This window comes from Kitasatospora sp. NPDC090091 (assembly GCF_044747365.1).
Lineage (GTDB): Bacteria > Actinomycetota > Actinomycetes > Streptomycetales > Streptomycetaceae > Kitasatospora.
Genome location: NZ_JBIVDY010000037.1, coordinates 1 through 57318 on the forward strand (window position 1 = coordinate 1; position 57318 = coordinate 57318).

At 73.3% G+C, this 57318-nt stretch carries 48 protein-coding genes and 3 pseudogenes (1 of these 51 only partly in view); 25 read left to right on the forward strand and 26 right to left on the reverse strand.

Annotated features, from left to right (window positions below):
• Nucleotides 1–169 precede the first annotated feature (169 nt).
• A complete protein-coding gene (locus tag ACIPSC_RS37385) occupies nt 170–883 on the forward strand; it encodes a class I SAM-dependent methyltransferase (RefSeq protein WP_400834293.1) in 714 nt (237 codons plus the stop codon).
• Here the strand turns inward: ACIPSC_RS37385 and ACIPSC_RS37390 are convergent.
• Nucleotides 833–1585 (reverse strand): helix-turn-helix domain-containing protein, encoded by a 753-nt coding sequence (locus ACIPSC_RS37390; RefSeq protein ID WP_400834296.1) that lies wholly within the window; start codon nt 1583–1585, stop codon nt 833–835. The genes ACIPSC_RS37385 and ACIPSC_RS37390 overlap by 51 nt on opposite strands.
• Before the next feature lie 270 nt (nt 1586–1855).
• Between ACIPSC_RS37390 and ACIPSC_RS37395 the strand changes: the two genes are divergently transcribed.
• On the forward strand, nt 1856–3010 hold the full coding sequence (locus tag ACIPSC_RS37395) for a permease (protein ID WP_400834299.1): 1155 nt from the start codon (nt 1856–1858) through the stop codon (nt 3008–3010).
• A 28-nt stretch (nt 3011–3038) separates the two neighbouring features.
• On the opposite strand, the gene ACIPSC_RS37400 is transcribed toward ACIPSC_RS37395, so the two are convergent.
• The 9 genes from ACIPSC_RS37400 to ACIPSC_RS37440 all read right to left on the reverse strand — a co-directional run bounded on the left by ACIPSC_RS37400 (nt 3039) and on the right by ACIPSC_RS37440 (nt 14005).
• On the reverse strand, nt 3039–3623 hold the full coding sequence (locus ACIPSC_RS37400) for a hypothetical protein (RefSeq protein ID WP_400834302.1): 585 nt from the start codon (nt 3621–3623) through the stop codon (nt 3039–3041).
• 61 nt (nt 3624–3684) lie between these two features.
• Nucleotides 3685–3945, reverse strand: coding sequence for a hypothetical protein (locus ACIPSC_RS37405; RefSeq protein ID WP_400834305.1), 261 nt, complete (start codon nt 3943–3945; stop codon nt 3685–3687).
• Between the two features lie 99 nt (nt 3946–4044).
• A complete protein-coding gene (locus tag ACIPSC_RS37410) occupies nt 4045–4890 on the reverse strand; it encodes a helix-turn-helix domain-containing protein (protein WP_400834308.1) in 846 nt (281 codons plus the stop codon).
• Between the two features lie 294 nt (nt 4891–5184).
• On the reverse strand, nt 5185–6495 hold the full coding sequence (locus tag ACIPSC_RS37415; RefSeq protein WP_400834311.1) for an MFS transporter: 1311 nt from the start codon (nt 6493–6495) through the stop codon (nt 5185–5187).
• Nucleotides 6492–7739, reverse strand: a complete 1248-nt coding sequence (locus tag ACIPSC_RS37420) for an ATP-grasp domain-containing protein (RefSeq protein WP_400834314.1) — start codon at nt 7737–7739, stop codon at nt 6492–6494. Before ACIPSC_RS37420 ends, ACIPSC_RS37415 begins: the two co-directional genes overlap by 4 nt.
• A gap of 217 nt (nt 7740–7956) precedes the next feature.
• Nucleotides 7957–10143 carry a biotin carboxylase N-terminal domain-containing protein gene (locus ACIPSC_RS37425; protein WP_400834317.1) on the reverse strand — a complete coding sequence of 729 codons (2187 nt, stop codon included), beginning with the start codon at nt 10141–10143 and terminating at the stop codon, nt 7957–7959.
• An 8-nt stretch (nt 10144–10151) separates the two neighbouring features.
• A complete protein-coding gene (locus tag ACIPSC_RS37430; protein ID WP_400834319.1) occupies nt 10152–11756 on the reverse strand; it encodes a carboxyl transferase domain-containing protein in 1605 nt (534 codons plus the stop codon).
• The gene (locus ACIPSC_RS37435; RefSeq protein ID WP_400834322.1) at nt 11753–13093 is read right to left on the reverse strand and encodes an aminotransferase class I/II-fold pyridoxal phosphate-dependent enzyme; all 1341 of its coding nucleotides are present in this window, start codon (nt 13091–13093) and stop codon (nt 11753–11755) included. Before ACIPSC_RS37435 ends, ACIPSC_RS37430 begins: the two co-directional genes overlap by 4 nt.
• A 618-nt stretch (nt 13094–13711) precedes the next feature.
• Nucleotides 13712–14005: a DUF1330 domain-containing protein gene (locus ACIPSC_RS37440; RefSeq protein ID WP_400834325.1), complete on the reverse strand. Its 294-nt coding sequence runs from the start codon at nt 14003–14005 to the stop codon at nt 13712–13714.
• Between the two features lie 185 nt (nt 14006–14190).
• On the opposite strand from ACIPSC_RS37440, the gene ACIPSC_RS37445 reads away from it, so the two are divergent.
• The 4 genes from ACIPSC_RS37445 to ACIPSC_RS37460 all read left to right on the forward strand — a co-directional run bounded on the left by ACIPSC_RS37445 (nt 14191) and on the right by ACIPSC_RS37460 (nt 17861).
• On the forward strand, nt 14191–14928 hold the full coding sequence (locus ACIPSC_RS37445) for a hypothetical protein (RefSeq protein ID WP_400834327.1): 738 nt from the start codon (nt 14191–14193) through the stop codon (nt 14926–14928).
• Between the two features lie 175 nt (nt 14929–15103).
• Nucleotides 15104–16516, forward strand: a complete 1413-nt coding sequence (locus ACIPSC_RS37450; protein WP_400834433.1) for a phytoene desaturase family protein — start codon at nt 15104–15106, stop codon at nt 16514–16516.
• Nucleotides 16517–16674: 158 nt separating this feature from the next.
• Nucleotides 16675–17079: a hypothetical protein gene (locus ACIPSC_RS37455; RefSeq protein ID WP_400834330.1), complete on the forward strand. Its 405-nt coding sequence runs from the start codon at nt 16675–16677 to the stop codon at nt 17077–17079.
• A gap of 107 nt (nt 17080–17186) precedes the next feature.
• Complete coding sequence (locus tag ACIPSC_RS37460) at nt 17187–17861, forward strand: hypothetical protein (RefSeq protein WP_400834332.1); 675 nt, start codon at nt 17187–17189, stop codon at nt 17859–17861.
• A gap of 152 nt (nt 17862–18013) precedes the next feature.
• On the opposite strand, the gene ACIPSC_RS37465 is transcribed toward ACIPSC_RS37460, so the two are convergent.
• A complete protein-coding gene (locus ACIPSC_RS37465) occupies nt 18014–18184 on the reverse strand; it encodes a hypothetical protein (RefSeq protein WP_400834335.1) in 171 nt (56 codons plus the stop codon).
• A gap of 936 nt (nt 18185–19120) precedes the next feature.
• Here ACIPSC_RS37465 and lanM point away from each other — a divergent pair.
• The 4 genes from lanM (at nt 19121) to ACIPSC_RS37485 (ending at nt 26429) form a co-directional block, all read left to right on the forward strand.
• Complete coding sequence (lanM, locus tag ACIPSC_RS37470; RefSeq protein ID WP_400834337.1) at nt 19121–22384, forward strand: type 2 lanthipeptide synthetase LanM; 3264 nt, start codon at nt 19121–19123, stop codon at nt 22382–22384.
• Nucleotides 22385–22467: 83 nt separating this feature from the next.
• Nucleotides 22468–22683 (forward strand): hypothetical protein, encoded by a 216-nt coding sequence (locus ACIPSC_RS37475; protein ID WP_400834340.1) that lies wholly within the window; start codon nt 22468–22470, stop codon nt 22681–22683.
• A 135-nt stretch (nt 22684–22818) separates the two neighbouring features.
• On the forward strand, nt 22819–25743 hold the full coding sequence (locus ACIPSC_RS37480; protein WP_400834343.1) for a helix-turn-helix transcriptional regulator: 2925 nt from the start codon (nt 22819–22821) through the stop codon (nt 25741–25743).
• A gap of 158 nt (nt 25744–25901) precedes the next feature.
• Nucleotides 25902–26429, forward strand: a complete 528-nt coding sequence (locus ACIPSC_RS37485; RefSeq protein ID WP_400834345.1) for a nitroreductase/quinone reductase family protein — start codon at nt 25902–25904, stop codon at nt 26427–26429.
• Between the two features lie 153 nt (nt 26430–26582).
• On the opposite strand, the gene ACIPSC_RS37490 is transcribed toward ACIPSC_RS37485, so the two are convergent.
• Together ACIPSC_RS37490 and ACIPSC_RS37495 are read right to left on the reverse strand one after the other, a co-directional pair.
• Entirely contained in the window at nt 26583–26954 is a 372-nt protein-coding gene (locus tag ACIPSC_RS37490; RefSeq protein ID WP_400834348.1) for a hypothetical protein, read from the reverse strand.
• A 58-nt stretch (nt 26955–27012) separates the two neighbouring features.
• Complete coding sequence (locus ACIPSC_RS37495; protein ID WP_400834351.1) at nt 27013–27354, reverse strand: ASCH domain-containing protein; 342 nt, start codon at nt 27352–27354, stop codon at nt 27013–27015.
• A 244-nt stretch (nt 27355–27598) separates the two neighbouring features.
• Between ACIPSC_RS37495 and ACIPSC_RS37500 the strand changes: the two genes are divergently transcribed.
• Together ACIPSC_RS37500 and ACIPSC_RS37505 are read left to right on the forward strand one after the other, a co-directional pair.
• Complete coding sequence (locus ACIPSC_RS37500; protein WP_400834354.1) at nt 27599–28855, forward strand: M64 family metallopeptidase; 1257 nt, start codon at nt 27599–27601, stop codon at nt 28853–28855.
• A gap of 285 nt (nt 28856–29140) precedes the next feature.
• Complete coding sequence (locus tag ACIPSC_RS37505; RefSeq protein ID WP_400834357.1) at nt 29141–30310, forward strand: low temperature requirement protein A; 1170 nt, start codon at nt 29141–29143, stop codon at nt 30308–30310.
• Between the two features lie 40 nt (nt 30311–30350).
• On the opposite strand, the gene ACIPSC_RS37510 is transcribed toward ACIPSC_RS37505, so the two are convergent.
• Complete coding sequence (locus ACIPSC_RS37510; protein WP_400834360.1) at nt 30351–30980, reverse strand: LysE family translocator; 630 nt, start codon at nt 30978–30980, stop codon at nt 30351–30353.
• On the reverse strand, nt 30977–32515 hold the full coding sequence (locus ACIPSC_RS37515) for a DUF885 family protein (protein WP_400834363.1): 1539 nt from the start codon (nt 32513–32515) through the stop codon (nt 30977–30979). Before ACIPSC_RS37515 ends, ACIPSC_RS37510 begins: the two co-directional genes overlap by 4 nt.
• A gap of 53 nt (nt 32516–32568) precedes the next feature.
• Here ACIPSC_RS37515 and ACIPSC_RS37520 point away from each other — a divergent pair, with 53 nt between their 5' ends.
• Complete coding sequence (locus tag ACIPSC_RS37520) at nt 32569–34017, forward strand: PLP-dependent aminotransferase family protein (RefSeq protein ID WP_400834366.1); 1449 nt, start codon at nt 32569–32571, stop codon at nt 34015–34017.
• Nucleotides 34018–34051: 34 nt separating this feature from the next.
• Here ACIPSC_RS37520 and lysA read toward each other — a convergent pair whose 3' ends face one another.
• The gene (lysA, locus tag ACIPSC_RS37525; RefSeq protein ID WP_400834369.1) at nt 34052–35503 is read right to left on the reverse strand and encodes a diaminopimelate decarboxylase; all 1452 of its coding nucleotides are present in this window, start codon (nt 35501–35503) and stop codon (nt 34052–34054) included.
• A gap of 309 nt (nt 35504–35812) precedes the next feature.
• On the reverse strand, nt 35813–36517 hold the full coding sequence (locus ACIPSC_RS37530; protein ID WP_400834372.1) for a DUF5995 family protein: 705 nt from the start codon (nt 36515–36517) through the stop codon (nt 35813–35815).
• A 332-nt stretch (nt 36518–36849) separates the two neighbouring features.
• Here ACIPSC_RS37530 and ACIPSC_RS37535 point away from each other — a divergent pair, with 332 nt between their 5' ends.
• From ACIPSC_RS37535 to ACIPSC_RS37565, 7 genes are all read left to right on the forward strand, one after another.
• Nucleotides 36850–38220 carry a histidine-type phosphatase gene (locus tag ACIPSC_RS37535; protein ID WP_400834375.1) on the forward strand — a complete coding sequence of 457 codons (1371 nt, stop codon included), beginning with the start codon at nt 36850–36852 and terminating at the stop codon, nt 38218–38220.
• Between the two features lie 170 nt (nt 38221–38390).
• Nucleotides 38391–39179: a class I SAM-dependent methyltransferase gene (locus ACIPSC_RS37540; RefSeq protein WP_400834378.1), complete on the forward strand. Its 789-nt coding sequence runs from the start codon at nt 38391–38393 to the stop codon at nt 39177–39179.
• Between the two features lie 102 nt (nt 39180–39281).
• Complete coding sequence (locus ACIPSC_RS37545; protein ID WP_400834380.1) at nt 39282–40166, forward strand: DMT family transporter; 885 nt, start codon at nt 39282–39284, stop codon at nt 40164–40166.
• A 245-nt stretch (nt 40167–40411) separates the two neighbouring features.
• Complete coding sequence (locus ACIPSC_RS37550) at nt 40412–41902, forward strand: Dyp-type peroxidase (protein WP_400834383.1); 1491 nt, start codon at nt 40412–40414, stop codon at nt 41900–41902.
• Nucleotides 41903–41929: 27 nt separating this feature from the next.
• Nucleotides 41930–44038, forward strand: a complete 2109-nt coding sequence (locus tag ACIPSC_RS37555) for a flavin monoamine oxidase family protein (RefSeq protein ID WP_400834386.1) — start codon at nt 41930–41932, stop codon at nt 44036–44038.
• The gene (locus tag ACIPSC_RS37560) at nt 44035–45867 is read left to right on the forward strand and encodes an alpha-keto acid decarboxylase family protein (RefSeq protein ID WP_400834388.1); all 1833 of its coding nucleotides are present in this window, start codon (nt 44035–44037) and stop codon (nt 45865–45867) included. The genes ACIPSC_RS37555 and ACIPSC_RS37560 overlap by 4 nt, the downstream gene beginning before the upstream one ends.
• Before the next feature lie 158 nt (nt 45868–46025).
• Entirely contained in the window at nt 46026–46478 is a 453-nt protein-coding gene (locus tag ACIPSC_RS37565) for a DUF5959 family protein (protein ID WP_400834391.1), read from the forward strand.
• Between the two features lie 8 nt (nt 46479–46486).
• Here the strand turns inward: ACIPSC_RS37565 and ACIPSC_RS37570 are convergent.
• Nucleotides 46487–46804: pseudogene (locus tag ACIPSC_RS37570) on the reverse strand (transposase); the annotation flags it as partial.
• On the opposite strand from ACIPSC_RS37570, the gene ACIPSC_RS37575 reads away from it, so the two are divergent.
• Nucleotides 46709–47602, forward strand: coding sequence for an IS5 family transposase (locus tag ACIPSC_RS37575; RefSeq protein ID WP_400834436.1), 894 nt, complete (start codon nt 46709–46711; stop codon nt 47600–47602). The pseudogene ACIPSC_RS37570 and the gene ACIPSC_RS37575 overlap by 96 nt on opposite strands.
• Nucleotides 47603–47609: 7 nt before the next feature.
• On the opposite strand, the gene ACIPSC_RS37580 is transcribed toward ACIPSC_RS37575, so the two are convergent.
• Nucleotides 47610–48509 carry an aminoglycoside phosphotransferase family protein gene (locus tag ACIPSC_RS37580; RefSeq protein WP_400834394.1) on the reverse strand — a complete coding sequence of 300 codons (900 nt, stop codon included), beginning with the start codon at nt 48507–48509 and terminating at the stop codon, nt 47610–47612.
• A gap of 480 nt (nt 48510–48989) precedes the next feature.
• Here ACIPSC_RS37580 and ACIPSC_RS37585 point away from each other — a divergent pair, with 480 nt between their 5' ends.
• Nucleotides 48990–49727: a Mu transposase domain-containing protein gene (locus ACIPSC_RS37585; protein WP_400834397.1), complete on the forward strand. Its 738-nt coding sequence runs from the start codon at nt 48990–48992 to the stop codon at nt 49725–49727.
• 26 nt (nt 49728–49753) lie between these two features.
• Here ACIPSC_RS37585 and ACIPSC_RS37590 read toward each other — a convergent pair whose 3' ends face one another.
• The gene (locus ACIPSC_RS37590) at nt 49754–50299 is read right to left on the reverse strand and encodes a TetR/AcrR family transcriptional regulator (protein ID WP_400834400.1); all 546 of its coding nucleotides are present in this window, start codon (nt 50297–50299) and stop codon (nt 49754–49756) included.
• Nucleotides 50300–50472: 173 nt separating this feature from the next.
• Between ACIPSC_RS37590 and ACIPSC_RS37595 the strand changes: the two genes are divergently transcribed.
• Together ACIPSC_RS37595 and ACIPSC_RS37600 are read left to right on the forward strand one after the other, a co-directional pair.
• Nucleotides 50473–50859, forward strand: coding sequence for an ester cyclase (locus tag ACIPSC_RS37595; protein WP_400834403.1), 387 nt, complete (start codon nt 50473–50475; stop codon nt 50857–50859).
• A gap of 232 nt (nt 50860–51091) precedes the next feature.
• Entirely contained in the window at nt 51092–51883 is a 792-nt protein-coding gene (locus ACIPSC_RS37600) for an IS5 family transposase (protein ID WP_400834406.1), read from the forward strand.
• On the opposite strand, the gene ACIPSC_RS37605 is transcribed toward ACIPSC_RS37600, so the two are convergent.
• The 3 genes from ACIPSC_RS37605 to ACIPSC_RS37615 form a co-directional block, all read right to left on the reverse strand.
• Nucleotides 51840–52373 (reverse strand): hypothetical protein, encoded by a 534-nt coding sequence (locus ACIPSC_RS37605; protein ID WP_400834409.1) that lies wholly within the window; start codon nt 52371–52373, stop codon nt 51840–51842. The genes ACIPSC_RS37600 and ACIPSC_RS37605 overlap by 44 nt on opposite strands.
• A 390-nt stretch (nt 52374–52763) precedes the next feature.
• Entirely contained in the window at nt 52764–53465 is a 702-nt protein-coding gene (locus ACIPSC_RS37610) for a hypothetical protein (protein WP_400834412.1), read from the reverse strand.
• Nucleotides 53465–54109 carry a SigE family RNA polymerase sigma factor gene (locus tag ACIPSC_RS37615; protein WP_400834415.1) on the reverse strand — a complete coding sequence of 215 codons (645 nt, stop codon included), beginning with the start codon at nt 54107–54109 and terminating at the stop codon, nt 53465–53467. Before ACIPSC_RS37615 ends, ACIPSC_RS37610 begins: the two co-directional genes overlap by 1 nt.
• Before the next feature lie 88 nt (nt 54110–54197).
• Between ACIPSC_RS37615 and ACIPSC_RS37620 the strand changes: the two are divergent.
• Nucleotides 54198–54528, forward strand: a pseudogene (locus ACIPSC_RS37620) (tetratricopeptide repeat protein); the annotation flags it as partial.
• A gap of 432 nt (nt 54529–54960) precedes the next feature.
• On the opposite strand, the gene ACIPSC_RS37625 reads toward ACIPSC_RS37620, so the two are convergent.
• The 3 genes and pseudogenes from ACIPSC_RS37625 to ACIPSC_RS37635 form a co-directional block, all read right to left on the reverse strand.
• Entirely contained in the window at nt 54961–55695 is a 735-nt protein-coding gene (locus ACIPSC_RS37625) for a transposase (protein ID WP_400834418.1), read from the reverse strand.
• Between the two features lie 715 nt (nt 55696–56410).
• Nucleotides 56411–56650 (reverse strand): transposase, encoded by a 240-nt coding sequence (locus ACIPSC_RS37630; RefSeq protein ID WP_400834439.1) that lies wholly within the window; start codon nt 56648–56650, stop codon nt 56411–56413.
• Between the two features lie 212 nt (nt 56651–56862).
• Nucleotides 56863–57318: pseudogene (locus ACIPSC_RS37635) on the reverse strand (IS701 family transposase) (its annotated part continues 450 nt past the right edge of the window); the annotation flags it as partial.

The following is a 57318-nucleotide window of genomic DNA, read 5'->3' on the forward strand; positions in this document are numbered from 1 at the left end:
GACAACGCCGCTGCACCCCACCCGACCACCACACCGGGCCCGGGAGCAGCGGCGTCGCGGCATTCACAGCCGGAATGCGGACACCGCGAGACCGGGCGCCGGCGTCCTGTGCGCGGTCGCGAGCGCTTTGTTCAAGACCCGCTGCCGCCCGGCAGCCGAGACTGCCCGCATGACCGAAACAGTCACGCCCGAAGCAGCCTTCACCCCAGCGCTGGGCCGCCTGGCCCCCACGCGCTTCTACGACCCCGTGATCGCCCTGACCCGGGAGCGCCTGTGGCGCGCCCTGGCCGCGATGCACGTCGCGCCCCGCCCCGAGGACGTCCTCGTCGACGTCGGCTGCGGCACCGGTTCGCTCGCGCTGCTCCTGCACCGGATCGAGCCCCGGGCGCGGATCATCGGGGTCGACCCCGACCCCGCGATGCTGGACCGGGCCCGGCGCAAGGCCGCCACCGACAGCACCGCATCGTCCTCGCAGACCTCGGCCCGATCGCCGGAGTGGCTCGTCGGCATGGGCGACGCGCTGCCGGAGCTTCTGGGGACCGGCATCGCCGACACGGTCGTCTCCAGTCTCGTGCTCCACCAGTGCCCGCTCGCGGTGAAGCGGGCGATCCTCGGCGCGATGGCCGCGGTGCTGCGCCCGGGAGGACGGCTGGTCATCGCCGACTACGGGCTGCAGCGGACGGCGCTGATGCGGCTGGCGTTCCGCGGCGTGCAGTTCGCGGACGGCCGCGAGGACACCCAGCCCCAGGCCGACGGCGTGCTCCCCCGGCTCATGCACGAGGCCGGCTTCCACAAGGTGCGCGAGGCCGAGGTCGTCCCGACCGTCACGGGGTCAATCTCCGTCTACGTCGCCACCCGCGACCGGGTCGGGGACGGGGTCTGAGGCCGGGGCCGGCGACGAGGCGCGGAGCAGGGGCAGCACGGCCGACGGCGTCAGCCCCGTCATCTCCCGCAGCTGCCGGGTGAAGTGGGCCTGATCGGCGAAGCCGGCCGTGGCCGCCGCCTCGGCGAGCGACCCGCCCCCACGCAGGGCCTCGGCCGCGCCGGTCAGGCGCCGCCAGATCCGCCACCGCGCGAGCGGCATGCCCAACTGCCGCTGCGCGAGGGCGCGGAGCCGCTGCGGCGAGAGTCCGACGCCGGCGGCGAGGGCGGGCATCGGGACGGCGCCGGCGGCCAGCGCGCCCATCGCCGCCAGCAGGCGGGCGTCCAACCGGGCGGACGGGCGGGCGACGGTGCGGCGCAGCTCGTCCTCGCCGAGGCCGCGCAGCTCGCCGGCCGCGGTGATGCCGCGGCCGGCGCAGCGTTCGCGCAGCCGGTCGGCGAACGCGCAGTGCGGCTCGATGAAGACGGTGACCACGTCCGCCGCCGTCGCCTGCATCCGGTGCCGCACCATCGGCGCCACCAGCAGGGCCGCCGCGCTGTGGCGGGTCCCGGCGGCATCGAGGACGACCACCTCGCCGTGCGGCGCCCGGGCGAGCTGGAACGCGGCGTGCGCGTGCAGGCTCCCGTCCACCGACGGGCCCCGGTAGATCACATATCCCGTCCCGATGTCGCAGTACGCCGCCGCTCGCTCCCCGTCCCCCATGCCCGCGATCATGCCAGAGGGCCGGTCCGACGGAGCCACGGCGGCGGGCCGTCGTCCGGCTTCCGCCGACGGCCGAGTGGTGTGTCGGCGGTAGGCCGGACGGGGTGACGGCGGCGGGGCTCACAGCGGTGGTGTCGGCCCGGTGCCGCGGGATTCGGGCCGGGGCGGCATAGCTTGTCCGGGAGGACCGTGCGGGCGGGGTGGGGCTGCGCGCGGATGCGGTGAGCGGGCCGGATCGGGTCCGGAGTCGAGTGGAAGGCGTGGGAGCCCGTGGATGCCCTCCTGCACGCGCTGTCGATCACGGGGTCCATGACCTGGGAGATCACCTGGGCGCTGATCCTCGGCTTCGCGCTGTCCGCCGTCGTCCAGGCGGTCGTGCACAAGGCCACCGTCGCCGGTCTGCTGGGGGACGACCGGCCCCGCACGCTCGTGGTCGCGGCCGGCCTGGGCGCGGCCTCCTCGTCGTGCTCCTACGCCGCGGTGGCGCTGGCCCGCTCGCTGTTCCGCAAGGGGGCCGACTTCACGGCGGCGATGGCCTTCGAGATCGCCTCCACCAACCTGGTCGTCGAACTCGGCGTGATCCTGGCGCTGCTGATGGGCTGGCAGTTCACCGCGGCCGAGTTCGTCGGAGGGCCGATCATGATCGCGCTGCTGGCGGTCTTCTTCCGGCTGTTCCTGCACGACCGGCTGCTGCGCGAGGCCCGCACTCAGGCCGAGCGCGGCCTGTCCGGCTCGATGGAGGGCCACGCGGCGATGGACATGTCCGTGCAGCGCGAGGGCTCCTTCGCGCAGCGGCTGTTCTCCGGGGAGGGCTTCACCGCCACCTCGTACGTGTTCGTCATGGAGTGGGCCGCGATCCTGCGCGACCTGGTGCTGGGCCTGCTCATCGCCGGCGCGATCGCCGCCTGGGTGCCCGACAGCTTCTGGCAGGCCTTCTTCTTCGAGGGCCACCCCGTGGCGTCAAAGATCTGGGGCCCGCTGATCGGGCCGCTGGTGGCGATCGCCTCGTTCGTCTGCTCGATCGGCAACGTGCCGCTGGCCGTCGTCCTGTGGAAGGGCGGCATCAGCTTCGGCGGTGTCATCTCCTTCATCTTCGCCGATCTGCTGATCCTGCCCATCCTCAACATCTACCGGAAGTACTACGGCAGGAGGATGGCCCTGTTCCTGCTCGCGACCTTCTACCCGGCCATGGTCATCGCCGGGTACGCCATCGAGCTCGGCTTCGGCGCGCTCGGGCTGATCCCGGACCGGGAGGACGCGACCATTCCCATGGAGGGCGTCTCGTGGAACTACACGACCTTCCTCAACATCGCCTTCCTGCTGCTGGCCGCCGTCCTGCTGGTGCGCTTCGTCCGGACCGGTGGTCTCCCCATGCTCCGCATGATGAGCGGCCCGCCGGAGGCCGGCCACGACCACGCGGCCTGAGGCCCGTCGGCCTCAGGCCGCGGCAGCGTCAGCGGAGCCCGAAGTGCTCCACGGCGCGCCGGGCGACCTCGTCCGGTTCGAGGTGGGTGTTGTCGATCAGCAGGTGCGCCTCGGGGGCGTGGGCGAAGTCGTCGACCGAGTTCAGCCGCATCGTCCCGTCCATGCCGACCAGGTTGGCGTTGGACCACTCCAGGTCGCGCTTGGAGGCCTTCTCCGCCAGCCGGGACTCGCCGGCGTTGCGCTCCAGCCGGACGCTCTGGTCCGCGGACAGCTCCAGGAACAGCACCCGGGCGCCCCGCGCGCGGAACGGGGCCGCGTAGCGCTCGACGAGAGCGGCGTCGGCCGGGTCGTCGAAGTCCCAGACGAGGGTGAACACCAGGCCGGGCAGGTCGCTCGCGGCGGCCTCGGCGAGGATCTGCTCGCGGAAGTCGTGGTTGAGGCGCTGGAACTGCGGCGACTCGTACGGGAACAGCCTCAGCAGCGGCTCGATGGTGAGGTGGTTGTGGAAGAGCTTGAAGCCGGTGCGCTCGGCGACGGCGCCGCCCACGGTCATCTTCCCGACCGCGGCCGGGCCGATGACGAAGAGCAGGGTCGGGGGTGTGATGTCGGACATCGCGCCAGCATAGGGGCGCGGTGTGATCTTGGTCGACCCCGTTTCCCGGCCGTCGCGCCGGTCAGCCGAGCCAGACGATGTCGATGACGTGCAGCCGCCCGGCGAGGCGGTTGACCAGGTAGACCACGGTGAGCGCGCCGATGGCGGCGGTGCGGAGGTCCTCGCCCTCGGGGTCGGTGGTGTCCCACGCCGGCCACCCCCACGGGGTGCGGGAGGCGATGTCGAGGACGTCGCGAACCGTCTCCCGGGCGTGCGGGGGCAGCGCGGCGAGGACCTTCGCGGCCTGCGGGGAGAGGCGGGCGGGCCAGGGCCGGTCGGTCACTTGCGGTTCCACCACCCCTTCGGCCCACGTCGCGGACACCCATTCTTCCCCAGCGGAGACACCCGGGGCGGGGAAACGGTCAACCGCTCGCCGGTGCGGCTACCAGCGGCTGTCCGGGCGGGCCAGGACGACGAAGTGGAGGTCGGGGCGGCCGCCGGGGCTGAGGACCTGGGCGATCGCCTCCACGGGTTCGGCCGAGACGTGCGGCAGGCGCAGCCGGAAGCGGCCGCCGTCGCGGTTGGCGACCACGCAGGCGCGTCCCGCCCAGAGGCGCCGGCAGGCCGGGTCGCGCAGGACGTCGGTCAGCAGGGTGACCAGCGCCTCGTCGCCGGGGTAGCGGGCGAGGGCGAAACGGATCATCGCCAGGGTCATCCGCGCTTCCCAGTCCCAGTCGTGAACCTGTTCGCGGGCCTCCGGATCGGTGAGCGCCCAGCGGACGAAGTTGGCGCCGGGGCGGCTCATCCAGGGGAACCACTCGGCCGCGGCCGCGTTGTGGCCGACGATGTTCCAGGCGCGGTCGGAGAGGTAGGCCGGCCGGGGCATCTGGCGGTCGACCAGCTCCTGGAGTGCGCGCAGGTCCTCCGGCCGTTCCGGGCCGGCGGACGGGGTGCCGCCCATCGCGTAGAGGTAGAGGGTCGCGCGCTCGTCGGCGTCGAGCAGCAGCACGTCGGCGAGCAGGGCGAGTACGCGGGGGTCAAAGCGGGCCGTACCGCCGCGTTCCAGGTCGCGGTACCAGCGTTCGCTCATGCCGAGTCTGGTGGCGACGGTCATCTGCGGGAGCGGCTTGCCCAGACCGAGTCTCTGCCCGGCGCGGTTGCGCCAGTCGCGCAACAGGCTTGCGAGCCCAGGGAGTTCGGCGGTGGCCGGCTCCTCGTGGTCGAGGGGGATGGGGACGTGCAGTGCCTCGCGCAGCACCATGCTCTTCTCCGGGTCCGTGTCCTGCATTCGACGGTGGGGTCCCGAGGGACGTGTCGAATCCCGGGCAGCCCGGAAGGCCGGAACACCGGAGGCGCCGAACGGGCGGACCGCTGAGCGGCCGACCCCGGCCGGCGATGACAAGTCCCTCTTCTGAACGGGTGGTTCAGCGGGACGACCGACATCGGAAAGGCAGGCCGGGGGTGGCCGTTGCGAAGTGCTGCCGCATGTCTCCCACCCCCGAGTGTGCCTGCGTGCTCACCGGCACGCTCGGGGGCGACTCTACCTGTCTGGTTGTACGCAATCAACCAACGGAGAGTGACATCAGCCGGTCAGCGCCTCCGTGGGGGTGTCCGCGGGCTCCGCGGGGGTGCGCGCCGCTAGTACGGTGACGGCGGTGGCGCCCGCGAACAGCGCGGCGAGCAGAACCCAGCCGCCGGCCCCGGCCGGCAGCAGCACGCCGGTCGCCAGGAACGGCCCGACGATCAGCTGCGCGCTCATGCCCGTGCTGAAGAGGGAGAGGTAGCGGGACCGGCCCGCCGGGGGCGACAGCTCGTAGGAGATCTCCCAGCGCGAGATCGCGTGCAGGTTCTCCCCGACGGTGAGCAGGACGACGGCCACCACCGCGGCAGCCAGCGCCGGCCCCCTCCCCCGGCCGTCGGCGAAGGCGAAGAACGCACAGGCCAGGACGAGGAAGAGGCAGGCGGTCCGGAGCATCCGCAGCGCCTTGGCGAGACCCTGGGCCAGCCGCGCCACCGACAGTTGGAGCACCACGGTCAGCACGGTGTTGACCGCCAGAAGGCCCGAGCTGGCGCTGGCCGGCAGCCCGGCGCGTTCCACCACCCAGAGCGGCAGCAGGATGAAGAGCACACAGTCGTGCAGCATCAGAACCGCATTGGCCGCGGTGACCAGCAGGAACCGCCGGTCGCGGTAGGGCGACCCGTCCCGGCCGCCGCTGCCCGCGTTCGCCGCCGCAGCCGCGGTGTCCTCGCCGGGTGCCGCCGCACCGCCCGCAACCCGCCCGGCCCGCACCACGGCGAGGGCCACAGCGGCGAACGCCGCCGCGTTGAAGAGGAAGAGCGCGACGAACGCGGCCCGGGAGTGCGCGGCCTGCACCAGCGCGGCAAGCAGGAAGCCGGCGGTGAGGCCGATGTTGGTGATGGCCCGCAGCGAGGCCATCGTCCTCGTCCGCTCGGCCGCCCCCTCGAACTCGCCGACGATCACCTGGAGCAGCGGTGAGCAGGCCCGGGCTGCGGCGATGATCAGGCAGGTGACGGCCAGGTAGCCGGCGTAGCTGCCGACCAGCGCGTATCCGATGAAGCCGGCGCCCCGGACCAGCGTCAGCGCCACGTAGACCGGCCGGGCGCCGAGCCGGTCCGCGAGCGGGCCGAAGACCAGCGGGCTGAGCAGGCCGACGATGTTGGCGGCGGCGATCGCGGTGCCGACGGCGACCGCGGTGATGTCCAGGTAGCGGACGAAGTAGAGCGTCGCGGTGGCCAGGTAGAGGCCGTTGGCGACCGCGTCGACGGTGGTGCCCGCGGCCATGATCCGGCCCTGCCGGGAGGCGGGCAGCAGGGTGGCGGTCACGCGGGCCAGCAGGCCGGCGGCCCGGGGCGGGGTGGCGGTGGTGGTCACTCCGGCTCCACGGTGAAGCGGACCGAGTCGGCCAGTTCGCGGGCGAGCTTGCGGGCCTGGTCGGGGGTGTCGGCACCGACGACGAGCGCGCCGACCCGGTTCCCGGAGGTGCGCAGCGGCCGGACGGTGTCGCCGGGCGCGACGGCGAGGTCGGCGAGGAGCACGTCGGGGTGGCCGGCGGCCTCGGCCCAGCCGTCGATCGCGACGACCCGGCCGGGCGGCGGGGTGAGGAAGCGGACCGCGGCGGCCCGGACCGGCCGCAGGGCGGCCCGGTCCGGCAGGGGCCGGCCGAGCAGGTCGTCGTAGATGAGGCCGTACAGCTCCAGGCCGGGGACGGCGTGGGCGAGCATCCGGTGGATCCAGTCGCCGCCGAACCGCCCGTGCACCTCGCCCAGTACGACGCCGTCCGGGCTCAGCCAGAGCTCGACGTGGAAGCCGCCGGAACGCAGGCCCAGGACGGTGAGCGCCTGCGCGACCTGCTGCTCGATCTCCTGCCGTGTCGCCTCGGGGAGTTCGGCGGGCAGGATGTGGCCGATCTCGACGAAGAACGGCGGCTCCACCTTCTCCTTCTCGGTCACCGCGAGGACCACCGGCGCGCCGTCGAGGAACAGGCCCTCCACGCTGTACTCCGCGCCCTGGACGAACTCCTCGACGAGGAAGGGGCCTTCGCCGGGCAGCAGGGCGACGGCGGCCGGCAGGTCGGCCGGGCCGGTGACCCGGCTGACGCCGGTGCTGCCCATCGCGTCGCGGGGCTTGACGATCCAGGGGCCGGTGGAGGCGCGGAGGAAGTCCTCGGCCTCGGGACGGTCGGCGCAGAGCCGGACCGCGGGCTGGCGGAACCCGGCGGCGGCGAGCGCCTCCCGGCAGGCGTCCTTGGTCCGCACCCGGCGGACGGCCTCGGGCGGGTTGCCCGGCAGTCCGAGGGCCTCGGCGGTCTCGGCGGCGGCGACCTGGGCCATCTCCTGGAGGGCGAGGACGGCGTCGAAGCGCTCGCCGGCCCCGGCCCGGGTGCGGGCCCAGGCGGCGCTCTCGCCGGGGAGGGCGAAGTCCACCGCGGAGACGGCGCCGGCGCGCCGGGTGACGTCCGGGGTGGCGGCCAGGACGGCCTCCTGGTTGGTCAGGTGGGTCCGGAGCCCCCGGGTGTGGGCCTGGTCCAGGGCGAGCTCCGCCATGTCGAGGCCGAGCGGGACCGCCCGGACCCCGCCGACCAGTAGCAGCTGCGCGGGGGTGGGATCTGCGGGCATTCGAGGGCTCCTTGCATCAGGGGGTGGGAGGGGGTGGGGGCTTGAACAGCGGCTTTGACCAACGGGTTCGAACAGCTGGTTCGGACAGGCGGACGGGGGTCGGGGTGAACGAGGGGTCGGACGGGAGGTGGGGCGTCGCACCGGGGCCGGCACGACGCCGGGCCGCATAGGCACCCGCCGGGGGGCGGCCCGGCGGAGCGCACCCCGCGGCGGTGCGTCAGGCGGCCCGGCTCTCCACCGCGACGTCCTCCGCCGCACCGTCGAGCTCGACGAGGACCTGCTCGGCCGCCACGAGGTCGCGCACCGCGCAGCGGATCCCCGTCACGACGCCGGAGAAGGGGGCGAGGATGCGGTTCTCCATCTTCATCGCCTCGACGATGACGAGGGCGTCCCCCTCCTCGACCCGGTCGCCGACCTCGCAGAGCAGCCCGACGACCGTACCCGGCATCTGCGAGGTCACCGTGGTGTCGGCGGCCCCGGTGGCACCGGCGGCGAAGCTCTGCCCGGCCAGTGCCACCCGGTGCCCGTCGACGGCGATCTCCCAGCCGGTGGCGCTGCGCAGGCCGGTCCAGTGGGCGTCGCCGACGGCGCCCTGGACGAGGCCGGGGTGGCCGGGTACGGCCGCGGAGGTGACGGTGAACCGGTTGCCCTCCACCTGGACGTCGACGGTGCCGCCGCGGCGGGCGAGCAGGCCGGCGTCGAGCGTCCGGCTGCCGTGGCGGAGCACGATCCGCCCGAGCGGGGCGAGCGGGTCCAGCCGGAGCCGGTCGAACGGGCCGACGGCGCCGTGCCACGGTGAGGCCGGGGCCTCCCCGAGGGGCGGCAGCTGCATGGCCGCCGCGCAGGCGGCCGCGGCCAGGGTGCGGTCCCCGCGGCGCGCGGGTGCGGACGGCTTGCCCTCCCCCAGGTCGGCAGGGGCCGTCTCGGCGGCGGTGAGGGCGTCGACCAGGTGGGTGTCCATCCGCCCCGCCACCACGTCCGGCGCCTGGAGCAGCTCGGCGAGGAATCCGAGGTTGGTGGTCAGCCCGGGCAGCGCCGTACCGCGGACGGCGGTGAGCAGCCGGCGCAGCGCGGCCGGGCGGTCCGGGCCGTGGGCGACCAGCTTGGCGAACATCGGGTCGTAGAAGGCCGGGACGTCGGCGCCGCCACCGAAGGCCGGCGCCGCCCCGCCGTGGAACGCGGTCGGCGTTCCGGCCACGGGCTCGGCCCCGCCGGACGAGGGACCGCCGGACGAGGGACCGCCGGAGGAGGGGCCGTCGGCAGGCAGGCCGCCGTACCCCGCCGAGGTGTCGTCGAACGCCGCCTCCACCCGGACCGCGGCCGGCCAGCGGACGGCGGACGCCCGGCCGGGTGCGGGCCGGAAGCCCTGCGCCGGGTCCTCGGCGTAGACGCGGACCTCGACGGCGTGCCCGGTGGCGGTGATCTCGTCCTGGGCGAGCGGGAGCCGCTGCCCGTCGGCGACCAGGAGCTGCCACTCGACGAGGTCGAGCCCGGTGATCTCCTCGGTGACCGGGTGCTCCACCTGGAGCCGGGTGTTGACCTCCAGGAAGTAGAACCGCTCCTCCGCGTCGAGGATGAACTCGAAGGTGCCGGCGTTGACGTAGCCCAGCGAGCGGGCGCCGCGGACGGCGGCCGCCAGCAGCTCCTCCCGGACGGCGCCGGAGAGGTTGGCGGCCGGGGCCTCCTCGACGATCTTCTGGTGGCGCCGCTGCAGCGAGCACTCGCGCTCGAAGAGGTGCACCACGTCGCCGTGCCGGTCGCCGAAGACCTGTACCTCCAGGTGGCGCGGGTGCTCCACGTACCGCTCGACCAGGAGCCGTCCGTCGCCGAAGCTGCTGCGGCCCAGGCGGACGGCCTCGGCCACCGCATCGGGCAGGCCGGCGGCGGCGCGGACGACGCGCATGCCCTTGCCGCCGCCGCCCGCGACGGGCTTGAGCATCACCGGGTAGCCGATCCGCTCGGCGTCGGCGAGGATCTCCTCGGCCGACTCGGTGGCGGTCTCGGAGCCGGGGAGCACGGGGACGCCGGCGACGGCCATCAGTGCCCGGGCGGTCGCCTTGTCGCCCATCGCGGTGATCATCGCGGCGTCCGGCCCGACCCAGACCAGGCCGGCCTCGGCGACCGCGCCGGCGAAGCCGGGGTGCTCGGAGAGGAACCCGTAGCCGGGGTGGACGGCGTCGCAGCCGGTCCGCACGGCGGCGTCGACCAGCGCGCCGACGTGCAGGTAGCTGTCGGCGGCCGCCGCGGGGCCGATCCGCACCTGCTCGACGGCGCCGGCCAGGTGGGCGGAGTGGCGGTCGGCGTCGGAGTACACGGCGACGTACTCGATGCCGAGCCGGCGGCAGGTGCGGGCGATCCGCCGGGCGATCTCGCCGCGGTTGGCGATCAGGACACGTTTGATCATTTCCGTCATCACATCCTGAACACGCCGAAGCGTGTCTCCTGCTTGGGGGCGTCGGCGGACATGGCCAGGCAGAGCGCCAGCCATTCGCGGGTCTCGGTCGGGTCCACCACGGCGTCCACCCACATCCGAGCGGCGTAGTAGAGCGGGTGGGACTGGCGCTCGTAGGTCTCGATGATCGGGCGCTTGATCGACTCCTCCTCCTCGGCGGAGAGGACCTTGCCCTCCTTGGCGAGCTGGTCGCCACGGATCAGCGCCATCACCGTCGCGGTCTGCTCGGCGCCGACCACGGTGGACTTGGCGCTCGGCCACATCGCCATCAGCCGCGGGCCCATCGAGCGCCCGCACATGGCGAGGTTGCCCGCGCCGTAGCTGCCGCCGATCACCAGGCTGAACTTGGGGACCTTCGCGGTGGAGACCGCGTTGACCAGCTTGGCGCCGTGCTTGGCGATGCCGTCGGCCTCGTACTCGGCGCCGACCATGAAGCCGTTGATGTTGTGCAGGAACAGCAGCGGGATGTCGCGCTGGGTGCAGAGCTCGATGAAGTTGGCGGCCTTCTGGGCACTCTCCGGGAAGAGCACCCCGTCGTTGATCAGCACACCGACCGGGTAGCCGCCGATGTGGCCGGTGCCGCAGACAATGGTCGGGCCGTACCGCGCCCGGTACTCGGTGAACTCGCTGCCGTCCAGCAGTCGGGCCAGGATGTCCCGGGCCGGGATGTGCTCGCGCAGGCTGGCGCTGACGATGCCGGGCAGCTCGGCCGGGTCGTACAGCGGCGGCCGCGGGGTCTGCGGCGGCGGGGCCGGCACCGGGCGGGCGTCGCGCGCCATGATCTCCCGGACGATCGCCAGCGCATGCTCGTCGTTCTCCGCAAGGTGGTCGGCCACCCCGCTGACCCGGGTGTGCAGATCGGCGCCGCCCAGCGTCTCGGCGTCCACCATCTCGCCGGTGGCCGCCCGCACCAGCTGCGGGCCGCCGAGGAAGACCGTGCCGGTACCGCGCACGATCACCGTCTCGTCGCACATCGACGGGATGTACGCGCCGCCGGCCGTGCAACTGCCCATGACCGCGGCGATCTGCGGCAGGCCGAGCGCGGAGAGCTCGGCGATGTTCCGGAACATCCGGCCGAGGTGGTACTCGCCGGGGAACAGCTGCTCCTGCAGCGGCAGGTAGACCCCGCCGGAGTCCACCAGGTAGATGCACGGGAGGCCGTTCTCCCGGGCCACCAGCTGGGCGCGCAGCTGCTTCTCCACGGTCAGCGGGAAGTAGCTGCCGCCCTTGACGGTGGCGTCGTTGGCGAACACCACCGCGGGGCGGCCGCTGACCACGCCGATGCCGGTGACCAGGCCCGCCGAGGGCACGTGCTCGTCGTAGACGTCGTGCCCGGCGAGCTGGCCCAGCTCCATGAACGGCGTGCCCGGGTCGAGCAGCTGGTAGACGCGCTGGCGGGCCGTCAGCTTGCCGCGCTCGGTGTGGCGGCGGCGCGAGCGCTCGTCGCCGCCGGCGACGGCGGCGGCCCGGGCCCGGGCGATGGTCTCCCGCTTCTCGTCGAAGGCCTCGGTGTTGCGGCGGAAGGCCTCGGAGGAGGTGTCGACGTGAGAGCGCAGGGCCGTCATCGTGCCTGTCCCTGGGCCGGGCCGGCCAGGACCGGCTCGCTCGGGCGGCCGGCGCTCGGGCCGTCGGTGCTCGGGCCGTCGGTGCTCGGACGGCCGGTGCTCGGGCTGTTGGTGCTCAGGCCCTCCGCTCGCAAGCCCTCGTTGAGCGCCCCGCAGAAGTCGCGAATCTCGGCCTCGGCCATGTTGGCGCGAAGCATCAGCCGCAGGCCGGCCTTGCCGCGGCCGATCACCGGGAAGAAGATCGGCGAGGTGTAGTAGCCGCGCTGCAGCAGCTCGCCGGCGAGCCGGATGGTCGCCTCCTCCGAGCCGATGTCGACGAAGCGGATCGGCAGGCCGTCCCCGCTGAACGCGGTCTCCACCAGGGAGTCGAAGAGCGTGATGTTGTCCTGCAGCCGCAGCTGCAGCTCCTTCAGCTCCGCGGTGCGGTGCAGCTCGGCGGAGGCCAGGATCGCGCCGAGCCCGGCGGTGTTGATGCGCTGCGACCACATCAGCGGGCCGCCGTTGCGCAGCGCGGTGTCGCGGCGCCGCTGGGAGCCGTTGGGTCCGAGGAAGATCGCCCCGCCCGAGGCGCCGAAGCCCTTGTTGAGCGAGGTGATGATCAGCGTGCGGTCGTTCATCCCACCGTGCGCCGCCATCGCCTCCAGCACCGCGCCGCGGCCGCGCTCGCCGACCGTGGAGACGCCGTGCGCCTCGTCGAAGAAGAGGAAGAGCCCGTACTTCTCCTGGAGGCGCAGCAGTTCGGGGATGGGCGCGGCCCCACCGGTGCTGTAGACGCCGTCGGCGACGTAGGCGACCTGCGGGTGCTTGCGGCAGAGGTCCTCCAGGGCGTCCACGTCGTTGTGCGCGATGGTGACGATCTCGGCCTCGTCGGCCACGGCGGGCTTCAGCGCGTTCAGGCAGAAGTGCGCGTTCTTGTCGAACACCATGAGCGGCGGGGTGTCGCCGGTCAGCAGGCCGGAGGCGAGCAGCGGCAGGCTCGCCCAGGCGGCGGCCGCGCAGGAGGCCACGGTCAGCGCCTCGACGTCGAAGAGCTCGGAGAGCGCGGTCTCCGCCTCGCGCAGCGAGCCGAACCGGATCCGCATCCGGGAGGTCGAGCTGTTGAGCGCCCCCTCGGCGAGCACCGCGTCGGCGGCCGCCTGCACGATCCGCGGGTGGGTGTCCAGGCCGAGGTAGGAGTACGAGGACATGTTCACGAACTCGTGGCCGTCCGCCAGCGCCCGGTGCCGGCCGTCACCGAGGCCGGACACCACGATGTCGAACATCCCGGCCCCGGCGGTCACCTCCCAGAAGTCGTGGCTGATCCGCGCGGACTTCTTGATGTTCATGTATGAGTGCACGCCACGTTCCTTGTTGAATTTCGGCACGGAAATACCGGGCTCGATAGCCGGCCCGATCGGAATTCTTGAATTCCGGCGGCCGGCGGGCGCCCTGCAGAACCGTCCGGAGTACGTACGGAAACCACGACCGGGCCGATGCCCGAGCAGGCCGAGCCGGCCGGGCAGGCCGACGTCGACCGAGCGGGAGGAAATCGGCGGCGGCGCACAGAACGGTACCGGACTCGACCCGGTGAATTCCTGAACCGTCGGCGGCACCGACCCCCGGAGCCCCTCCCGACAATCCGGGGAGCTGCTCGCCCCGGCGATTGAAAGAATTCAATACACCGGGGCGACTGTCAACCGGAAACTATTTGCCGCTTCGCAAAACCGGACAGACCGTCATGCGCCGGTCGCACCGGAACTAATTTGCCGGTCGGCAGGCATTGACGTCCGGCGGCCCGGGCGGTTATTCGGGCGACGGGTCGGGGGCGGGGCCGGAGCTGTCATGCCGGTCGACGGCCGGCTCACCGAGCAGGAGGCGAGAAGGGCCCCCGACCGGCGCTCAGCCTGATCGGGGGCCCTTCTCGCGCGTGGCCCCGACGGGGCACATGGCAGGTGGATGCAGGAGCGGCCCGCCGCTCAGTCGATGCCTTCGATGATGCGGAAGTCGCGCTCGTAGCCGTCGGGGAGGGCGACCATCGCCTTCTGGTACGCCTCGCTCTCGTATGCCGCGACCGCCTGTTCAAGGCTGTCGAACTCGATCAGAACGGCGCGTTGCGTGATTCCGGCCTCGTGGGCGACGACTCGGGCGCCACGGGACAGGACGCGCCCGCCCGCAGCCCGGACGGCCGGACCGGCCAGCTCGTCGTAGGCAGTCAGCCCCTCAGGGTCGGAAATGGCGGGGTAGACACTGACCCAGTAGCCCTTGGCCATGGAAAGCCTCCTCTGTTCGGCCGGACACGTCCGACGTCGAATTGACGCTCAGTCTGCTCGACCCCGGCGACGGATCACCAGGCGTTTGCGAGGAGTGCTGATCCGGCTCGGGCGCACCTGGGCGGCACCGTCCACGGGCGAGTCGCTGGCAGGGCCCTTCCGGCGGCAGGTCTACGCTCTGCAGGGTGGGAGAGGTGCCGCACGACGAAGTCCAGGTCGACGTGGTGGTCAGCGTGCCCAACCAGGGGCTCGGGCTCTGGATGCTCGGCGCGTTCATCCTGACCTTCGCGGGCACCCGCGCCATCACCAGGATGATCCGGGCGGGCCGCGGGCCGTTCCGCGACGTGAGCGTCGGCGGCACCCACCTGCACCACGAGGTGTACGGCATCATCGCGATGCTGGTGTCGGGTGCGATCGAGTTCGCCTACCGGCCGGACAGCCCCGGGGTGCAGATCCTGGCGGTGCTGTTCGGCGCCGGTGCCGCCCTGACCCTCGACGAGTTCGCGCTCTGGCTGCACCTGGAGGACGTCTACTGGACCAGTGAGGGCCGCAAGTCGATCGACGCGACGTTCCTGGCGGTGGCGGTCGGCCTGCTGCTGGTCGCCGGGTTCAACCCCTTCTCCGACGTCGGCTCGGGCACCGCCAACCACCTCGCCTTCGCCGGACTGATGCTGGTGAACGTCGCCTTCTCCGTCTGCGCGATCTTCAAGGGCAAGACGGCCACCGGCGTGATCGGACTGCTCGTCCCCCTGGTCTCCATCGTCGCCTCCGTCCGGCTGGCCAAGCCGGGCTCCCCGTGGGCCCGTTGGCGCTACCCGCCGGGCTCGCGCCGCGCGGAGCGCGCCGAGCGCCGCTACCCGCCCGACCGCCGGACCTGGCTCGACCGGCTCAAGGATGCCGTCGGCGGCACGCCGCACCGCTGACGACCCGTCGCCCCGCCGCGGAGGCGGATCGGCGCTCACATCGCCGTGGTGCGCGGCCGGGAGCGGATCCGACCGGGAGACTGGTGGCGTGGACGGCACTCCTGGAGACGACGGACGGCACGACGGACGACACGAGGCACGCGGCGACGGACGGCACGAGGGGCGTACGGCCGTCGTGGTCGGCGCCGGTCCGAACGGGCTGGCCGCGGCCGTCGCGCTGGCCCGGGCCGGCGTCCGCGTCACCGTGCTGGAGGCCGCCGACGAGATCGGCGGCGGCGCCCGCAGCGGCGAGGCGATCCTCCCCGGGCTGCTGCACGACCACTGCTCCGCCGTTCACCTGATCACCGTCGGCTCCGCCTTCCTGGGCGGCCTCGGCCTCGACCGCTACGGCCTGCGGTGGCGCCTCCCCGAGATCGACTGCGTGCACCCGCTCGACGACGGCACCGCCGGTGTCCTGCACCGTTCCGTCGACGAGACCGCGGCCGGGCTCGGCGCCGACGGCGCGCGCTGGCGTCGGCTGTTCGCCGCCCCGGCCGCGGGCTACGAGGAGCTCGCCGCGGACATCATGCGCCCGCTGCTGCGCCTCCCCCGCCACCCGCTGCGTCTCGCCCGTTTCGGCGCCCCGGCCGTGCTGCCGGCCACGGTCCTGGCGCGGGCCTTCACCGGGGAACGGGCCCGCGCCCTGTTCGGCGGCGTCGCGGCCCACGCCTTCCGGCCGCTGGACCGGCCGCTCACGGCCAGCTTCGGCCTCGGCATCGTGGCCGCCGGCCACCGGTACGGCTGGGCCGTGGCCGAGGGCGGATCGGGGTCGATCACCCGGGCCCTGGCCGCACTGCTCGCGGACCTCGGCGGGACGGTCGAGACCGGCCGGCGGATCCGGTCGGCCGCCGAGCTGCCGCCCGCGGACCTCACCATGTTCGACCTGGCGCCCGGCGCCGTGGCCGACATCCTCGGCGGCCGTCTGCCACCACGGGTGGCCCGCGCCTACCGCCGGTTCCGGCACGGGCCGGGTGCCTTCAAGGTCGACTTCGCGGTGGCGGGCGGCGTCCCGTGGACCGCCGAGCCCGCGCGGCGGGCCGGCGTGGTGCACCTGGGCGGGAGGTTCGAGGAGGTCGCGGCCGCCGAGCGGGAGGTGTGCGCCGGCCGGATGCCGCAGCGGCCGTTCGTCCTGGTGGGCCAGCAGTACCTGGCCGACCCGCAGCGCTCCGTCGGCGACGTCCACCCCGTCTGGAGCTACGCCCACGTGCCGCACGGCTACGACGGCGACGCCACCGAGGCGATCACCGCCCAGATCGAGCGGTTCGCCCCCGGGTTCCGGGACCGGATCGTCGGCCGTTCCGTCCGCACCACCGCCGGCTTCGCCGCGGACAACCCGAACTTCGTCGGCGGGGACATCATGACCGGCGCCAAGGACGTCCCGCAGCTGCTCTTCGGCCCCCGCGTCACCCTCCGCCCCTACGCCACCGGCGTCCCCGGCCACTACCTCTGCTCCGCGGCCACCCCGCCCGGCCCCGGCGTCCACGGCATGTGCGGCGCCAACGCCGCCGAGGCCGCCCTCCGTGACCTCGGCCGCCGCCGGGGCCGGTAGCCACCCGGCGCGGCCCGCGGTGGCGGGTGTCCACCGGGGGACGGAGAATCCTTGGTGGCCCTGAATGTTGTCCCGGGACGCCGGACGCCACTCCGGACGCGGCCCCGGACGCGGCCCCGGACGTGGCTCCGGACGCGGGCGGCACCGGCGGAGGTGGCATGACCGATCCGCAGATGATCCTCGGGCAGGCGCGCTACGGCCCCGTACCGCCGGACTGGCGGGTCTTCACCAAGCGGCGCGGAAAGCTGTCCGGCTTCCTGCACGGGACGTCGCACGATCCGGACCCGCTGCTGGTGATCACGCCCGAGGGCTCCGTCGAGTACGCCAGCGAGCACAAGCCACCGGTGATCGTCGCCTTCTACGACCTGGCCGGCATCGATCTGCAGGTCAGTGGTCAGAGCTTCTCCGACAGCTCGACGGTGAACATCGCCGTCTGGATAGACCTCCACTACCACGACGGCAGGAAGGCCAAGTGGCGGTCCGCCTCCTTCGCGGACAACATGCGGGCGGTCCAGGGATTCATCGAGGCGTGGGGCGCCTACCGGGCGCTTCGCGGAGGCTGATGCCGCACTGCCCGGCCGCCCTCGCTCCTGCCGGCGGGGTCGACGGTTGACCGGGCCCGCCCCCGAGCAATACTTTGAACGTGTTCAACTTCTAGGGGGGATGCAGGGTGCACGAGATCCAGCCCATCGGCCCGGGCTTCGCCGCGTACGCCGGCCGTGGCCGGCCCCCGCTACGGCGGCCGACCGGACCGAGCCTGTGCGACACGACCGCTCACGCCTTCGCGGTGACGACCCTCGCCGCGTTGCCCCTGGCGTACCTGCTGGTGTTCGAACTCTCCGAGGACACGCCGGGCGGAGGCCTCGCGATCCTCCTGCTTGTCGTCGCGCCGCTGCTGCTGTTCCCGTTCGCCCTCGGTGTCCGCCTCTGGGCGGCGAACTGGCGGGCCTCCCTGCGCTGGGCGGGCCGGGCCGCGGCCCGCTACGCGGTCTACTACCTGACGCCGATGGCCCTCCTGTCCTCTCTGCTGGCGCTCGCCTTCACCACGGCCGCGGGCGGCACGGGACCATCCGTGCTGATGGAGTTCGTCCTGGTCACCGCTGTAGTGGCTGTGCTCTTCGGCATCCCTGTGTTCGCCGCCCTGCTGATGGTGGCTCCGTGGGCGTCACGCGGTGTCGGCGCCCGCGCCGCACTCATCGTCCTGACGAACCTCACACCCGCCGTCCTGCTCCTCCTCGGAGGCCTCCCCGTCGTGTTCGTCATCGCCGCCCACGTCTGCTTCGCCTGCCGGGTCATCCCCGCCGACGCCACGCCACACCACCTGCGGACGCGACCTGCCCGGTAGCACCACCGGCGACGCGAGCCCGCCGGGCTGGGCCGGCCGGCGGTTGGCCCGCATCGAACGCGGACGTGACCGGGCCGCGAGCGCTGTGCGAGGCGAGCGCTCGCGGCCCGGTGCCGCGGGGTGGTGTTCAGGTCGGTCGGCCCGAGCCGTGCTCAGACCCGGGCGGGCCGGCGGCGGAGTCGGGGTGGGACGAGGCCGCGGGTGCGCCGCGTGCTCGGGACCGGCTCGGGCCGGCCCGTGGTGGCGGCGCGGAGGTTCCGCTCCCGATCCGCCTCACGGAGCAGATCGGCCTCGTGCAGCTTGTGGAACGAGTAGTGCAACATGACGGTGGTTCTCCCGGACGGGTGTGCTTGCGCCCTCCACCCTCCCGGTTCGGGCGACCCACCGGCATGAGGCAGCCGCCCCGACCCGGTCCCGACCCGGTCCCGGCAGCGTCCCGGGGCCTCGACCGGCAGCGTCCGCATCGCGGGGCCCGTCGTCACGGCCCGTCACGACCGGCCCGCCGCTCGGCCTGCTCGGGTGCCGGTGGTGAGCACCGGAGGCTGACGGCCAGGACGGCCAAGAGGGCGCGAGTGAGCGCGACCGGCACCCGGCGCGCGGGGAGGCCGTCTCGACCGGGCAGCCGGTGGGAGTGGGGACGGTGGAACTGAGCGCCCCGCACGCTGGGTGCGGGGCGCCCCCCGGCCACCGCCATTTGGGAGTGTGGTGCGCGGCTGTGGCCGGGTGCCTCGGGGTGACCCGGACGGGTCACGTCGGCCGCGGGCCGGCCGTCACACGGCACGGGCCTCGCTCGACGTCGTCCGTGACGACGAGGTCCACGAGGGCCAGGACGCCCTGCGTGGCTTCCGCCGTCCGCTGGTGTCGGCCGAGTTGCCGACGGGAAGAAATCTGCCCGGCTGCCGCAGCGTGCACCTGGGTTGCGCAACCCCGGTTTCTCCACCGGTCGTCGGGCTTGCTGGGGGCCGCGCCCGTAGCCGAGCGGGCCGCGGGCCCTCGGGCGGCGACGCTGCCGCAGGTGGCGGGTGGTGAGCGGCCGGTCGGCCCGCCCCTCCGGGCAGACCCGGCCCGGGCGACGGGCGAGGGGGAAGGCCGGCGGAAGGTCGCGCCGGTGGGGGCGCGCCGGCGGACGGAACGGCCGCGGTCGGCGACCGGCCGGGCCGGCAGGCTGCGCACGCGGATCCGGCGGCTGCGGGCCCGGGAGAATTCTGGGGGCCTTTCCCCCATGTACGGGGCGGAGGGTCCGTGGAACCGTACCGGGCGTGGAAAGGCAGCAGGCAATCGAGGACGTGGCACCGCCCGCGCCCGGCTGGTGGACCCGCGGCCTGCGCCCGGTCGAGGCCGCGAGCGCTCCGACGCGCGGCGGGGCCGGCACCGCACCGTCGGTGGCACCCCGGCCTGCGGGTGCGGAGCAGCCTGGCGGCGCGGGCACGAGGACGCTTCGCGAGGCCCGGCCGCCGGCCTGGGCGGAGTACGCCGAGCAGGCACTCGCCGCTGCGCCCCGGTGGGCACCCCGCCCGGCCGCCGGTGCGGCCTGGGAGGAGGCCTTCGGGCTCGTCCTTGCACCCTTCGCCGAGCCGGCGGGCGAGCAGTTCGCCCTCGCCCTCGCCGCCACCGACCTGCCCGCCGACACCGACCTGCTGCGCCGCGCCTTCACCACCCGGCTGACCGCCCGGCTCACCCGGCTGGCCACGCGCTGCCTCGTCGCCGAGCTCGGCGCCGCTCGCGACCGTGGCGAACTGCCGGGCGCCACCCCGCAGGAGCGCTTCGCCGCGTTCGTGGAGTACACCGCGGGGCGCGCCGGGCTGACACGGCTGCTGACCCGCTATCCGGTCCTCGCCCGGCTGCTCGCCCAGGCCTGTCAGCAGGCTGCGGCCGCGGCGTCCGAGCTGGTCCGCCGGCTGGCCGACGACCGCGCGCGGCTCGTCACCGAGTTGCTCGACGGCCGGGATCCGGGCCGGCTCACCGCCGTGGACGTGAGCGGCGACGCCCACCGGCGCGGCCGCGCCGTCGCCGTCCTGTGCTTCGCCGACGGCACGCGCGTCGTATACAAGCCGCGCCCCGTCGCCGCCCACCGGCACTTCAACGCGTTGCTGGCGTGGGTCGGCGCCGCGCTGCCCGAGGTCGCGCCGCGGGCCCTGCGCCTGCTGGACCGTGGCACCCACGGGTGGGTGGAGTTCGCCGAGGCGGCGCCCTGCCGCACCCCTGCGCAGGTGGAGCTGTTCTACCGGCGCCTGGGCGTGCTCACGGCCGTGCTGCACGCGCTCAACGCCACCGACATGCACTGCGAGAACCTGATCGCCTGCGCGGACCAGCCGGTCCTGATCGACCTGGAGACGCTCTTCCACCCGGTGACGGCCGCTCCCCCGGACTCGGACGGCTCTTCGGAGGGCACCTCGGGCGGCACCTCGGGCCCCGCCTCAGGCCGCGCCCATGAGGCCGACCCGGCGCAGCGCGCCCTGGACCGCAGCGTGCTGCGGATCGCCCTGCTGCCCACCCTCGTGTACGGCCCCGACGGCGGCTGGGACGTGTCCGGCCTGGGTGGCGGCCGCGGCGGCGAACTCCCGCTCGCCACCGCCGGCTGGGCGCAGCCCGGCACCGACCGGATGCACCTGGTCCGCCGCCCCGCCCGGTTCGCCGAGGCCGCCAACCGCCCGGTGCTGGACGGCACCGTGGCGGACCCGGCCCGCTACGCCGACTCCCTGGTCGCCGGCTTCCGCGCCGGGTACGACCTGCTCACCGAGCGCCGCGCCGAACTCACCGCCCCCGGTGGCCCGGTACGCGCCTTCACCGACGCCGAGCTGCGCGTCGTCCTGCGGCCCACCCGGCTGTACGGCGTCCTGCTGGACGAGCTCACGGACCCCGGGCTGCTCTGCGACGCCGCCGAGTACGACCGGGCACTCGACGGGCTGGAGTCCGTACCGGCGCGCGGGGGCGAGGGCCTGCGGCCCGGGCCGCACGAGCGGGGCGACCTCTGGGCCGGCGACGTGCCGCTGTTCGTCCACCGCCCGCGCGAGCGTGCCGTCCGGGGCGGTCCGACGGTCGGCGCGTGGGTCGGCGCGCCCGGCGCCGAGACGGACGGCGAGTGGGCCGGCGACCTCGCCGCACCCGCCCTCGACCAGGTCCTCACCAAGATCGCCGGGATGGGGGCGGTGGACCGCTACGACCAGGAGTGGATCATCCGCGCCGCACTCGCGACCGGCACTCCGGCCCCCGGCACCGCCGCGCTCCCGGCACCAGGTGTCGCGCCCTCCGCCGGCGCCGCCGTCGCCGCCGGACGAGTAACCCCCTCGCCCGAGCAGTTGGTCACCGCGGCCCGGAACCTCGCGGACACCGTCCTCGCCGGTGCCTTCCCGGACGAACGGCGCGTCAACTGGCTCGGCCCCCAGCAGGTCCGGCCCGGGCAGTGGGCGGTCCTCCCGCTCGGCGCGGCTCTCGCCGGCGGCTACACCGGCACCGCCGTCTTCCTCGCCCAGCTCGCCGACCTCACCGACGCCGACCGGTACGCCGAGGCCGCCCGCCGCGCCGTCACCGCGCTGCCCGGCCTGCTGGACCACCTCGCCGCCCGGCCGGACCTGCGAGCCGCCGTCGGCTGCGGCGCCGCGCACGGCCTGGGCGGGCTCGCCTACGCGCTGACGCACCTCGCCGCCCTGCTGGCGGACCGGGACCTCGCCGCCCTGATCGAACCCGCCGTCACCCTCGCCGTACACACCGCCGAGCGGACCGAGGACCTCACCGTGGCCGGTGGCCTGGCCGGTTGCCTGGCCACCCTGAACGCCGTCCACCGGCACACCGCGCTGCCGGCCGCCGCCCGGGGCGCCGCGCTCTGCGCCGAACGCCTCACGGCGGCTGCGCCCGCCACGCTGCCCGACGGATTCGCGCACGGCGCCCACGGTGTGGGCTGGGCGCTCGCCCGCCACGTCCGTGACCTCGGTGACTCCGCCGGGCCGACGGGGCAGGCCGGAGCGACCGGGCACGCCGCGCTCGCCACCGCCGCCCGGCTGCTGGCGCAGCCCGTCGACCTCCCCGACCACTCCTGGAGCCACGGCCTCGCCGGCGCCGCGTTCGCCCTCGCCGACGCGCAGGACGCCACCCACGCGGTGGGCACCGCCGTCGGGCTGGGCACCGCCGTCGGGCCGGGCCGGCCCGCGCACCCGGGCCGGCTCAGCCCGGACCCGCTGCGCCCCGAGCTCCAGCGCCCCGACCTGCTGCGCGCCGTCCGCGCGGCCGCCGACGCCGGTCCGCTGCCCGACCACAGCCTCGCCCTCGGCGAGACCGGCCGGCTCGAACTCCTCGCCGCCGCCGCGCGCGTGGGCCTGCCCGGCGCCCAGCAGGCGCTCGCCGACCACACCTGCCGGCTCCTCGTCCGGCTCACCCGCGGCGGTCCCCGGTGCGCGGTGCCCGCCGGCACCGACTCGCCCGACCTCATGAACGGCCTGGCCGGCATCGGCCACGGCCTCCTCAGACGTGCAGACGCGGGCCGGGTGCCATCCCTGGCAGCGCTGCAGCCACCGCGCAGCCGGTAGCCGTACCACGGCCGCCGACGGCGCACGCCACCATACGAGCGACCGGCACCACGGATCGCCACTCCGCAGGGGAGAACTCCGCAATGAACGACCAGCATCACGACCACGGCGCCGAGCACCAGCACGCCGCCGACGAGGCGACCTGCTCCGGCTGTCCCGAGAGCACCGAGGCGCCGCGGGACCGGATCGCGGGGCTGATGCGCGTCGCCGTCGGCGTCAAGCCGCTGATCGTCGCCGGCCTGGTCATCGGCTGGGCCGCGGGCACCGATCCGGAGACCATCTCCGCCGCGTTCCTCTGACGGCCCGTCGGCCCGGCCCATACCCCAGGAGAGGGGTCCGGCCGGGCCGGCCGCCGCCCTCCCGGAGCAGAGGGCAACGGTCTTGTTTTGTTGTTCCATGATTGAATATCGAGCGATCCGTTCTACGGTGGTGAAGTGCATGCCAACTCGCCGATCGTCGTGGACCGCGACGACGAACTGGATCTCCTCGCCGAGGCCGTCCGCCAGGGCCGCGACCACCGCGGCGCAGCTGTCTTCGTCGTCGGCGAGGCCGGGATCGGCAAGACCCGGCTGGTCACCGAGGCCGCCGACCGCGCCCGCAGCCGGACCGCCGTCCTGCGCGGCCGCTGCAGCCGCGCCGGCGCGCCGATCGCCCTGCGCCCGCTCGCCGAGGCCCTGCTCTCCCTCGTGCGCACCGGTCTGACCCCGCAGGACGCCGAACTCCAGCCCTACCGTGCGGCGCTGTCCCCGCTGGTCCCCGAGTGGCGCCGGCCCGACTCCCCGCACCAGCCGGAGTCGCTGATCGTGCTCGCCGAGGCGATCCTCCGGCTCCTCGCCGCCGTCGGCCGCGACCACGGCTGCGTGCTCGTCCTGGAAGACCTCCACGACGCCGACACCGAGACGATCGCCGTCACCGAGTACCTCGTCGACAACCTCGCCGGACTGCCCGTCACCCTCGTCGCCACCCTGCGTCCCGGCGCCGGAGCCGCACTCGACCTCGCCCACCAGTGCCGCCGCCACCAGACCGCCGGCGTCGTCGAACTCCGGCCGCTCACCGACGACGCGGTCACCCGCCTCGCCGCCGCCTGCCTCGACACCACGCCCGAGGCGCTGCCCGAGCCGGTCGCCCACCGGCTGCACCGCGACGCCGACGGCACCCCGCTGATCGTCGAGGAACTGCTCAACGGCATGATCGCCACCGAGGCCCTGCGCCCCGTGGAGGGCGGCCGCTGGCAGCTCACCCGCGACCTCGGCACCACCGTGCCCGCCACCCTGGCCCGCAGCATCACCGCCCGCGCCGACAGCCTCGGCCCGCAGGGCCGCGCCGCCCTCGACACCGCCGCCGTCCTCGGGCGCAGCTTCTCCCCCGCCCTGCTGCAGACCGTCACCGGCCTGGACGACCGCGGCCTCCACATCCACCTGCGCGCCGCCGTCGAGGCCCGCATCATCCACCCCGACAGCGGCTACGGCGACACCTACGTCTTCCGGCACGCGCTCACCGCCGAGGCCCTGCTCGCCGGGCTGCTCCCGGGCGAACGCGCCGCCCTGGCCCGGCGCGCCGCCGCGACCCTGGAGGCCGGCGCCCGCGAACTCTCCTGCGAGCTGCGCGAACTCGCGGCCGACCTGCGCCGGCAGGCCGGCGACGACCACGAAGCCGGCCTGCACCTCGCCGCAGCCGGCCGCCAGGCCATCGGCGAGGGCCTGGCCGACAAGGCGGCGGCCCTGCTCGAACGCTCCGTCGAGCTGCTCGACGCCCGCCGCGACCGCACCGCCTGGGCCGACGCCGTCGAGTCCCTGCTCAACGCCCTCACCGAGTCCGGCCGAATAGAGCGGGCCTTCGCCCTCGCCGACTCGGTCGCCGCGACCGCCGCCATGGAGCTCGGCCCCGGCCGGCGCGCCGGTCTGCACGCCCGCCTCGCCTGGGCCGCCGCCATGGTCGGCCGGTGGGAGCAGGCCGCCGAACAGGTCGCCGCCGCCCGCGCCCTGCTCGCCGCCGACTGCACCCCCGAGCAGCGCATCCCGGTCGACATCGTCGACGGCTACGTCCAGGTCCGCGACGGCCGGGCCACCCCCGGCAGTGCGGCCGGCCGGGCCGAGGACCTCGTCCGCTCCGCCACCGACACCGCGATCCGCCTCGACCTTCCCGTGATCGCCTGTCAGGGCCTGCAACTGCTCGCCCTCCTCGCCCGTTCCCGCGGCTTCGACGAGGCCGACGCCTGCCTGCGCCGCATCGTCGCCATCGCCGACCAGCACGGCCTCCCGCTCTGGCGGGCCCGCGCCGTCGGCCGCCTCGCCGGCAACCACGGCCTGCTCTCCGGCAGCACCGACCAGCTCGAACAGGTCCACGAGGTGTACCTGCGCAGCGGCGCCATCACCTCCGCCCACCAGACCGAGGCCAGCCTGGCGCTGCTCGCCGTCCTGCGCGGCGACTACCCGCGTGCCGAGTGCATCACCACCCGCTGCGAACCCGTCCTCGCGCGCCTCGGTCACACCGGCGACCTCACCTACGTCCGGGTCATCGACGCCATGCTCGCCGCCCACCGCGGCCGGCCCCGGGAACTGGCCCGCAAGCTCGCCGAGTACCGGCAACTCGGCGGCGAGCACAGCGAGTACACGCCCATCGTGCTCGGGCTCTGCGAGGCCGTCTCCGCCCTCCTCGCGGAGGACCGGCCCGCCGCCCGCGCGGCCCTGGCGGCGGCCCGGGCCTGGGACGAGGGCCGGCCCACCACCTACTTCCTCGGCGGTCGGCACGGCCTGGAGCTGCTGGTGGCCGCCGTCGACGCGGACCTCGACCTGGAGCGTCTGGAGGAGGCCGCCCGGCAGGCACCCACCCGGCTGCGCTGGAACCTGCAGTTCGTCCACTTCGCGCGCGCCGTGCTGCTCGGCCGCGCCGGTCGGCCCGCGGAGGCCGCGGACGCCCTCACGTCGGCCCTCGACGCCTCCCAGCCGTTCCCGCTCGCCCGCCACCTCGGCCTGCGCCTGACCGCCGAGGCCGCGCTCGCCGACGGCTGGGGCGAGCCGTCGCGCTGGCTGCGCACCGCCGAGGAGCACTTCCACGACGCCGGCGTCGCCCCCGCCGCCAGCGCCTGCCGCTCCCTCCTGCGCCAGGCCGGCCTGCCCGCCACCCAGCGGCGCTCCGGCCACACCCGCGTCCCGCAGCTCCTGCGCCGACGCGGCATCACCGCCCGCGAGTACGACGTCCTCGTCCTGCTCGCGCTGCGCTACGGCAACACCGACATCGCCCGCCGCCTGTTCATCTCCCCGCGCACCGCCGAGAAACACGTCGCCAGCCTGCTCACCAAGACCGACAGCCCCAACCGCACCGACCTCTGCGACTTCGCCGTCCGCAACTGCCCCTGACCACGGCGGGCCGTGGTCGCTGCGCAGGCGAGCAAGCGCGGCGCCGGTCTCCGAGCGACCGGTGTCCTCCCCGGTTCAGGCCGGTGTGTCGCGGGTCTGGGCGCCGTCGGCGGCCGGGGCTATCGTCCTGTCGGGAGCGCAGTGTGTGGGAGGTCGCCATGTCGGTCGAACGCCCGTCGGGGACGCCGAAGTCGTCGAAGGCGCCGCGGGTCCCGCCGCGCTGGTTCATCCGGCTGGCCTGGTCGGTGCACCGGGGGATCTACCGCATCCTCGGCCGCCGGGCCGGGCTGTGGCGGCCGGGGCGCAAGGGCTGGGGCACGCTGCAACTGACCACCACCGGGCGTCGCACGGGCCGGGAGCGCAGCGTCATCATCGGGTATTTCGAGGACGGGCCGAACCTGGTCGCGCTGGCGATGAACGGGTGGGGCGCGGCCGAGCCTGCCTGGTGGCTCAACCTGCAGGCGCAGCCGGACGCGGTCGTCGACCTGGTCGACGGGCGGCGGCCGGTGCGCGCGCACGCCGCGGCGGGCGAGGAGCGGCAGCGGTTGTGGGCGCGCTGGCTCACCGTCGACGCGAACCTGGACGCCTTCGCGGCGCTGCGGCCGGCCGAGACGGCGGTGGTGGTCCTGGCGCCACGACCCGACGCGGCGGCGGACGCGGCGGCAGACGCAGCGGCGACAGGCTGACCAACCCGCCCGGGCGGCGGACGAAGTGTCAGGTGTCCGACGACCAGGAGGCGGACGAGGCGTCGGGGCCGTAGCCGTGGCCGGAGCGGGCGACGGTGTCCCGGGCGGCGCGGCCGCCGAGCAGGCCGGTCGCTGCAGGCGTCACGGGCGGCGTCACGACGGGCGAGGGCGGATGGCCAGGCCCGGGCGGCGGCGGTGCACCGTCAGGTAGACGACGCCGTCCGGCCCCGCCGACACCCCGCGCGCGGCACCGCGCGGCAGCAGGCGCAGCACGCCGGGCCGCAGGTCGTGGGCGGTGCCTGCGCAGCGAAGTGTGCCCTCACCGGAGAGCCCGACGACCAGCACGTCCAGATCGGGTTCAACGTGGTCGGTGACGGTGGCGGCCGGGCGCAGCCGCACCACGTTGGCGTCGAGCTGCCGGTCGTCGCCGGTCAGTCGCCAGAGCGCCCCGGCCGCGTCGGCGGCGGCCTCGCGCAGCAGGTCGTCCAGGATCACGCCGTCGTCGTGGGCGTCCGAGTCCGTCATGCCGGACATCATCGCATCGGTCCGGCGGGCCGGCTTCGGAGCACCCGCCCGGGCCTCGTCACGGGGCGAGCCGCAGGTGGATCGCGAGGACGCCGAGCGCCTCCTTCTCCGGCGGGTAGATCTCACGGCAGGCGGCGAGGAGTTCGCTCCGGCTCCTGCCCTCGCCGCCGATCGCCCGGTGGTCCTCCGTGTCGAGCATCGCCTCGAAGGACTCGTACTCGGCGACCTTCACCACCCGGGCACGGCAGCGCGCGTCGCCGGACTCGAAGGCGAGCACGTGGCCGGCGCGGATCCGGCGCATGCTCGGGTAGCCGACGCGCACCTCGACGGTCTTGGCTCCGCCGGCGATCAGGTCGAGGTAGGGGCGGCGGATGTGGATGACGCGGTCGGGGTCGGTCATGGGTGCCGGTCTCCGCTTCCATGGTGGGCGAACGGGGATGGTCGAGAGCGGCCGGGGGACGGCCGGGCGCCTCCGTGGGTCACAGAGCGGGGGCCGCCGCGGCGAGAGTAACCCGCGAGGGCGCCGTCCGATCCCTGGCCTGATGCCATGTCATATATGTACGATCGGCCTTCAGTCCCCCCTCGAAGGAGCCCCGGTGCGCAAACGCAGGTGGACCTCTGCCATCCTGATGACTGTCATGTCCATGGCCATTCTTGCGGCGTCGCCCGCAGGAGCAGCGCCCGACGGGCACGGGCAGGCGCCCGGCAGTCGGCAACAGGTCGAGGTCTTCGCCGAGGACGGCGGGATCGGCCGGGCGAACGTCTCCCCCGCCTCGCCCTACCTCGCCGACCGTACGCACGCCCTCGCGGCCGACGGCGCCGTCACCCCGCTCCTCCAGAACGGCAGCACCGACACCAAACTGGACGTGGTGGTGATCGGCGACGGCTACACCGCCGGCGAGCAGGAGAAGTTCCGCGCCGACGCCGCCGCCAAGTGGCAGGAGGTCAGCGCCGTCGAGCCGTACACCACCTACCGCAACCTGTTCAACGTCTGGGCGGTGGAGGCCGTCTCCGCACAGTCCGGTATCACCGGGGACCCGGACCGGGCCGCCGTCCGGGACACCGCCCTCGGATCGTACTTCTGGTGCGAGGACATCGAGCGCCTGCTCTGCGTCGACGTCGAGGCCGTGGAGCGCTACGCCGCCAAGGCCCCGCAGGCCGACCTCGTCCTGGTGGTCGCCAACAGTGCCAAGTACGGCGGCGCCGGCTACAACGACGTGCAGTCCCCGCTCGGGTACGAGGGCATCGCCACGGTGGCCGGCGGAAACAACCGCTCCGGCCAGATCGCCGTGCACGAGACCGGCCACTCCCTGGGCAAGCTGGCCGACGAGTACTACTACGACGGCCAGGGCACCTACCAGGGCGCGGAACCCGCCGAGTCCAACATCAGCACCCTGACCACCGACCGGATGCGCCGCGAGCGCGCCAAGTGGTACCGGTGGCTGGGCCGGACCTCACCCGACGGCGGAACCGTCGGCGCGTACGTCGGCGGCGGCTACTACCCCGACGGGATCTTCCGGCCGACGGAGAACTCGATCATGCGATCGCTCGGCCGCGAGTTCAACCTCCCCGGACGCGAGGCGATGATCGCCGGGTTCTACCGCCACGCCACGACCATCACCAGCACCACGCCCGCGAACTCCACGCTCGACTCGTCCGGCCGGCTCACCGTCGACCTCCCCGTCCCCGGCACCACGCTCCGCTGGTACTCCGACGGCCGCGAGCTGACCCACCTGCGCGGCCGCACCACCATCCCGCTCTCCTCCTTCGGCTTCGCCGCCGGCCCGCGCGGCATCGGCTACCGGCTGACCGCGGTCGCCACCGACCCCACGCCGGACGTGCTCGACCCGGCCCTGCGGCCGTCCCTCACGGGCACCCTGTCCTGGTGGGTCACCGGCTGACGCCCCGAGGAGGTCGGCAACGGGCCGCGCCCCCACCGGGGCGCGGCCCGACCACTCGGTCACCCTCACGCTGACCTACGCAGCAACTGTCCGTCTCCGCAGGTCTGGTCGGGATCCTCGACCAGGCACAGGTGCGTCCTGGTTCCCTGACGACGTTCATCGAGGTCGTCGAGGTGACAGATGGCCGTTCGGATTATCCGCCCGCGGACGGAGCCGACAGTCGAGAGGCCCCTCCCTGTGGCGCGCCCCGGGCGGGTGGGTGTGGTGGGCGGGCAGAGTGGGGGGATGGAATCGGAAGAGGCGGTGCCGCAGGAGCAGCGGGCGGGCTGGTTCGAGCTCTTCTTCGACCTGGTGTTCGTCGCCACCGTCGCCGTGCTGGCGCACGACCTGCACGGCGATCCCGGGGCGAAGGAGTTCGGCACCTTCCTGGTGCTGTTCTTCCCGGCCTGGTGGGCGTGGGCCAACCTCACGGTCACCATCAACGTGTTCGGCTCCGACACCCCCCGCAGCCAGGCGCTGCTGCTCGGTGCGATGCCCGGCCTCGGGCTGATGGCCGCCGCGGCGCCGGACGGGCTGGGCGACCGGGCCTGGGCGTACGCGCTGGGCGCGGCGTGGGTGCGGCTCGGCTTCTTCGCCATCTGGATCGGCCGGGCCCGCGACCCCGAGAGCCCGCTGCCCGTCTGGCGGCCGGTGCTCTACTGCCTGGTGCCGGCCACGCTCTGGGCGGTGTCGGCGGCCGTGCCGAACCCCGGCAGGTTCGTCCTGTGGATCGTCGCGGTCGCGCTGGAGGTGGTGCTGCTGGCCGTCCGCGCCGGCATCACCGCCGAGTTCTACAGCCGGCTCTCCACGGAACACCTGGTCGAACGGATCGGGCTCTTCGTCGTCATCGTGCTCGGCGAAAGCGTCTACACCGTCGTCCTCACCCTCGCCGACCACTTCACCCGGCCGTCCGCGCTGGCCGCGCTGCTCGCCTTCGTGGTGGTGGCCGAGCTCGCGATGATCTTCTTCACCTGGGGCACCACGGAGGCCGCCCGCGGCCTCGGCCGGGCGCAGGCCGGCGGCGCCGACCGGGCCATCCGCGACACGGTGATGTACCTGCCGTTCGTCCTCGTCTCGGGCATCACGGTGGTCGCCGCCGCCCTCGGCACCGCGGTGGCCGAGCCCGACCATGCTCTGCCGCCCGGCTCCCGCTGGGCGCTGTGCGGGGGCATCCTCGCCTTCTACTCCGCCAACGCCGCCATCTCCCTGCGGTACGGCGATCCGGTGCGCACCGTCCTCGGCTGGTACCTGCCCTGTCTGGTGCTCACCCTGGCCGGGCTGGTACCGGCGTCGGTGTTCCTGCCCGCATGGGCGGCCGTGGCCTGCGCCGCCGCGGTGGTGTTCGCCCTGGCCAAGCTCGCCAAGCACCGCCGGGCCGCCCGGCGCCGGGCCACCGGGGCGGTGGCGGCGTCGTAGGAGGCGGGCCCGGCAGGACGAACGGGCGGCGCGGCCGCGTTCAGACGAACACCAGCGCCGCCAGGCCGAGGTGGACGCCGCCGATGGCGTAGGACAGCCGCCGCTCCCGGCGCGGTGTCCCGCGGAGCCGGCCGGTGAACGCGGCGCCGAGCAGGGCGTAGCAGAGGTCCAGGGCGAGGGCCAGGGCCAGGAACGCCACGCCCAGGACGAGCATCCGGGCCCGGGTGTCCTCGGCGGGCAGCCCGGCCGGCACGAACTGCGGGAGGAAGGCCACGAAGAACAGGACCACCTTGGGGTTGAGCAGGTTGATCAGGACCGCGTCGCCCCAGACCCGGAGCAGCGGCCGCCGGGCCGGCCGGTCGTCGCCCGGGGCGCCGCCGACGTCCGGGGGCGGGCGTCGGCGGAGGGCCCGTACGCCCAGGTACGCGAGGTAGCCGGCGCCCGCGTAGCGCAGCACGGTGAAGGCGAGCGGGTGGTCGGAGACGAGCGCCGCCAGGCCGCCGACGGCGGCCAGCACGTGCAGGAGCGTGCCGGTCTCCACACCGAGGGCCGCGACGAGGCCGGCCCGCCGCCCGTCCTGCGCGCTCCGCGTGACGATGTGCACCAGGTTGGGCCCCGGCACCGCGACCACCGCCAGTGAGGCCAGCAGGAAGCCGGCGAGCGAGGTCATCCGCGGTCCAGCGCCGTGGGCAGCAGGCCGAGGGGCGGGGCGCCGAGATCGAACAGCGCGGTGTGGAAGCGCCGCAGCGAGAAGCCGTCGCCCCAGCGCGCCCGGGCCTGCTCGCGCAGGTCGAGGATCGCGAACTTGCCCCAGGTGTACCGGCCGTAGGTGGGGTCGAAGAGCCCGCGCCGGGCCTCGTGCAGGGCGGCCGGGCCGGCCAGGGCGACGTCCTCGGTGAACCGCGCCGCCGCGTCCGCGAGGCTCATGGCACCGGTGTGCAGCCCGATCGCGCAGGCGAATCGGGTCACCCGGCGCAGGGCGTCCTGGGCGACGGCCACGGCGAAGCGCGGGTCGCCGTCGCGGTAGCCCTGCTCCAGGGCCAGCTCCTCGCAGTAGTGGGCCCAGCCCTCGATGAACGCCTCCGAGTGGAGCGTGCGGCGGACGTCGGTCGGCGCCCGGCGCAGCGCCCGGCCGTGGCTGGCGTGCCCGGGGGCGACCTCGTGGATAGCCATGTTGGGCATCAGGGTGCGGTTGAAGCCGGTCGCCAGCCACTGGTCGCGCTCGGCCCGGCTCCAGCCGGTGTCCGGGAGGCTGACCCGGAAGCCGGCGGGCGCGTCGGCCTCGTACGGCGCGGCCGCGAACAGCCCTGCCGGCGAACGGCGCTGGGATTCGGGCATCGGCTCGACGACCACCTCGACGTCGTGGTGGGGCACCAGGTCGTGCCGGGCGGTCCAGGCGACCGACTCGTCGACGAGCTTGCCGAACTCCGCCAGCAGGCCCTCGGCGGTGGGGTGGTCGGCCTGCAGTGCCCGGACGGTGTCGGCGGGCGCGGCGCCGGGGGCGATGCGGCGCAGCGACTCGTCGAGCAGCGCGCGCAGCCGGTCCCGTTCGGCGTCCACCCGGGCGGACATCGCGGTGAGGTCCGGGGTGCCGGCCTCGGCCGCGCCGAGCAGCCGGGCGAGGGCGGGGCCGCCGAGCGCCGCCGACTCCGGGCCCAGGGCGGCGGCCCGCTCCAGGTGGGCCAGCAGCCGGCGGAGGGCCCGGCGGGCGGCGGTGTGGACGTGGCCGCCCCGGGGGTCGATGAAGGAGGCCAGTCCGCGGGCGAGCGGCAGGGTGGCTTCGGCCAGTGGTGCCGGCACGCGGTCCAGTGCCTCGACGGCCGCGTCGACGGCGTCCGGCCACTCGGCGAGGTGGGCCCGCCGGGCCGCGTCCCGCTCGGGCTGCGGCGCGTACGGGCGGTCGTAGCCGGACAGGTCCAGGTTCTCGATGTGCCAGAGGGGGTTGCTCCGGTGCAGTTCGAGTTCACCGAAGCGCACCCGGAGGGCCTCCTCGGCGGCGGCCGCGTGCGCCTCGTCGTGCGGGTCCGGGTAGGGCTCGGTGCCGGCCGGGCCGCCCAGCGCGGCGAGGCCGCGGCGCACGCCGTCCGGGGAGAGGTCCTGGACGGCACCGTCGTAGCGGTGCAGGCCGGCGCCGTCCCGCGCGGCGACGACGGAGAGGTCACAGACGGCGGCCAGTCGGGGGTCGGGGAGTGCGGTGGATGTCATGCCGTTAGCCTCGTTCGTCGGCGGCCCGTCCGCCCGTGCCAATGGAGGGGAAAGTGGACCGGAACCGGGGGACGTCGGAGCCCGCCGAGCTGATCGACCTGCTGGGGGAATGGAGTTCGGCCGAGGGGCCGCTGTACCGGCGGCTCACCGACGCGTTCGTCCGGGCCGTGCGGTCCGGGGACCTGCGCCCCGGCGACCGCCTGCCGCCCGAGCGCCCGCTCGCCGACGCGCTCTCGGTCAGCCGGGCGACGGTGGTCGCCGCCTACGACGCGCTGCGCGGCTCCGGGCTGGTCGAGACCCGTCGGGGCAGCGGCACCCGGGTGACGGGAGGCGCCGAAGCCCACCGGCACCCGCCGGACGGGCGGGTGCCCGGTGGCCAGGCCACCGCGGTGATCCAGCGACTGCTGACGCAGCCGCCGGACGTCATCTCGCTCGGGCAGGCGGCCGAGGCCGGCGGGCCGGACCTGGGCCGGGCGCTGAACGACCTCGTCCGCGAGGACCTGCCCGAGCTGCTCCGCGACGCGGGCTACCACCCGGCCGGGCTGCCCGCGCTGCGGGCGGCGATCGCCGACCACCACGGCGCGCACGGCCTGCCGACGACGCCCGACCAGGTGGTGGTGACCACCGGCGCCACCCAGGCCGTCACCCTGACCGCACGGCTCCTCCTCGGACGCGGCGCGACGGCGGTCGTGGAGTCCCCGGGGTGGCCGGGCTGCCTGGACGTCCTCCGGGCGGCCGGCTCACGGCTGGTCGGCGTCGGACTCGACTCCGACGGCATCCGGATCGACCGGCTCGCCGCCGCGCTCGCCGAGCACCGGCCCGCGCTGCTCTACGTCATGCCGACCTTCCACAACCCCACCGGCACCCTGATGTCCGCCGGCCGCCGACGCCGGGTGGCCGAGCTCGCGGCCGAGCACGGCGTGCCGATCCTGGAGGACAGCGCCCACGCGGCGGCCCTCGCGCCCGGACAGGCCCCGCCGGCGATCGCTGCGCACCCCGCCGGCGGCACCGTGGTGACGGTGGGTTCGCTGGCCAAGGCGGTCTGGGGCGGCCTGCGGATCGGCTGGATCCGCGCGCCGCGGGAGGCCGTGGCCCGCCTGGCCCGGCTCAAGGCGCTCGACGACCTCGGCAGCCCGCTGCTCGACCAGGCGCTCGCGGCGCGGCTGCTCCCCGCCCTCCCCGCCCTCGCCCCCGAGCGGGAACGGCTGCGGCGGGAGCGGCTCGCCACCATGACGTGGCTACTCACAGAACACCTCCCGGAGTGGCGCTGGCAGTCCCCGCAGGGCGGCTCCGCGCTCTGGGCCCGGCTCCCCGCCGGCAGCGACGCGCGGGTCTACGCGCAGCTGGCCCTGCGGCACGGCGCGGAGGTCGTTCCGGGCGCCACCATGGACCCGACGGGCGCCCACGACGACCACCTCCGGGTGCCGTTCTCCTTTGCCCCGGACACCGCTGCCGCCCTGGTCGCCCGCCTCGCCACAGCCTGGGCCGCCCTCCCCCGCTGACGCTCCCTCGGACAGCGTGCTGGGCGACGTGGTGTCAGCGGCCGACCTCGCGGGCGCGGAAGTCCTCGACCGTCTCGCGCCGGATCAACAGGCGGGCCCGGCCGTCGCGGACTGCCACCACCGGGGGCCGGCCGACCAGGTTGTAGCCGGAGGCCATCGAGAGCTGGTAGGCCCCCGCCGCCGGAACGGCGAGCAGGTCTCCGGGCCGCAGGTCGGCGGGGAGCTGCGCGCCGCGGACCAGGACGTCGCCGGCCTCGCAGTGCCGGCCGACGACGTCGAAGACGCCTGTCGCGGTACCCGCGGTGGGCCGGCCGACCGGACGGACGTCGTAGGCGGAGCCGTAGAGGGCGGGGCGGGGGTTGTCGCTCATGCCGCCGTCGACGGCGGCGAAGGCCCGGCCGTCGGCGGTGTGCTTCACCGCCAGCACGCGGTAGACCGCGACCGCGGCGGGTGCGGCGACCGCCCGGCCGGGTTCGACCAGCAGCCGGGGCACGGCGAGGCCGTGCTCGGCGCAGCGGGCGGCGAGGTGGGCGGTGGTCCCGGCGGCGAAGCGGGCGGGGTCCAGCTCCTCGTCCTGCGAGCGGTACCGGACGCCGTGGCCGCCGCCGAGGTCCAGCTCGGGCAGCTCGACGCCGTGCCGGTCGCGGAGGTCGGCCATGAGCTCGACGAGGCGGTCAAGGGCGGTGCGGTAGGGCGTGGTGTCGGTGATCTGGGAGCCGAGGTGGCAGTGCAGGCCGGTGAGTTCGAGGCCGGGCTGGGCGAGGATGCGGTCGACCGCCTCGGCCGCGTCGCCGCCGGCGATCCGGAAGCCGAACTTCTGCCCGTCGACGCCGGTGCGGACGGCGCTGTGGTGCCCGGCGGCGACGCCCGGCACCACCCGCACCAGTACGCGCTGCGGGGCGTCGGCGACGGCGAGGGCGGCGAGGCGGGGGATCTCGGAGAGGCTGTCGACCACGATCCGGCCGACCCGCAGCCGGCGGGCGAGCCGGAGCTCCTCCGGGGTCTTGGCGTTGCCGTGCAGCAGGATCCGCTCTGCAGGGAACCCCGCGGCGGTGGCCAGGCGCAGTTCGCCGGCCGAGCAGACGTCCAGGCCGAGCCCCTCCTCGGCGATCCAGTCGGCCATCGCGCTGCACAGGAACGCCTTGGCGGCGTAGAAGACCTCGGCCTTCGGCAGGGCGCGGCGGTAGGCCCGGGCGCGGGCCCGGACCTCGTCCTCGTCGAGCACGTACAGCGGGGTGCCGAAGCGGTCGGCGGCCTCCGCCAGCCCGACGCCGCCGATCATGAGCTCACCGGCGGCACCGGGCCGGGCCGAGGCCGGCCACGGGCTGCCGAGCGCGGGTGCGGACGGGCCCGACGGCGCGGACGGGGTCGAGGGGGTGGACGGAGCGGCCGGAGTGGCCGGGTGGCCGGCGGGCGGGACAGGTGCCGGGGCCGGTACCGGAAGGGCGGGCGGCGCGGACGTGGCGGCTGCGGCAGTGGTCGTCATGGGACGGTGCTCCTGCTCGGGTGGGAGAGGACGGCGCGGGTTGCTTCGCCGGGCGGATCGCCCCGACGGCTGCCGCCCGCAGCTCCAGTGCACCCCCTCCGCCACGCCGTGGCGCCGCTCCTTGACGCATGCCGTACACGGACCGGCTCGGTTTTGCCGCGACGTTGATGGGCGGCGGCCGTCCGTCACCCGCCGGCCTGCCGCGGCGCCCGAGCACGACGTCGGCCTCCGAGGTCCCGGGCGGGACCTCGGAGGCCGATGACAGCGCGTACGGGTGGGCGCCCCCGCGACCCCCGCCGCGCGCCCTCGTCAGCCGGCCGGCGGCGGGACGACCGGGGCGAGGATCATGGTGCTGGTGGCGTTCACGCCCCCGGCGATGGCGGTGAGGTGGAAGGCGTACTCGGCGGGGTTGTTCCGCGCGGCCCAGAGCTGGGTGGCGTTGACCCAGGCCGTCTCACGGGCCGTCGACATGCTGAACGAGGTGACGGCGTGCTTGAGGTCCTCGGCGGGCCCGGTGGCGATCTTGACGATCTGCAGCTCGAACTCGGCGCGGATCTCCGCCTCCACACTGGCGAGCAGGTCGTTGACCTTCTCGAAGTCCTCGTGGACCGGCGGGACCTCGGGCGCGGTGTTCCGCTCCTTGCAGGTCTCGACGACGGCCAGGGCGAGGTCGTGGTTGATGTGGGCGTTCATGCCGGCCAGCGCGAACTGGATCGGCCAGATGACCCGGTTCCCGCGTGCCGCGAAGAGCGGCTGCCAGGGGACCTCGGCCCGGCGGCCGGCCTTGGCGGCGTCGACGTTCTTCAGGTAGTGCCCTGCGAAGATCACGTCCATCCGCTCCAGGAACGCATTGTCCTTGAACGTGCCTACGGTGACGTGCTCCTTGACCAGTTTCGTCACCTTCAGGTAGACGCGGTTGAAGCAGGCCACGCCGTCGCGGGGGTCGAGCTCCGCGTCGATCTCCTCCATCCGGGAGATCACCGCATCGATGGTGGTGGGGAGTTGAGCTGGCATCACAGGCCTTCCGTGGGACGGGTCGACTCGGGCGCCGGGCGGCACGGGACCGGGTGGCGGACACTGGGTGCGGCGGCGCCGCCTGAAGGATAGTGCGTACACCAATGGAAGTCGGGGAGGCCGGCCGTCCCGGCGGGGCGTCACGAACACCGGCTCCGAGGACGTCGAAGCCCGAGCGCACGGGCACCGACAACAGGCCTCACGTGCAACACCGTTAAGCCGCCCTTCATCCGGTTCACAGCCCGGCGTCGGCGGCGATTCCCGTGGCCGCGCGACCCTGTCGGGCGACCGAGGCTACCCGGTAGTAGCCAGCTGCGACCGAAGGACCCGCGTTGAAGCGCACCGCTCTCCTCTCCGCCGCCATGACCGTCCCCCTCACGGTCGGTGTGCTGTGTGCCGCAGGAACCGCGTCCGCGCGGGACCTGACCGGTGCTCCGCACGCCGCCCAGGACCTGTACGGCACCAAAACCCCGTACGCACCGCAGGAGAAGCCGAGCCGCTACCAGAAGCCGCCCAAGGGCTTCAGCCCGGTGTTCACCGAGAACGTCGCCCGTCACGGCTCCCGGGCCATGTCGGACGGCGAGGACGGCGAAGCGGTGCTCGCCCTGCTGCGGCAGGCCGGGCAGCAGGGCGCCCTCACCGAGCTCGGCGAGGAGCTGGGCCCGCAGGTGCAGTCGCTCCTGGACGCGGCGTCGGCCCTCGGCTACGGCAACCTCTCCGCGCGCGGCGCGCAGGAGCACCACGAGACCGCGCTGCGCATGGAGCAGCGCCTTCCGTCCCTGTTCGGGAGGATCGCCGCCGAGCACGAGCCCATCGTGGTCGAGACGTCGGGCGTGGCGCGCACCGTGGCGAGCGCCGAGGCCTTCACCCGCGGTCTGACCGAAGGGGACCCGGCGCTGGCGGGCGTGATCAAGGCCCCGGTCACCGACAAGAACCTGCTGTACTTCCACAAGCAGCCGCAGAACGCCGACTACCAGGCCTACCTGGCGAGCGACCCGGAGCTGGCCACGGTGCTCGCGAAGATCGACGCCGACCCCCGCACCGGCGAAGCCGCGCACCGCGTCGTCGCCCGCCTGTTCCACCGCGACTTCGTCGCCGCCCTCCCGGCCGCCGCGCAGGTCTCCTTCGCGCGCTCGCTCCACCAGCTCTTCGCCGCGGCGCCCGATCTGAGCGTCGAGGCACCGGACGTCGACCTCACCCGCTTCCTCGCCCCGCGCGACGCCCAGTGGTTCGCCTACCTGGACGACGCCGAGGAGTTCTACCAGAAGGGCCCCGCCTTCAGCGGACGCACGATCACCTACAGGATGGCCGGCGTCCTCCTCGACGACCTCCTCGCCCAGGCCCGGGCGAAGGCGGACGGCTCCAGCGACAAGGGCGCCGTCCTTCGCTTCACCCACGCCGAGGAGATCGAGCCGCTCGCCGCGCTGATGGGCCTGCCCGGCAGCACCGAGCCCGCCGGGCCCGGCACGCCGTACACCTACCGGAACAACCCCTGGCGCGGCGCCGACGTCTCCCCCATGGGCGCGAACATCCAGTGGGACCTGTTCACGAACAAGCCCGCCGACGGCAAGCCGGCCGACTACCTCGTGCGGATGCTCTACAACGAGAAGGAGACCGCCTTCAAGGCCTCCTGCAAGCCCGTCACCCGGGGCAGCCACTTCTACGACCTCAACGAACTCCAGCGCTGCCTCGGCCACGGCTGACCGCACGCCGGCCCGCCGCCGCCCCGCGCCCTCGACCGGCACGGGGCGGCGGCCGTTCCGCCTTCGGGGCACCCCCGCGACACGCGGGCAGGAACGTCACTGCACGGCGGACGCGCCGGTTCGCGCTGGAATGGCCAGGCAGTGCGGACCGTCGACGAGGGGGCTTTCCCATGGCAGCAGGGACTGTGGATTCCGGCCCGGTGCAGGTGCTGGACGTCTCCGGCCCCGCGTACCGCCGGGCCTTCGAGCTGTTCCTCGCCGGGACCGACGAGAAGCCGCTCACCCACGCCCGGCTGAGCGAGGTCGTCGCCGGGCTGGAGCACCGCGGGGTGCTGCTGGACGTGGGCGCGGGCGAGGGCCGGACCACCGCGCACCTGGCGCGCCACTTCGAGCGCACGGTGGCCGTCGAACCCAGCGCGGCGATGCGCGAGAAGCTCCGCACGGCCTGCCCCGAGGCGCTGGTGCTGCCCGAGCCGATCGACCGTGCGCAGCCGCCCGAGCCGGCGGACCTCGTCCACCTCTCGCACGTGCTGTACTACGTGCCGGCCGAGGAGTGGCTGCCGATGGTCGGCCGGGTCCTGGGCTGGACGGCGCCCGGCGGGACTCTCCTGGTGGTGCTCCAGAACCCGGAGAGCCCCTGCATGCGGATGGCCGCGCACTTCACCGGCGTCCGCTACGACCTGCGGCCGCTGGCCGACAGCCTGCGCGAGCGCGAGCCGGCGCACGAGTACGCGCTGGAGACGCTCGACCTCCACTACCGGACCGACCGCCTCGACGAAGCGGTGGACGTCGCCGAGTTCATGGTGAACGTGGCCGACCTGGCCACCATGGACCCGCTGCCGGACCGCGGCGAGCTGGCGGCCTACGTTCGGCGGCACTTCGCCCGGCCGGACGGCGGCTACGTCATCGGCCACACCCAGGACATGCTGACGGTCCGGCGGGCGCGAACGTCCGGGTGAGACGGCGGGGCGAGGCGGCCGGGCTGCGTGCCCGGCGGGACCGGCGGGCCGCCCGCGATATTTCGGTGGGGACCGAAGCCTGCAGGGCATAGGTTCACCGGCATGGATCTCTCTGTGGCGGGCACGTCCCGAATCGACGGCAAGACACTGGCGGCCGCTTCCACGACGGTGTTGCTCTGGGCGTCCGCGTTCGTGGCGATCCGCAGCGCCGGTGCGCACTTCGGGCCCGGGGCGCTCGCGCTCGGCCGACTGCTGGTGGGGGCGGTGGCCCTGCTCGCCCTGCTGGTGTACCGGCGGGAGGGGCTGCCGCCGCGGGCGGCCTGGCCGGGGATCGCCGCCTCGGGCGTGCTCTGGTTCGGGCTCTACATGGTCGCGCTGAACTGGGGTGAAAAGCAGGTCGACGCCGGCACGGCCGCCATGCTGGTCGGCATCGGGCCGGTGCTGATCGCGCTGCTGGGCGGCCGGCTGCTCAACGAGGGATTCCCGCCCAAGCTGCTGGCCGGGATGGCCGTCTCGCTCGGCGGGGCGGTCGTGGTGGGCTTCTCCATGTCGGGCGGGGGCGGCAGCTCGGTGCTCGGCATCCTGCTCTGCCTGCTGGCGGCGGCGGTGTACGCGGGGGGCGTGGTGAGCCAGAAGCCGGCCCTGCGGCACGCCACGCCGCTCCAGGCGACGACCTTCGGCTGCCTGATCGGCGCGGTGGCCTGCCTGCCGTTCGCACCGCAGCTGGTCTCGGACCTGGCGGACGCTCCGCTGTCCGCGACCCTGAACGTGGTGTACCTGGGCCTGTTCCCGACCGCGCTGGCGTTCACCACCTGGGCGTACGCGCTCTCCCGCACGACGGCGGGCCGGATGGGCGCGACGACGTACTCCGTCCCGGCCCTGGTGGTGCTGATGGCGTGGACGGTGCTGGGCGAGGCGCCCGGGGTACTGACCCTGGCGGGCGGCGCCCTCTGCCTGGCCGGCGTCGCGGTCTCCCGGCGCGGCTGACGGGAGCGGCCGCGGCCCCGCCGCCACCGGAGCCGGGCCGCCACGGGCCCTCCGGATCCGGCGCCGGCGGCGGGACCGCACCGCATGCGCAGGCCGTCACTCGAACTCCCCCGTGACGCTCGGTGAGCCCGTCGGGAGGCTGACCTCCGGTTGACAGCGCTCTCGACGGCGAAGCTACGTTGGGTATTGCTGCTGTCACGTCTCGTGACAGTTCCTGCCTGCTGCCCACCGCGAGGAGCCCGAGCGTGACCACCACCCCCACCCGTCCCACCACCGTGCCGTCCATCGAGCAGTTGCCCCAGCCGAAGCTGCGCACGAACACCGACATCCAGGGCAACATCCTGGCGGCGTTCAACAAGGACTTCACGGACTTCCGCTACCTGCACTTCCCGGACGCCGCCAAGGGCCGCGGCTGGCTCTCCGCGATCCTCAACACCGTCGCGACGACCAACGAGACCGAGGACTTCAACGAGCAGTACTCACTGGCCCGCCGGGCCTTCGGCCGCGACCCCGCCCTCACCACCGTCCGCTGCGGGGTCTCGCTCACCTTCGAGGGCCTGGTGACCGTCGCCAGCAACCCCGACCAGGTCAAGAAGGACCTCAGCGGCTTCCCGGCCTTCTCCGCGGGCGCGGCCGCGCGGGCCGAGGCCCTCGGGGACGCCGACGAGAGCGACCCCAAGCACTGGCTGTTCGGTGCCGGCACCGGCGACAAGGCCGTGCACGCCGTCCTCATCGTCGCCGCCGACACCGAGGAGCTGCTGAAGGAGAAGCTGAAGAACCTCGACGCGGTCGAGAACGCGCACCAGATCACCCGCGTCCACGTGGACCAGGGCCGCACCCTGACCGGCCCGCTCAAGGGGCACGAGCACTTCGGCTACAAGGACGGCATCTCCCAGCCCGGCGTGAAGGACTTCCACCGGGAGGACCCGGACAACAAGGGCTTCCGCGACAACCACGCCGGGACCGAGCTGATCGAACCCGGCGAGTTCGTCTTCGGCCACAAGAGCGAGGCGGGCGACCGCAAGGCGCCCGCCTGGATGAAGAACGGCTCGCTCCAGGTGGTGCGCCGGCTGCGCCAGGACGTCGCGGGCTGGAACAAGGCCGTGGTGAAGGGCGTCGAGAACTTCACCGGGACGATGGACCCCAACCGGCTCGGCGCCTGCCTGGTCGGCCGCGCCAAGGACGGCACGCCGCTCGCCCCGCCGACCGGTGCCCTCACCGGTCTCGGCTCCGACCGCAACGACTTCGACTACAAGAACGACCCGATCGGCCAGCACACCCCCTGGGTCGCGCACATCCGCCGCACCCACCCGCGCGCCTTCGCCGGCATCGGCGACAACAAGCCCAAGAGCCACCGGCTGATGCGCCGGGGCATTCCGTACGGCCCGGCGTTCCAGGGCGGCGCGGACGACGGCAAGGACCGCGGGCTGATGTTCGTCTGCTACGGCACCTCGCTGGAGATGCAGTTCGAGCTGCTCCAGCAGCACTGGGCCAACGACCCGAACTTCCCTCCCGGGGACCCGACGGGCGCCCCGCACGTCCCCAACGGCCCGGACAAGGTCATCGGCCTCGCCGGCAAGGCCGAGATCGGCCTTGCGGACGGCACCTCCGGCACCGTCGACATGAAGCGTTTCGTCCGCACCACGGGCGCGCTCTACGCCTTCACCCCCTCGATCAGCACCCTGCGCCTCCTCGCCGAGGGCAAGGACCTCCCCAACAAGCCGGTCGGGTCCTGACCGCCGCACGCCGCGAGGAGACACACCATGGAGAACCCCGTCATCGAGGGCACGGCCAACGACCGCGCCCGCTGGCAGACCTGCCAACAGCTGGCGCGCGAGCTGCTGCTCGTCGGCCCGGACGGCAAGGACCAGAAGCTGCGCTACCTCGACGTCCTGATCAAGGACGGCATCCCGGAGACGGACCAGCCCAAGGACGTGCTGATCGTCGGCGCGGGCATCGCGGGCCTGGTCGCCGGGAAGCTGCTCAAGGACGCCGGGCACAACGTCACCATCCTGGAGGCCAACGCCAGCCGGGTGGGCGGGCGGATCAAGACCTTCCGCGCCGCCGACGACGACGCCGACACACCGTTCTACGACCCGGAGCAGTACGCGGAGGCGGGGGCGATGCGGCTGCCCAGCTTCCACCCGCTCACGCTGGCCCTGGTCGACAGCCTCGGCCTGCAGCGGCAGCTGTTCTTCAACGTCGACGTCGACCCGGACACCGGCAACCAGAACGCGCCGGTCCCGCCGGTGGTCTACGAGTCCTTCGAGCCCGGCAAGGTCTGGAAGTACGGCGCGGACAGCCCGGACTTCCGCGAGCCGGCCAAGCGCTTCAACTCGTGGATCCGCACCAACCGGATCCAGGCCCGCCGCAAGGAGTACACCGCCGACCCGAGCTGCATCAACGAGGGCTTCCACCTCACCGGCGACGAGGTGCGGATCACCGCGGCCGACATGGTCAACCAGGCGCTGGAGCCGGTCCGCGACTACTACTCGGTGATCAAGGACGGCAAGCGGGTGAACAAGCCGTTCGCCGAGTGGCTGGACGGCTGGGCCCGGGTGATCCGCGACTTCGACGGCTACTCGATGGGCCGCTTCCTGCGCGAGTACGCGGGCTTCAGCGACGAGGCCATCGAGGCGATCGGCACCATCGAGAACATGACCTCGCGGCTGCACCTGGCCTTCTTCCACACCTTCCTGGGCCGCAGCGACATCGACCCCAAGGCCACCTACTGGGAGATCGCGGGCGGCAGCTGGAAGCTGCCCGACGTACTCGCCGCGGAGCTCCGGGACGAGCTGCGGATGGGCGAGCGGATGATCCGGATGGAGTACTGGGACCCCCGCCGGGACGGCGGAGGCGCCCGCGACGTCGGCCCGATCGGGCCGCAGGTCGCCGTCCGGACCGTCCCCGAGGACGACCCGGAGGCCGAACCCACCGTCTGGAAGGGCGACTTCGCGATCGTCACGGTCCCGTTCTCCGCCCTGCGGTTCGTCCAGGTGACGCCCCCGTTCTCCTACAAGAAGCGCCGGGCGATCATCGAGACCCACTACGACCAGGCCACCAAGGTGCTGCTGGAGTTCTCCCGCCGCTGGTGGGAGTTCACCGAGGCGGACTGGAAGGCCGAACTCGACTCCATCGCCCCCGGCCTGTACGAGTACTACCAGCGGGCCGGCGAGGACGACGCCGAGGCGGCGGTGGCCGCCGCCCACAACGGCCACCGGCCTCCGCGCAACCTGCCGGACGTGCTGCTCGGCGCGCACCGGAGCGTGGACGAGCACCGCATCAGCCAGGGCCAGCGGGACGTCTACCAGAACACCCCGCTGCTGCGGGCGAGCGTGCGCCCCGCCACCGACTGCTTCGGCGGCGGCTCGACCACCGACAACCCCAACCGCTTCATGTACTACCCCTCGCACCCGGTGCCCGACGGCGAGGGCGGCGGTGTCGTGCTGGCCAGCTACAGCTGGTCGGACGACGCGGTGCGCTGGGACTCCATGGAGGACGACGAGCGGTACGTCTACGCGCTGCGCAACCTCCAGTCGGTGCACGGGCGGCGGATCGAGGTGTTCTACACCGGCTACGGCAAGACCCAGAGCTGGCTGCGCGACCCGTACGCCTTCGGCGAGGCGGCGGTGTACACCCCGCACCAGATGACCAGCTTCCACCTCGACGTGGTCAAGCCGGAGGGTCCGGTGCACTTCGCCGGCGAGCACGTCTCGCTCAAGCACGCCTGGATCGAGGGCGCGGTGGAGACCGCCGTCCGGGCGGCCATCGCCGTGCACGAGGCGCCCCCGCCGCCGCCCCCCGCGGAGCGGGAGATCCGGCCCGAGGTGCAGGTCCGCCGGGAGAGCCGGCAGGAGGAGCTGAGCCGATGAGCGGCAGCGACGAATGGACGGTGGCCCGCTATCTGGCCACCAGGCTGGAGCAGCTGGGCATCCGGCACCTGTTCGGGGTGCCGGGCGACTTCCTCGGCCCGTTCCTGACGATCATGCACGAGACCACCGCGGTGCGCTGGGTCGGCACCCCGACCGAGATGGGCGGCGGCTACGCCGCGGACGCCTACGCCCGGGTGCGGGCCGCCGACGCCGACCTTGAGAAGGGCGAACTCGGCGTCGGCGCCGTCGCGGTGACGTACGGGGTGGGCGCGTTCAGCGTGCTCAACGCCGTCGGCGGCGCCTACGTCGAGGACGTGCCGCTGATCGCGATCAATGCGGCGCCCTCCTACGAGCAGTGGCTCAACCAGCAGGCCGTCGGCCTGCTCACCTCGCACATGAGCCCGCGCCGGGAGAGCAACCTCGACGTCTACCGCCAGGTCACGGTGGACGCGCAGGTGCTCTCCAACCCGGGGCTCGCGCCCTCGCAGATCGACAGCGCGATCACGGCGTGCCTGACCGAGCGCAAGCCCGTCTACCTGGAGGTCATGGAGGACCTCTGGCACGCGCCGTGCGCGCCCCCGCAGGGCGAACTCCGCGCTCACGAGCGGCCGTTCACCCAGCGGAACCAGGAGATGCTGGACAAGGCGGTCACCGCGGCGGTGGAGCTGATCAGGAAGTTCGGCACACCGATCGTCTGGGCCGGCGAGGAACTCGTGCGCCAGCGGCTGGAGGACGAGCTGCTGGACTTCGTCCAGCTCACCCGGATGCAGTTCTGCACCACGGTCGGCGCGAAGTCCGTGGTCTCCGAACGGCACCCGCTGTTCGCCGGCGTCTACAACGGCAGGGCGAGCCTGCCGGAGATCCGGCAGACCTTCAAGAACGCCGGGTGCCGGATCGGCCTGGGCACCTGGTCCACCTCCAAGAACCTCGGCGGCGAGCAGTCGATCGGCGACGACTGGATCGTGGCGGCCCGGGGCGGCGTCAGCGTCGGCGCCAAGTACTTCCCCGAGGTCCAACTCGGCCGGTTCATCCCGGCCCTGCGCGAAGGGCTGGGCGCGCAGACCTTCCCGGCCGACCACTTCGCGCTGGCCCACGCCGCGGGCCTGGACGTCCCGGCCAGCACGACCGCCTTCCTGGACTCGCTGAGCTCCGACGAGTACCCGGCGGAGCTGACGTACGACAGCTTCTTCGAGCACGTCAACCACTTCCTCGAGCACCGGGCGACCGGGGGTGACCCGGAGAGCCCCTCGCCGTTCACGGTGGTCTCGGACGCGGCGTTCGCGCTGCTCGGCTCGATGAACCTGAGGATCACCGAGCGGGCCGGCTTCCTCGCCCAGAACAGCTGGCTGTCCATCGGCTACTCGGTCGGCGCGGCCACCGGCGTGGCGCTGGGCCGGCAGCAGCCGATGAAGCGGCCGATGGTGTTCGTCGGGGACGGCTCGTTCCAGGAGATCTGCCAGGAGCTGTCCACCCAGGTGCGCCACCACCTGCGGCCGGTGGTCTTCGTCCTGGACAACGAGGGCTTCTACGGCATCGAACAGATGCTGGTCAGCCCCTGCTACTACAAGGAGAAGCCGTCCAACGGGGCCGACTTCTACAACGTGCTGCACCCGTGGCGGTACGAGAAGCTGGCCGAGGTGTTCGGCACGGACAAGGACCGGATGCACGGGTTCGAGCTCACCACCCACGCCGAGCTCGACGCGCTCCTGACGGACATCGCCGATGCCGGCAACGACATCAACCACGCGCCGATCCTGGCCCGCGTCCGGCTCAGCCGGCACGACTACCCGAAGGCGCTCCAGTACAAGATCGACGAGCAGTGCCCGTAGCCGTCCGCACACCGGCCCCCGTCCCCGACGGGGGCCGGTGTGCTGCACGGCCCTCAGAACCCCTAACAGAATGACGTCAGGCAACCTGGTTGTGCCTGGAGATCTGGTTCAGCACCATGAGCCCTGACAGGTGTGGGCGGGCAAGCAGGAGGTGCACGGTGGAACTGATCAGCCTCGCGGATGGCGACAACAGCCTCCGAGTGCGCGTGTTGGGGCGCAGGTCGCCGGGTGTGCTGCATCTTCATGACCTGCTCGACGCGGAGGTCCTCGTCACAAGCAGCTTCGTCAGCGGTCGGGTGGCCGCGGCCCTGTCGCCTTCCGACCTGGAGAGCTGGGCTCGCGCTCTGGACCGACTTGCCGCAGGTCAGGACATCTGTTGGAAGGACGACGACCACGGCCCCGAGATCAGGATCCAGCCGTACAACGCAGAGCACGAGACGGTCACTGTCCGTGTGGAGGACCTGGGTAGTTCGTGCGTCTCCGTGTTCATCCCGCTGTGCCTCGAAGAGGGCTGGATCGACGAACAGCGGACGCTGCTTGGGCAGGTACGGCAGGAGTGGCCGAGCGAGGTCCTCGAATCCTCATGGGGTGTCCATGAGTGGCGGTGCTGAGCTTCCGCCAGCCGGCGCCAGCGGATGAGTGCGCATCCGAGAGTGAGGAAGGCTTCGTGGATGTCGTCGCGGACCTCCCAGAGAATCCGCAGGCGGCGGAACCAGTGAAGATGGGCGAAGGCGCGCTCGACGAACCAGCGTTGGGTTCCCAGGCCAGAACCATGCTCGGTGCCCCGGCGGGCGATCATCGGCTTCACCCCGAGGTCCCAGACCAGGCGACGGTACTTGTCGTGGTCGTACCCGCGGTCGGCAAGCAGCACATCCGGGCGGCGCCGGGGTCGACCACGTTTGCCCCGCACCGGCGGTACCGCCTCCAGAAGTGGGATCCTGATGGATGCGTTGATCGCGGAAGCCGCCTCGCGCGGGCAGGTCGGACTGGCAGTGGTCAGCGTGGACTCCACGATCGTCCGGGCTCATCACGAGTCGTCCGGTCTTGCGGTCGCCGGGGAGACCCTGGACGCACTCGAGCAGGCTCTGACCGAGGAAAAGGGGTCCCCGCTGCCGCAACAGCAGGCCGTGCTGCGGGTGATGCGACAACGGCACCGGACGACGCGCCCGACTCGGCCCGGGTTCGTTCCCAGGCACGGCGTCGGCGCAAGGCCCGGGCCAAGGCGGCCGGACTCGGCCGGTCCCGCGGCGGGCTGAGCAGCAAGATCCATGCCGCTGTCGATTCCGCGGGCCTGCCGCTGGCGTTCGTACTGACCCCGGGCCAGGCAGCGGACTGTCCGCAGTTCCAGACGGTGTTGGACAAGGTCAGGGTCCGCGGCCCGATCGGCAGGCCACGCACCCGGCCGAACGCGGTGGCCGCGGACCGGGCCTACTCCTCGAAGGCCAACCGGGCCTACCTGCGCAGACGCGGGATCACAACGGTGATCCCGGAGAAGTCTGACCAGGCGGCGAACCGCAAACGCAAGGGCTCCGCCGGTGGCCGGCCCGTCACCTGCGACCCGGACCGCTACAAACAGCGCAACCACGTGGAGCGGTGCTTCCAGAAGATCAAGACCTGGCGCGGACTGGCCACCCGATGCGACAAGAGCCCCGAAAGCTACACCGCCGGCCTGCACCTTCGCGGATCAATCCTGTGGTTGAAGTCCCTGACCTCAACCACAAGATCCGAACCTTGAACAGCTCCTAGCCGATGAGGGCCTCGGTGATCTGACGGGTGGTCTGCGCGGCGACCCGGGGGTTGACGGCAGCGTAGTAGGTGTAGGCGTTCAGGGCCGTGGCCAGCGCCCAGCCGCGGCCCCGGATCCAGGTGGCGTCGTCCACGCCGAGCGCGGCGCGGAAGGCGGCCCGGCTCCCCGCCGACATCAGGGTGAAGGCGATCACCAGGTCGCAGGCCGGGTCGCCGATGCCGAGCCCGCCGAAGTCGATGACCGCGCTGAGACGGCCGTCGACGGTCAGCAGGTTGCCGGTGTGAAAGTCGCCGTGGAACCAGACCGCAGGACCATCCCATCCGGGGGCGCTGATCGCCGCTTCCCACAGCTCGGTCATGGCCGCAGTGTCGAAGGAGCCGTCGACCTCCGCGATGGCGGCCCGCGTTGCCCGATCCCGTGCGACCAGCGGCCGGACGGTGAGATCCTCGCGGGCGCCCAGGATCCGAGTCTCCCCGGGCTCGAACCGCTGGAGAGCGGTCAGGAACCTGGCCAGTTCGACGGCGGCTTCGGACGAATCGGCCAGTGTCTCGACCGTCGCCACCTCGCCGTCCAGCCAGCAGGAGACCGCCCACGGCCACGGATAACCAAAGCCGGGCTCCCCCACCCCCACTGGCACGGGGACGGCCAGTGGCAAGTGCGGGGCGAGCCGCGGCAGCCACTCGAACTCCTTCCGTGCCTGCCCGATGGCGCTGGCATGGCGGGGCAGCCGGACGGACAGCTCCTCGCCCAACCGGTAGATCACATGGTCCGAGCCAGCCGGGTCAAGCAACTCCAACGGCAGACCGGCCCACTGTGGGAACTGCGTATCGACCAGGCGCCTGACCAGTGCGGCATCGATCGCGGGGCGGATGTCCGCAGTTCTCTCGGTTGCCAAGATCAGCTCCTGGAGTCGGCCGGCCCGTGCGGCAGGCAGTTGGGCTCATCACAGTGCGTCGCAGGTCTCCTGTCGACCGGTTTTCCCGCCGGCCTCATCCGCTACAGGGTTCCGCGCGCCAGCTCTCGAAGCCGACCCAGCGTGACCCTCTGAACCCACGGATCCATCCTGGAAATGGCTGCACCGAACACTTGGGCTCACGCTGAACCACCTTCAGTCTTCACGAACCCGCGGAGGTTCGGGATCGAGAGCTCTACTGCCGGCCTGGCATCGAGGGCGCCCACGAGAAGGGCGGGGTGGAGGGGCAGATCGGCTACTTCCGCCGCAACCACTTCACGCCGGTGCCCGAGGTGGACTCCGCTGGCTGAGCTGAACGAGCTCGTCGATCAGTGGGACCTGCGTGACGGGCGGCGCCGGATCGGTTCGCGGCCGCGGACGATCGACGAGTACTTCCAGGTCGAGCGACCGCTGCTAATGCCGTTGCCTGACGAGCCGTTCGAGACGGGCCGGCTCTACACTCCGAGGGTCGACCGCTACAGCCAGATCGCGGTCCGCACGAACCGGTACTCGGTGCCGGTCCGGCTGATCGGCAAGCGGGTCCGGGTAGTGCTCCACGCTTCTCACCTGGTGGTTTACGACCGGAACGTGGAAGCCGCCCGGCACGAGCGTCTGATCGCGAAGGGCGGCTGCCGACTGGAGCTGGACCACTACCTGGAGGCCCTGGTCCGCAAGCCGGGAGCCTTCCCCGGCGCGACCGCGCTCGACCAGGCCCGCTCGGCGGGCAAGATCACCCCGGTCCACGACGCCTGGTGGGCCGCTGCGGTCCGGGCACACGGCGACGCCGAGGGCACCCGGGCCTTGATCGAGGTACTGCTGCTGGCCCGCCACGTCTCGCACGAGCACCTGGTTGCCGGCCTCGCGATGGCTCTGCGGGCCGGAGCCCTAACGGCGGATGCGGTCGTGCTGGAAGCCCGCAAGGTCGCCCAGGCCGAGGACGAACCCGCCGAGCACCCTTCGCCGGCGGGCGCTGGCGGCGCGGCCACCGTGACGTTCCTGCACGAGTGGCGGCTCGCGCATTTCCCCCGGACACCAGGCCGCTGCCCTAAGTGGCTGTTGTCTGACCGATCATGGTGGGCAGCGGTTCGAGCCAGGAGACCCGTTCGGGTGATCTCGGTGGGCGGGAACGGCGGGGCCCCGATGGGGTTCGGGACTTCGTAGCTCGCCCGCTGGCCTAGGGAAGCTGACTATGCGCCAGTTGTTTCGTCGACTGGGGTCGGTGACGTGCCTACGAGCTTGCGAAGGAAGCGGTCGACCTGGTCTTCAAGCGGGGGCCAGTGGTGGTCGGGCTGGTTGACCCGCATGGACACAGCGCCGTGCACGGCGGCGCGTAGGTCGAAGGCCACCGTAGAGGCGTCGTCCATTGGGACCAGGCCGGCGTCCATGCACCTTTGGACTGCGGCCGTGGTCGTACGTCCGAGTTCTTCCTTGAAGCGCATGTCCGTGCGCTGGTTGAGGGTGCTTTCGTGCAGCACCTTGTAGAGCCCCGGGTGGTCGTGTGCCCAGGCGCCGAGGACGAGGGTCCGGGCACGCAGTTGGGCGACCGGGCCGTCCTCGGCGAGCTCTGCCTGCTGCACGGCGAGCATCAGGTCCTGGTGGCAGCGCTCCAGCGCGGCCAGCACGAGTGCATCGCGGTCGGGAAAGTGCAGGTACACCGACGTCGCGGCGACGTTGATCTCCCGGGCGACGGCCCTGAGAGACAGGGCCTGGTCGTCGCCGAGCTCGTCGAGCATGCGGAGAGTGGCAGCGACGACCTCCTCTCGGAGACGTTCGCCCTGGCCACGGGGATTGCGCCCGCGCTGCTGTTGCTTGCTCGGTGACTTGGCATCCACAGTGATCGATTGTATCTGCACATCCGTTGCCCTACAGTCGTAGCGCTACAGCTGTTCACTCATGAGGGGGAGCCTTGCCCAGCGCACGACTCGAAGAGAACAAGCAGACCGTCCTGGCCTTCTACCAGGCCGCGATCAACGACAAGGACCACAACGCGGCCTCGAAGCTGCTCAGTCACCGCTACATCCAGCACAATCCCCGGATCGCCGATGGATTGGAGGGCTTCCGGGAGTTCGTCGAAACCCTCAAGGTGGACTTCCCTCATCTCCGCGCCGAGGTGAAGCGGATCTTTGCCGAGGGCGACCACGTGATCGCCCACGTCCACGGCATCCGGGTGCCGGGCGGCCCCGGGACGGCGATCGTCGACATCTTCCGCCTGGAGGACGGCCGGATCGCCGAACATTGGGACGTCATGCAGCAGATCCCCGACGAGGCACGCAACCAGAACGGCATGTTCTGAGCAGGCGATGGCCTCGCTCGGGTGATCTTGCGGCCGTTCGCGCATGAGAGCAGGGCCTCCTGCACAGCTCGTGGGTGTCGAAGTCCACGCGCAACAGGAGGCCCTGGTGCCACAGTCTTCCGTGCCTACGTCGAGTGCGTCCAACTCGGTTGCCCGACAGTGTGATTGCCTCGCGCACAGGTTCGGGAACGCTGCCAACCATGGGGAACGTGTGCGACGCTACCCAACCGACATGACCGACGCCGAGTGGGCGGTCGTCCGGCCGCTGCTGCCGGTGCCGGGCTGGCTACGCGGTCGGGGCGGCCAGCCGGAGGCTTACTGCCATCGCGCGCTACTGGACGCGATCCGCTACCTGGTCGACAACGGCACGAAGTGGCGGGCCATTCCTGGCGACTTCCCACCCTGGGACCGGGTCTACTCGTTCTTCCGGCGCTGGCGCGACCATGGCTTGGCCCGAGAGTTCCACGACCGGCTCCGACGCAAGGTCCGCGAGCAGGCCGGGCGGGACCCGGAGCCGAGCGCCGGCGTGATCGACTCCCAGTCGGTCAAGGCGGACGCCGTTGTCGGAACCGACAGCCGCGGCTTCGACGGCGGCAAACTGATCAACGGCCGCAAACGACACGTCGTCGTTGACACCCTCGGCCTGCTCCTTGGCGTGATGGTCACCGCCGCGGACATCGGCGACCGGACCGCCGCCCAGGTCCTACTCGCCCAGGTCGTGGCCGGGAACCACCTGCTGGCCCTGGTCTGGGCCGACGGCGGCTACACCGGCAGCCTCGTCGAGCACAGCCTCGCCGTCCTCGCCCTGGTGCTCGCCATCGTCAAACGCAGCGACGACATGCGCGGCTTCGTCGTACTCCCGAAGAGGTGGATCGTCGAGCGGTTCTTCGCCCACCTGATGCAAAGCCGCCGCCTCGTGCGCGATTTCGAACGCTCCACCAGCAGCGCGGAGGCGATGATCTACTGGTCGATGACGACGCTCATGACCCGCCGCCTTGCCCGGCCACGTCCTTCGCAAGCGTGAACCTACCTGGCGCCGACTCAACCAGCCAGCCTCGGGCCACCAGCCGCTTCGCCTTCGACCGCAACGCTTCCACCTTCCCCGGCACCGGGTCCAAGCCGAAGCAGGCGGCCATCTCCTGGCACGCCAGCGGGCCCTGTCCGAGACGGTTCCGGTTCGCGAGCGCATGCAGGATGCGCTGGTAGTCCTCCGACAGCGCCGACCAGGCCAGCCCCGCAGGCCACAGAGGCACCACGGACTTCGGCTTCGCCGCAACCGCCGGCTCGGAACGAACCGCCTGCCCCTCGGGATGGCGCCGGCCCTCGGACTCGACGGCGTCGTCGTCCGGGGCCAGCACCTCGCCCACGCGCGAGCGGGCGATGACCCACTCGTTCCACTCCCGCTCGGCCACGACCAACTCGGCGTGGATACGGTCAGCCTCCCCCCGCAGCTCGTCCACACGACGACGAGCAGTGAGCTCACGCTGTTCCAGCAGCCCCACGACCGACGGCATCCCCGACCTCCACCCGAGCGACGACATGACACGTCACCCCTGCCACGGGACCGTCGACCCTATGCCCGACCAGCGGAAACACAGCCATCAAGACCGGAAAGACAACGGCTTCTAAGGACGCTGTCGAGACGGTCCTTCTCGAGCATCCTCTGCAGGTCGTGTTCCTGGCGGGCAGCCAGGCCGTAGTCCGGGGCGGGGGCACCCTGAGGTGCGGGTGCTGCGGCGGGTGGGGGTGTGGACTCTAGGGGGGCGTCGGGCCGTTGTTGTCCCCATCGTCGCTGGGGCCGCCGCCCCAGGGGGTCGGGACCGGGATCGGGGTGCAGGAGCCCCGGTACGGGTGCGACGGCGTGGTGCTGGTGCTGACCAGGACCCGTCGCGGCCGACGGCCGTTCAGGACGACAGCGTCCTGCTCGCCAGCACCCTCCCCTGTGCGTCGTACGCGGCGAGCCGGATGCCCCCCGGCGGGTAGCCGCCCCCGCCGCTGGACCCCTTGAGCGCGGGCCCCCAGAAGACGCCGCTGGCGAAACCCGGGTCGCCGGAAAGCGAGGCGACGGTGGCCCAGTGCGCCTGGCCGTCCAGCTCGATGGCCATCGCGGCCACCCGCCCGGGCCCCTGGTAAACGAGGTTGTACAGACCCTCCCGGTACTGCGGGGACGACCCGAGGTACTGCATGGTGATCTGGGTCTCGCCCGACGCCCAGGAGTACCCGCCGCACCCTTGGCTGTCCTTGTACGCGACGGGGTCGTGGATGCAGATCTCCTGGTCCCTCAGCTGCATCCACCAGTCCTCGCGGCCCAGCGACAGCTGCTGGCCTGGCTCCACGACCACAGCCTCGGGCGCCGGACCCACCGGTGCCAGCAGGGGCTGCGAGGCCGGCGCCACGGTGCGGGCCCCGTCCTGCACGGACAGGACCGCCCCCGTACCGGCCACCACCGCGAGCGCGGCCGCCACGGCGGACACCCCCAGCGCCAGGCGGCGGCCCCGCCGCTGCCGTCGCACATGGACCTGCACGGCCCCGGCGGACCAGCCCCCCACTGCGAGCCGGTCCGCCTCCTCCCGCAGCGCACCCCGCACCATGTCCTCGATGCCCATCACCTGTCGCCTCCGTCCGTGCCCTCGATCGTCGAACCGGTCCCCACCGCGTACGGAGCCAACGCCGGGTGGCCGCGCAGTTTCGCCAGGCCCCGACTGGCCTGGCTCTTCACATTGCCCGCCGAGCAGCCGAGCACCTCGGCGACCTGGTGCTCACTCATGTCCTCCCAGTAGCGCAGGACGACGACGGCCCGCTGGCGCGGCGGCAGTTCCGCCAGCGCCTGGAGCAGCACCGAGCGCTCCTCGACGTCGCGGTGGCCGATGCCCTCGGTGTTCGCCCGCTCGGGGAGGACGGGCACGAGCAGGTGCCTGACCCGGCGCCGCCGGTGACGGCTCAGGTTGTTGTTCACCAGGGCGCGGTGGACGTAGGCGTCCGGCTCTTCCAGCCGGCTGATCCGGGACCAGCCCCGGAACACCTTCGCCAGGGTCGCCTGCACCACGTCCTCGGCCTCGTAGTGGTCGCCCGTCAGCAGGTAGGCGGTGCGCACCAGCCGCCGCCAGCGCGTGGCGGCGAACCCCTCGAAGCCGAGCTCCCGCACGCCGGGGCCGCCGCCGGCCGCCGGTTCGGCCCCCGGCCCCGAGTCCGCTCCGGCAGTCGGCCGGGACCGACCCTCCACCGGTACGGGTATTGCACTCGTGGTCATCCCATTCCTCTCCGCGGTCCGCGCGACGGCCCCACCGAACCGTCGCTCCGCCCTACTCACCCCCGCACCGCCGCAAAGGTTGCACGTCGCCGCCGCCCTCGACGGCGACCGGCTCACGGCCACCCGCTCCCCTCGCCACCTCACAGACCTCCATCGAACGCGCCACCGGCACACCCGGCGACTCCTGGGCCTCGCACTACAGCATCGGCCGCTGGGCCCACGAAGCCGGCATGATCCTGGCCCGGCTCGGCGACCACGCGAGCGCACAGGACCACCTCCACCACGCACTCGACATCCACGGCCTCGACCGCCGACGGACCCGCGCCATCGTCCTCGCCGACCTCGGGACCGTCCGACTCCGCCAGGACGACGTCGACGGCGCCCTCACCGCCTGGAACGACTTCCTCGACTGCGCGGACACATATCTGGAGGACACCACCAGGGCCACGCTCGTCAAACAGGGACTACGGGCCGTGTACTGCCTCTGACCTGCCCGCCGGGTTCCGGGACCGCCTGCACGTCATCCGAACTCAACCGGGAGAACCCGCCCGTGCTGCAACGCCCTTCCTGGACGGTAGCCGAGGGGCAGCAGGCAGAAGCCTCACCACAGCCTCCGGCTCCTTGGCCATCGGGGCCGGCCCGGTGGGCGGGCCCCTCGCTGGAGCAGCTCCACCCGATGCTCGCTGACCTCATGCGAACTCCAGGGCCGGTTGTCAGTGGCGTGCCGTACCGTACCGCCGCGCCCACGTACACGAAGGATGCCACCACGCTCCGGCCTGGCCCGATCCTGCGGACTGGCTTTGTTCACTTCTAGGGGTTCTGGCTCAACTTCCGGATGCTGTTGGTGATCTTCAGGAATGTCGGATTCGAGTCTCTTCGCTCAGTTGCTGACACAGGTGGCGGAACCGGGTGGTCGGGCTCGCCAGGTGGTCGGCTGATCCATCGCCAGGGCGGTGCCGGCTGAGGCGGATGATGTTGGTTCCGGCCGCGGTGAGGACGTGCTGGACATGGGTCTTCGCTGTGCCTCGGTAGCGGCAGTTGCGCAGACCGTGGGCGTGCACGGTCTCGGAGACGGTCGCCTCGCAGCCGGCCCTCATGGCGTACCGGTCCTGCCAGGGTCGGGTGTTCTGCTCCTTCCGGACGCGGTTCTGGATCTCCTGCAGGGGCTGTGGCAGAAGCAGGATGTGGCGGCCCTTGCCATCGACGTTCCCGGTGCACTTGGGGCGGTCCTCGCAGGCCCGGCAGGTGGCACGGGGGAAGAGTACGGACAGGCGTGGCCGGCCGTCGGCGAGTGTCGGCTTCCAGGGCGGACTGGTGGCGCCGTTGGGGCATGTGAGCGCTTTCTCCTCCCAGTTGGGCTGGAAGTCCTCCTTGTTGAAGCCCGGAAGGGCCCGTGCCGTGGGCGCGAGTCGGACGGGGCCGGCCAGATCGATCCCGTACTCGTTCCTGGCCCGGTGGATGGTGGCGGGGCTGGTGTAGCCACCATCGACCAGGTGCTCCGCCGGCGCCAGGTCGCGTGCTGCGAGGTCGGCGTGGATCTGTTCCAGGGTGTCGATGTCCTGCTCGGGTGCCGGCGTGGTGGCCACGTGCACGATCACGTTCGGCAGGCCGGGGTCGCACGTCTCGGTCTGGTGATCCTTGTAGCCGACCTATTCGGCCTTGCCGGGCTTGTGACTGAAGCGGGCCTGCGGGTCGTGCGGAGAGACGATCTCCGCCGACGCCCACGGAACGGTGGCAGTAGCCGGGTCGGGACTCCCGCCGGCAGCCGCCGCGGACATCGAGCGCCGAGGGCTGTGGCGTCGGCTCAGCCGGTCGCGGGTCTGCTTGGGCCCGCGCCAGCGCAGAGCGCCTTCCTCGTCGTACCAGTACTGCTGGACCCAGACCTGCCGCAGCACCTCCACCTGCGGCAACTGCCGGAGCCGGGCCGGGGCGTCAGCGGCGAGGAGGGCGCGGAACAGGAGCATGCCGTCCTCACCGACCGTGACCGCGTACTGCTCGCGTTCCTTCGTCTCCCGTGGCAACCGCTCATAGCGCACCGGCCGGCCGTAGCGCCGGGCCCACCCGTCGGTGACCAGGGCGGACACCCAGTCCTCGTCGGCCGCGGTCAACTGCTCCAGGGCCGCCCGGAGGGTCTCACCGACGAGTTCGATCCGGTCCAGGCGACGCACCGACGCCAGGACGTGGGTGGAGTCGGTGCGCTGCCGCCCGCGCCGTTTGACCAGGCCCGCCTCCGCCAGCCGGTCCACCATCACCGCCAGCAGCCGGTCCGCGCGGTCGCCCTCGGCCATCCGGTCACGGAACTCACTCAGCACCGAGAAATCGAAGCCCGGATCGTCCAACTCCAGCCCCAGGCAGTAATTTCCAGTCCAGACGACACCGGACGGCCTCGGCGGCCTGCCGGTCGGTGAGGTTCTCCGCGTACTGCGGCACCGACACCAGCGCCAGCCGCGCCGGCGACAGGCCCCGGCGCCCGTCAGCGGGATACCACTCCTCGAAGTCGCCGTCTGTGAAGAGCCCGTCCAGGTGATCCCGCATCCACATCGCCGCCGTTCGGTGAAGTCGCGGTCATCCGGGGTGAGGATGGTCGCGGTCACTTCGCGTGAGCCGGTGGCACCCGTGACAGGATCCGTCGCACGAACGCGGTCACCCGCATGCAGGGTCTCGATTGGCCGGGATCTGCCATCGCCCATGAGCACCATGGTGCCTGCTGGAAAACGTGCCAGCGCCCATCGCCGGCGGACCAGGTCCTCGCCCTGGTAGTCGAACTCCGCCACCGCGGGCAGTTGGATGGCCGCCCAGTCGTAGACGCGCGGTCCTTTGGCGCCGTCTCCGCAGGAGATCCGCTGCCAGGCCTCGGCCGGGGCCTGGGCGAACAGCCAGTCGATGCGTGGACAGCCCACGCTGAACTGGGACTTGGGCACCGCCAGGACGTAGCCGACGCCGGACTGCTCCAGCAGTCGACGGAAGCGCCCTTCCTGGCCGTAGGCGGAGTCGGCGGTGACCCAGCCGACGGGCAGCGGGGACGCCAGGGCACGCAGGATCAGGGCCTTGGCGAGGCTGCCCTTGGTGCGGAAGTCCTGTTCGTCGGGGATCTTCGCGGCGCGGCAGCGGTCCCGGTCCTCGGTCCAGGACTTGGGGAGGTAGAGCTCGCGGTCTACCAGGGCTCGGCCGCGTGCGGAGGCGTAGGCGGTGAAGACCCCGATCTGGCA

Coding starts and splice junctions, on each gene's coding strand:
- ACIPSC_RS37540 (WP_400834378.1), top strand. CDS start 38,391: ATGGCAGCAGGGACTGTGGATTCCGGCCCGGTGCAGGTGCTGGACGTC.
- ACIPSC_RS37545 (WP_400834380.1), top strand. CDS start 39,282: ATGGATCTCTCTGTGGCGGGCACGTCCCGAATCGACGGCAAGACACTG.
- ACIPSC_RS37490 (WP_400834348.1), bottom strand. CDS start 26,954: ATGACGGACTCGGACGCCCACGACGACGGCGTGATCCTGGACGACCTG.
- ACIPSC_RS37630 (WP_400834439.1), bottom strand. CDS start 56,650: ATGTGGATGCGGGATCACCTGGACGGGCTCTTCACAGACGGCGACTTC.
- ACIPSC_RS37455 (WP_400834330.1), top strand. CDS start 16,675: ATGACCGATCCGCAGATGATCCTCGGGCAGGCGCGCTACGGCCCCGTA.
- ACIPSC_RS37560 (WP_400834388.1), top strand. CDS start 44,035: ATGAGCGGCAGCGACGAATGGACGGTGGCCCGCTATCTGGCCACCAGG.
- ACIPSC_RS37475 (WP_400834340.1), top strand. CDS start 22,468: ATGAACGACCAGCATCACGACCACGGCGCCGAGCACCAGCACGCCGCC.
- ACIPSC_RS37385 (WP_400834293.1), top strand. CDS start 170: ATGACCGAAACAGTCACGCCCGAAGCAGCCTTCACCCCAGCGCTGGGC.
- ACIPSC_RS37615 (WP_400834415.1), bottom strand. CDS start 54,109: ATGACCACGAGTGCAATACCCGTACCGGTGGAGGGTCGGTCCCGGCCG.
- ACIPSC_RS37600 (WP_400834406.1), top strand. CDS start 51,092: ATGACCGACGCCGAGTGGGCGGTCGTCCGGCCGCTGCTGCCGGTGCCG.
- ACIPSC_RS37510 (WP_400834360.1), bottom strand. CDS start 30,980: ATGACCTCGCTCGCCGGCTTCCTGCTGGCCTCACTGGCGGTGGTCGCG.
- ACIPSC_RS37425 (WP_400834317.1), bottom strand. CDS start 10,143: ATGATCAAACGTGTCCTGATCGCCAACCGCGGCGAGATCGCCCGGCGG.
- ACIPSC_RS37410 (WP_400834308.1), bottom strand. CDS start 4,890: ATGCAGGACACGGACCCGGAGAAGAGCATGGTGCTGCGCGAGGCACTG.
- ACIPSC_RS37390 (WP_400834296.1), bottom strand. CDS start 1,585: ATGGGGGACGGGGAGCGAGCGGCGGCGTACTGCGACATCGGGACGGGA.
- ACIPSC_RS37495 (WP_400834351.1), bottom strand. CDS start 27,354: ATGACCGACCCCGACCGCGTCATCCACATCCGCCGCCCCTACCTCGAC.
- ACIPSC_RS37505 (WP_400834357.1), top strand. CDS start 29,141: ATGGAATCGGAAGAGGCGGTGCCGCAGGAGCAGCGGGCGGGCTGGTTC.
- ACIPSC_RS37500 (WP_400834354.1), top strand. CDS start 27,599: ATGGCCATTCTTGCGGCGTCGCCCGCAGGAGCAGCGCCCGACGGGCAC.
- ACIPSC_RS37555 (WP_400834386.1), top strand. CDS start 41,930: ATGGAGAACCCCGTCATCGAGGGCACGGCCAACGACCGCGCCCGCTGG.
- ACIPSC_RS37515 (WP_400834363.1), bottom strand. CDS start 32,515: ATGACATCCACCGCACTCCCCGACCCCCGACTGGCCGCCGTCTGTGAC.
- ACIPSC_RS37465 (WP_400834335.1), bottom strand. CDS start 18,184: ATGTTGCACTACTCGTTCCACAAGCTGCACGAGGCCGATCTGCTCCGT.
- ACIPSC_RS37440 (WP_400834325.1), bottom strand. CDS start 14,005: ATGGCCAAGGGCTACTGGGTCAGTGTCTACCCCGCCATTTCCGACCCT.
- ACIPSC_RS37430 (WP_400834319.1), bottom strand. CDS start 11,756: ATGACGGCCCTGCGCTCTCACGTCGACACCTCCTCCGAGGCCTTCCGC.
- ACIPSC_RS37420 (WP_400834314.1), bottom strand. CDS start 7,739: ATGCCCGCAGATCCCACCCCCGCGCAGCTGCTACTGGTCGGCGGGGTC.
- lysA (WP_400834369.1), bottom strand. CDS start 35,503: ATGACGACCACTGCCGCAGCCGCCACGTCCGCGCCGCCCGCCCTTCCG.
- ACIPSC_RS37485 (WP_400834345.1), top strand. CDS start 25,902: ATGTCGGTCGAACGCCCGTCGGGGACGCCGAAGTCGTCGAAGGCGCCG.
- ACIPSC_RS37530 (WP_400834372.1), bottom strand. CDS start 36,517: ATGCCAGCTCAACTCCCCACCACCATCGATGCGGTGATCTCCCGGATG.
- ACIPSC_RS37610 (WP_400834412.1), bottom strand. CDS start 53,465: ATGGGCATCGAGGACATGGTGCGGGGTGCGCTGCGGGAGGAGGCGGAC.
- ACIPSC_RS37605 (WP_400834409.1), bottom strand. CDS start 52,373: ATGCCGTCGGTCGTGGGGCTGCTGGAACAGCGTGAGCTCACTGCTCGT.
- ACIPSC_RS37400 (WP_400834302.1), bottom strand. CDS start 3,623: ATGTCCGACATCACACCCCCGACCCTGCTCTTCGTCATCGGCCCGGCC.
- ACIPSC_RS37590 (WP_400834400.1), bottom strand. CDS start 50,299: ATGCTCGACGAGCTCGGCGACGACCAGGCCCTGTCTCTCAGGGCCGTC.